59 protein-coding genes, 5 tRNA genes, 1 pseudogene and 1 riboswitch (1 of these 66 cut by a window edge) are annotated in these 56047 nt (G+C 52.9%); of the genes and pseudogenes, 27 read left to right on the top strand and 38 right to left on the bottom strand.

Annotation, left to right across the window (positions count from 1 at the left end; translation table 11 throughout):
* From BLO51_RS20750 to BLO51_RS29855, 5 genes are all read right to left on the bottom strand, one after another.
* Positions 1–121 carry the 5' portion of a DUF6953 family protein gene (locus BLO51_RS20750; RefSeq protein ID WP_090674874.1) on the bottom strand. The gene continues 116 nt to the left of window position 1, outside the view, so 121 of the gene's 237 nt are visible here — the first part of the coding sequence; it begins with the start codon at positions 119–121; its stop codon lies off the left edge, out of view.
* The gene (locus tag BLO51_RS20745) at positions 102–905 is read right to left on the bottom strand and encodes a HEAT repeat domain-containing protein (RefSeq protein WP_090674873.1); all 804 of its coding nucleotides are present in this window, start codon (positions 903–905) and stop codon (positions 102–104) included. The genes BLO51_RS20750 and BLO51_RS20745 overlap by 20 nt, the downstream gene beginning before the upstream one ends.
* A gap of 29 nt (positions 906–934) precedes the next feature.
* Positions 935–1870, bottom strand: coding sequence for a DUF2262 domain-containing protein (locus tag BLO51_RS20740; protein WP_090674871.1), 936 nt, complete (start codon positions 1868–1870; stop codon positions 935–937).
* A 129-nt stretch (positions 1871–1999) separates the two neighbouring features.
* The gene (locus BLO51_RS20735; protein WP_090674870.1) at positions 2000–2428 is read right to left on the bottom strand and encodes a universal stress protein; all 429 of its coding nucleotides are present in this window, start codon (positions 2426–2428) and stop codon (positions 2000–2002) included.
* 158 nt (positions 2429–2586) lie between these two features.
* The gene (locus BLO51_RS29855) at positions 2587–2841 is read right to left on the bottom strand and encodes a hypothetical protein (RefSeq protein ID WP_090674868.1); all 255 of its coding nucleotides are present in this window, start codon (positions 2839–2841) and stop codon (positions 2587–2589) included.
* Between the two features lie 286 nt (positions 2842–3127).
* Here BLO51_RS29855 and imm48 point away from each other — a divergent pair, with 286 nt between their 5' ends.
* From imm48 to BLO51_RS20700, 6 genes are all read left to right on the top strand, one after another.
* Positions 3128–3514: an Imm48 family immunity protein gene (gene imm48 / locus BLO51_RS20725; RefSeq protein ID WP_090674866.1), complete on the top strand. Its 387-nt coding sequence runs from the start codon at positions 3128–3130 to the stop codon at positions 3512–3514.
* A 14-nt stretch (positions 3515–3528) separates the two neighbouring features.
* The gene (locus BLO51_RS20720; RefSeq protein WP_090674865.1) at positions 3529–4155 is read left to right on the top strand and encodes a DUF3267 domain-containing protein; all 627 of its coding nucleotides are present in this window, start codon (positions 3529–3531) and stop codon (positions 4153–4155) included.
* 21 nt (positions 4156–4176) lie between these two features.
* Positions 4177–4593 (top strand): e9imm peptide, encoded by a 417-nt coding sequence (locus tag BLO51_RS29630; protein ID WP_090674863.1) that lies wholly within the window; start codon positions 4177–4179, stop codon positions 4591–4593.
* Positions 4594–4942: 349 nt separating this feature from the next.
* Positions 4943–5542, top strand: coding sequence for a TetR/AcrR family transcriptional regulator (locus tag BLO51_RS20710; protein WP_090674891.1), 600 nt, complete (start codon positions 4943–4945; stop codon positions 5540–5542).
* Positions 5543–5605: 63 nt separating this feature from the next.
* Entirely contained in the window at positions 5606–6814 is a 1209-nt protein-coding gene (locus BLO51_RS20705) for an MFS transporter (protein WP_090674862.1), read from the top strand.
* A 366-nt stretch (positions 6815–7180) separates the two neighbouring features.
* Positions 7181–7786, top strand: coding sequence for a DUF2087 domain-containing protein (locus BLO51_RS20700; protein WP_090674860.1), 606 nt, complete (start codon positions 7181–7183; stop codon positions 7784–7786).
* A 139-nt stretch (positions 7787–7925) separates the two neighbouring features.
* On the opposite strand, the gene BLO51_RS20695 is transcribed toward BLO51_RS20700, so the two are convergent.
* Positions 7926–8219 carry a DUF3817 domain-containing protein gene (locus BLO51_RS20695; protein WP_090674858.1) on the bottom strand — a complete coding sequence of 98 codons (294 nt, stop codon included), beginning with the start codon at positions 8217–8219 and terminating at the stop codon, positions 7926–7928.
* Between the two features lie 306 nt (positions 8220–8525).
* On the opposite strand from BLO51_RS20695, the gene BLO51_RS20690 reads away from it, so the two are divergent.
* On the top strand, positions 8526–9152 hold the full coding sequence (locus tag BLO51_RS20690) for an HAD family hydrolase (protein WP_090674856.1): 627 nt from the start codon (positions 8526–8528) through the stop codon (positions 9150–9152).
* Positions 9153–9293: 141 nt separating this feature from the next.
* Here the strand turns inward: BLO51_RS20690 and BLO51_RS20685 are convergent, their stop codons facing one another.
* Positions 9294–9911 carry an NUDIX hydrolase gene (locus tag BLO51_RS20685; protein WP_090674854.1) on the bottom strand — a complete coding sequence of 206 codons (618 nt, stop codon included), beginning with the start codon at positions 9909–9911 and terminating at the stop codon, positions 9294–9296.
* Between the two features lie 220 nt (positions 9912–10131).
* Between BLO51_RS20685 and BLO51_RS20680 the strand changes: the two genes are divergently transcribed.
* From BLO51_RS20680 to BLO51_RS20670, 3 genes are all read left to right on the top strand, one after another.
* On the top strand, positions 10132–10800 hold the full coding sequence (locus tag BLO51_RS20680; protein WP_090674853.1) for a helix-turn-helix transcriptional regulator: 669 nt from the start codon (positions 10132–10134) through the stop codon (positions 10798–10800).
* A 263-nt stretch (positions 10801–11063) separates the two neighbouring features.
* Positions 11064–11159: riboswitch (cyclic di-GMP riboswitch) on the top strand.
* Positions 11160–11292: 133 nt separating this feature from the next.
* Complete coding sequence (gene ggt, locus BLO51_RS20675; protein ID WP_245719756.1) at positions 11293–12987, top strand: gamma-glutamyltransferase; 1695 nt, start codon at positions 11293–11295, stop codon at positions 12985–12987.
* A 90-nt stretch (positions 12988–13077) separates the two neighbouring features.
* Complete coding sequence (locus BLO51_RS20670; RefSeq protein WP_245719755.1) at positions 13078–15129, top strand: methyl-accepting chemotaxis protein; 2052 nt, start codon at positions 13078–13080, stop codon at positions 15127–15129.
* A gap of 59 nt (positions 15130–15188) precedes the next feature.
* Here BLO51_RS20670 and BLO51_RS20665 read toward each other — a convergent pair whose 3' ends face one another.
* A complete protein-coding gene (locus tag BLO51_RS20665) occupies positions 15189–16154 on the bottom strand; it encodes a DMT family transporter (protein ID WP_090674849.1) in 966 nt (321 codons plus the stop codon).
* 160 nt (positions 16155–16314) lie between these two features.
* On the opposite strand from BLO51_RS20665, the gene BLO51_RS20660 reads away from it, so the two are divergent.
* From BLO51_RS20660 to BLO51_RS20645, 4 genes are all read left to right on the top strand, one after another.
* A complete protein-coding gene (locus BLO51_RS20660; RefSeq protein ID WP_245719754.1) occupies positions 16315–17514 on the top strand; it encodes a DUF418 domain-containing protein in 1200 nt (399 codons plus the stop codon).
* A gap of 233 nt (positions 17515–17747) precedes the next feature.
* Entirely contained in the window at positions 17748–19049 is a 1302-nt protein-coding gene (gene rpoN, locus BLO51_RS20655; protein WP_167670271.1) for an RNA polymerase factor sigma-54, read from the top strand.
* Between the two features lie 89 nt (positions 19050–19138).
* Positions 19139–20110, top strand: a complete 972-nt coding sequence (msrB, locus tag BLO51_RS20650) for a peptide-methionine (R)-S-oxide reductase MsrB (RefSeq protein ID WP_090674846.1) — start codon at positions 19139–19141, stop codon at positions 20108–20110.
* A 35-nt stretch (positions 20111–20145) separates the two neighbouring features.
* Positions 20146–20706, top strand: coding sequence for a GNAT family N-acetyltransferase (locus BLO51_RS20645; protein WP_090674844.1), 561 nt, complete (start codon positions 20146–20148; stop codon positions 20704–20706).
* A gap of 49 nt (positions 20707–20755) precedes the next feature.
* Here the strand turns inward: BLO51_RS20645 and BLO51_RS20640 are convergent, their stop codons facing one another.
* Positions 20756–22369 (bottom strand): sensor domain-containing diguanylate cyclase, encoded by a 1614-nt coding sequence (locus BLO51_RS20640; protein WP_245719753.1) that lies wholly within the window; start codon positions 22367–22369, stop codon positions 20756–20758.
* A 394-nt stretch (positions 22370–22763) separates the two neighbouring features.
* Here BLO51_RS20640 and BLO51_RS20635 point away from each other — a divergent pair, with 394 nt between their 5' ends.
* The 3 genes from BLO51_RS20635 to cydS are packed head-to-tail and all read left to right on the top strand — an operon-like array spanning position 22764 to position 25237.
* A complete protein-coding gene (locus tag BLO51_RS20635) occupies positions 22764–24110 on the top strand; it encodes a cytochrome ubiquinol oxidase subunit I (protein WP_090674841.1) in 1347 nt (448 codons plus the stop codon).
* A complete protein-coding gene (locus tag BLO51_RS20630; RefSeq protein ID WP_090674840.1) occupies positions 24107–25126 on the top strand; it encodes a cytochrome d ubiquinol oxidase subunit II in 1020 nt (339 codons plus the stop codon). Before BLO51_RS20635 ends, BLO51_RS20630 begins: the two co-directional genes overlap by 4 nt.
* 6 nt (positions 25127–25132) lie before the next feature.
* Positions 25133–25237: a cytochrome bd oxidase small subunit CydS family protein gene (cydS, locus tag BLO51_RS31260; protein ID WP_425415821.1), complete on the top strand. Its 105-nt coding sequence runs from the start codon at positions 25133–25135 to the stop codon at positions 25235–25237.
* A gap of 90 nt (positions 25238–25327) precedes the next feature.
* On the opposite strand, the gene BLO51_RS20625 is transcribed toward cydS, so the two are convergent.
* Complete coding sequence (locus tag BLO51_RS20625; protein ID WP_090674838.1) at positions 25328–25612, bottom strand: 50S ribosomal protein L33; 285 nt, start codon at positions 25610–25612, stop codon at positions 25328–25330.
* Between the two features lie 163 nt (positions 25613–25775).
* Positions 25776–26000: a DUF1128 domain-containing protein gene (locus BLO51_RS20620; protein WP_090674836.1), complete on the bottom strand. Its 225-nt coding sequence runs from the start codon at positions 25998–26000 to the stop codon at positions 25776–25778.
* Between the two features lie 126 nt (positions 26001–26126).
* Here BLO51_RS20620 and BLO51_RS20615 point away from each other — a divergent pair, with 126 nt between their 5' ends.
* A complete protein-coding gene (locus BLO51_RS20615) occupies positions 26127–26528 on the top strand; it encodes a secondary thiamine-phosphate synthase enzyme YjbQ (protein ID WP_090674834.1) in 402 nt (133 codons plus the stop codon).
* Positions 26529–26580: 52 nt separating this feature from the next.
* On the opposite strand, the gene BLO51_RS20610 is transcribed toward BLO51_RS20615, so the two are convergent.
* The 3 genes from BLO51_RS20610 to BLO51_RS20600 form a co-directional block, all read right to left on the bottom strand.
* Positions 26581–27186 (bottom strand): TetR/AcrR family transcriptional regulator, encoded by a 606-nt coding sequence (locus BLO51_RS20610; protein ID WP_090674833.1) that lies wholly within the window; start codon positions 27184–27186, stop codon positions 26581–26583.
* A 53-nt stretch (positions 27187–27239) separates the two neighbouring features.
* Positions 27240–27878 (bottom strand): YigZ family protein, encoded by a 639-nt coding sequence (locus BLO51_RS20605; RefSeq protein WP_090674831.1) that lies wholly within the window; start codon positions 27876–27878, stop codon positions 27240–27242.
* A 117-nt stretch (positions 27879–27995) separates the two neighbouring features.
* A complete protein-coding gene (locus tag BLO51_RS20600; protein ID WP_090674829.1) occupies positions 27996–29351 on the bottom strand; it encodes a glucose-6-phosphate isomerase in 1356 nt (451 codons plus the stop codon).
* Between the two features lie 203 nt (positions 29352–29554).
* Here BLO51_RS20600 and BLO51_RS20595 point away from each other — a divergent pair, with 203 nt between their 5' ends.
* Complete coding sequence (locus BLO51_RS20595) at positions 29555–30826, top strand: NAD(P)-binding domain-containing protein (protein WP_245719752.1); 1272 nt, start codon at positions 29555–29557, stop codon at positions 30824–30826.
* A gap of 76 nt (positions 30827–30902) precedes the next feature.
* On the opposite strand, the gene ppnP is transcribed toward BLO51_RS20595, so the two are convergent.
* Entirely contained in the window at positions 30903–31220 is a 318-nt protein-coding gene (ppnP, locus tag BLO51_RS20590) for a pyrimidine/purine nucleoside phosphorylase (RefSeq protein ID WP_025849509.1), read from the bottom strand.
* 99 nt (positions 31221–31319) lie between these two features.
* Complete coding sequence (tkt, locus tag BLO51_RS20585) at positions 31320–33323, bottom strand: transketolase (RefSeq protein WP_090674825.1); 2004 nt, start codon at positions 33321–33323, stop codon at positions 31320–31322.
* 308 nt (positions 33324–33631) lie between these two features.
* Here tkt and BLO51_RS30885 point away from each other — a divergent pair, with 308 nt between their 5' ends.
* Positions 33632–33766 (top strand): hypothetical protein, encoded by a 135-nt coding sequence (locus BLO51_RS30885; RefSeq protein ID WP_281180406.1) that lies wholly within the window; start codon positions 33632–33634, stop codon positions 33764–33766.
* Between the two features lie 242 nt (positions 33767–34008).
* Here the strand turns inward: BLO51_RS30885 and purU are convergent, their stop codons facing one another.
* The gene (gene purU / locus BLO51_RS20580) at positions 34009–34902 is read right to left on the bottom strand and encodes a formyltetrahydrofolate deformylase (RefSeq protein WP_090674823.1); all 894 of its coding nucleotides are present in this window, start codon (positions 34900–34902) and stop codon (positions 34009–34011) included.
* Between the two features lie 44 nt (positions 34903–34946).
* Positions 34947–36074, bottom strand: a complete 1128-nt coding sequence (locus BLO51_RS20575; protein WP_090674821.1) for a deoxyribonuclease IV — start codon at positions 36072–36074, stop codon at positions 34947–34949.
* Between the two features lie 145 nt (positions 36075–36219).
* On the opposite strand from BLO51_RS20575, the gene BLO51_RS20570 reads away from it, so the two are divergent.
* The gene (locus BLO51_RS20570; protein WP_174551286.1) at positions 36220–36669 is read left to right on the top strand and encodes a DUF2621 domain-containing protein; all 450 of its coding nucleotides are present in this window, start codon (positions 36220–36222) and stop codon (positions 36667–36669) included.
* Positions 36670–36762: 93 nt separating this feature from the next.
* Here the strand turns inward: BLO51_RS20570 and BLO51_RS29350 are convergent, their stop codons facing one another.
* The 8 genes from BLO51_RS29350 to BLO51_RS20535 form a co-directional block, all read right to left on the bottom strand.
* Positions 36763–36939 carry a hypothetical protein gene (locus BLO51_RS29350; RefSeq protein WP_167670270.1) on the bottom strand — a complete coding sequence of 59 codons (177 nt, stop codon included), beginning with the start codon at positions 36937–36939 and terminating at the stop codon, positions 36763–36765.
* A 96-nt stretch (positions 36940–37035) separates the two neighbouring features.
* Positions 37036–38466, bottom strand: a complete 1431-nt coding sequence (locus BLO51_RS20565; protein WP_167670269.1) for an S-layer homology domain-containing protein — start codon at positions 38464–38466, stop codon at positions 37036–37038.
* 147 nt (positions 38467–38613) lie between these two features.
* Positions 38614–39360: a glycerophosphodiester phosphodiesterase gene (locus tag BLO51_RS20560; protein WP_090674817.1), complete on the bottom strand. Its 747-nt coding sequence runs from the start codon at positions 39358–39360 to the stop codon at positions 38614–38616.
* Between the two features lie 126 nt (positions 39361–39486).
* Positions 39487–41703: a YhgE/Pip domain-containing protein gene (locus BLO51_RS20555; protein WP_090674816.1), complete on the bottom strand. Its 2217-nt coding sequence runs from the start codon at positions 41701–41703 to the stop codon at positions 39487–39489.
* Between the two features lie 204 nt (positions 41704–41907).
* Positions 41908–42087: a YjfB family protein gene (locus BLO51_RS20550; protein WP_090674814.1), complete on the bottom strand. Its 180-nt coding sequence runs from the start codon at positions 42085–42087 to the stop codon at positions 41908–41910.
* Between the two features lie 584 nt (positions 42088–42671).
* Positions 42672–42754, bottom strand: a tRNA-Leu gene (locus BLO51_RS20545).
* Between the two features lie 316 nt (positions 42755–43070).
* Positions 43071–43153 (bottom strand) — tRNA-Leu (locus tag BLO51_RS20540).
* A 45-nt stretch (positions 43154–43198) separates the two neighbouring features.
* Positions 43199–43270 (bottom strand) — tRNA-Glu (locus BLO51_RS20535).
* Positions 43271–43440: 170 nt separating this feature from the next.
* On the opposite strand from BLO51_RS20535, the gene corA reads away from it, so the two are divergent.
* A complete protein-coding gene (gene corA / locus BLO51_RS20530) occupies positions 43441–44373 on the top strand; it encodes a magnesium/cobalt transporter CorA (protein ID WP_090674812.1) in 933 nt (310 codons plus the stop codon).
* A 263-nt stretch (positions 44374–44636) separates the two neighbouring features.
* Here corA and BLO51_RS20525 read toward each other — a convergent pair.
* The 3 genes from BLO51_RS20525 to BLO51_RS20515 form a co-directional block, all read right to left on the bottom strand.
* Positions 44637–44724, bottom strand: a tRNA-Ser gene (locus tag BLO51_RS20525).
* 9 nt (positions 44725–44733) lie between these two features.
* Positions 44734–44809 (bottom strand) — tRNA-Asn (locus BLO51_RS20520).
* Between the two features lie 17 nt (positions 44810–44826).
* On the bottom strand, positions 44827–45303 hold the full coding sequence (locus BLO51_RS20515; protein WP_090674810.1) for a SprT family protein: 477 nt from the start codon (positions 45301–45303) through the stop codon (positions 44827–44829).
* A gap of 140 nt (positions 45304–45443) precedes the next feature.
* On the opposite strand from BLO51_RS20515, the gene BLO51_RS20510 reads away from it, so the two are divergent.
* Complete coding sequence (locus tag BLO51_RS20510; RefSeq protein ID WP_090674808.1) at positions 45444–45806, top strand: hydrolase/acyltransferase; 363 nt, start codon at positions 45444–45446, stop codon at positions 45804–45806.
* A 73-nt stretch (positions 45807–45879) separates the two neighbouring features.
* Entirely contained in the window at positions 45880–46026 is a 147-nt protein-coding gene (cmpA, locus tag BLO51_RS20505) for a cortex morphogenetic protein CmpA (RefSeq protein ID WP_094030668.1), read from the top strand.
* Positions 46027–46125: 99 nt separating this feature from the next.
* Here the strand turns inward: cmpA and BLO51_RS20500 are convergent, their stop codons facing one another.
* From BLO51_RS20500 to BLO51_RS20465, 8 genes are all read right to left on the bottom strand, one after another.
* Positions 46126–48351 (bottom strand): Tex family protein, encoded by a 2226-nt coding sequence (locus BLO51_RS20500; RefSeq protein WP_090674806.1) that lies wholly within the window; start codon positions 48349–48351, stop codon positions 46126–46128.
* A 63-nt stretch (positions 48352–48414) separates the two neighbouring features.
* Positions 48415–48765, bottom strand: a complete 351-nt coding sequence (locus BLO51_RS20495; RefSeq protein WP_010494553.1) for a type II toxin-antitoxin system PemK/MazF family toxin — start codon at positions 48763–48765, stop codon at positions 48415–48417.
* A 3-nt stretch (positions 48766–48768) separates the two neighbouring features.
* The gene (locus BLO51_RS20490) at positions 48769–49050 is read right to left on the bottom strand and encodes a CopG family ribbon-helix-helix protein (RefSeq protein WP_090674804.1); all 282 of its coding nucleotides are present in this window, start codon (positions 49048–49050) and stop codon (positions 48769–48771) included.
* Positions 49051–49340: 290 nt separating this feature from the next.
* A complete protein-coding gene (gene alr / locus BLO51_RS20485; RefSeq protein WP_090674802.1) occupies positions 49341–50528 on the bottom strand; it encodes an alanine racemase in 1188 nt (395 codons plus the stop codon).
* A gap of 229 nt (positions 50529–50757) precedes the next feature.
* Complete coding sequence (locus BLO51_RS20480; protein ID WP_090674800.1) at positions 50758–52101, bottom strand: outer membrane lipoprotein-sorting protein; 1344 nt, start codon at positions 52099–52101, stop codon at positions 50758–50760.
* A gap of 228 nt (positions 52102–52329) precedes the next feature.
* The gene (locus BLO51_RS20475) at positions 52330–52665 is read right to left on the bottom strand and encodes an EamA family transporter (protein ID WP_342672441.1); all 336 of its coding nucleotides are present in this window, start codon (positions 52663–52665) and stop codon (positions 52330–52332) included.
* Complete coding sequence (locus BLO51_RS20470; protein ID WP_090674797.1) at positions 52658–52999, bottom strand: DUF2304 domain-containing protein; 342 nt, start codon at positions 52997–52999, stop codon at positions 52658–52660. The genes BLO51_RS20475 and BLO51_RS20470 overlap by 8 nt, the downstream gene beginning before the upstream one ends.
* 1 nt (position 53000) lies before the next feature.
* Positions 53001–53696: a glycosyltransferase family 2 protein gene (locus BLO51_RS20465; protein ID WP_090674795.1), complete on the bottom strand. Its 696-nt coding sequence runs from the start codon at positions 53694–53696 to the stop codon at positions 53001–53003.
* 431 nt (positions 53697–54127) lie between these two features.
* Here BLO51_RS20465 and BLO51_RS30880 point away from each other — a divergent pair, with 431 nt between their 5' ends.
* The 3 genes and pseudogenes from BLO51_RS30880 to BLO51_RS20450 all read left to right on the top strand — a co-directional run bounded on the left by BLO51_RS30880 (position 54128) and on the right by BLO51_RS20450 (position 55540).
* Positions 54128–54685, top strand: a complete 558-nt coding sequence (locus BLO51_RS30880; protein ID WP_342672439.1) for a DUF6431 domain-containing protein — start codon at positions 54128–54130, stop codon at positions 54683–54685.
* Positions 54686–54719: 34 nt separating this feature from the next.
* Positions 54720–55291, top strand: a pseudogene (locus tag BLO51_RS29845) (helix-turn-helix domain-containing protein); the annotation flags it as partial.
* Between the two features lie 21 nt (positions 55292–55312).
* Positions 55313–55540, top strand: coding sequence for a DUF5348 domain-containing protein (locus BLO51_RS20450; RefSeq protein ID WP_090674881.1), 228 nt, complete (start codon positions 55313–55315; stop codon positions 55538–55540).
* Positions 55541–55753: 213 nt separating this feature from the next.
* On the opposite strand, the gene BLO51_RS20445 is transcribed toward BLO51_RS20450, so the two are convergent.
* Positions 55754–56047: IS66 family transposase (locus tag BLO51_RS20445; protein WP_143006932.1), on the bottom strand; the 294-nt coding region annotated here is incomplete at its 5' end.

The raw sequence follows: 56047 nt of genomic DNA, 5'->3' as shown, positions 1-56047 counted from the left end.
AAATAAACGCTTCGCCAAAATGAGCGGAGATATGCCGTACGGCATCGCTTTGATAAAGAATGCCCGCGGACTTCACTTCATTCAGCATCCACTCAGCAACCTCATCGGCAGTAAAGCTCATTCGTAGTCCCCCTTCCCTTGATTCGGAGCCATTCCTCCGCGCTCGCAGCTTGCACTTGAGGGTTAGGATGCTCCATCAGCTTCTGCAAAATCTCATCGATTTCGGGGCCTCGAAACCTGGAGATCACCGCAACGAACTCGATCAGGATGTCCGGATTGGACGAATCCTTCAGGAACAGCAGCGGCCGAAAGTCCTTGATCCGTCGGTCGTGATCGATCTTCAGCACCCAGATCGATCTCAGAATCGACAGGATTCCTTTTTCCCCGGCTTGTCTTAGTTCGGACAGCAGTTCCTCATACTTTCTCAAAATGAGCTTGTTATCGTTCATTTCACTGCCGCGCAGGCACCCGGGACAGAGGCACCTCTTGGTTCCTTTCGCCTTCGGATAAAAGCGCCAGCCGATCGTTTGAGACAGCTTTTTGGTTCGCAAGATTTCGTTCTTGAGAATTTTTCTCGGCACGATCACCTGAAAGCCCATCCGGTCTTTCCGATTCAAAAAAGCTTTTACGGCCTGCCCGGCGCTCCCCTGGCGGTGCTTCTGGTGATAATCGCCGAACAAGACAGTCTCGTCGTCGCGCAGCTTGAAATAAACGGCGGTCATATTCTTTTTGTTAAACCGTCTCAGCTCCCGGAGCCATTGATGCGATGCATAAAAATCGTGAATCACCGGCATGCAGAAGACGCCGTCTCCGACCTCGGCCACATGGACCTCGCTCGGCTTGATGCCGTTTCGAACGATATTCGCGATCGATTGCTCCGGCGTCAAATGTACAAATACGGGCATAGGTCACCTTTCGCTTTATAAAAATATAGTCAACCGTGCATTCCGGCGTCTTCGGGCTCGCCCTCGGAATTCATGCTCACCATGATGCTGTGTCCCCAGAACAGGTCTCCGTCGGCAAACCAGATCTCAAAGGCTCCGTCCTCGTCAAAGGCGATCGTCTCGATCGACATGCGCTGCACGAAATCCTTTTTCGTCACCGGCTCCTCATCTTCCACTAGCCAGTTATCGTTTTTGAGCTCCAGCAGTTCGTCGGCGGCAAATGCTCTTGCTTTGGAATCGATCGCCTCAAGACGGGCAATGATTCCGCGCACGGCAGGCAGCAGGGCCAGCGCTTCCTCACGGCTGTCGATGTGGATGACCAGATCGAAAGAATGGTCGTTAGCCCAAACGGTTGTCTCAAATTGCTGAAGGAGCTCATAGAACGTGAGCGTCCCCAGACCATCGTCCTGAATCGGCGGATTGTCGGCGGCGGTCTTCTTCGGAGGCCGAGGGGGGACGACCGTCGCAGAAATGTTCCGGAAGCATTGCTCGATATCGCTTTCAGGCACACCGTTGAACGTATAGGACACGTCCAGCATCGCCCGGTTGATTTGAACGGGCGTGCCCGCTACCGCTTCACCGGTTTCCGAAATGAAGCGGAACACTCCGTCCTCGCAGCACACCTCGCGAACGACAAAACGGAACGGGATCGGCACGCTGCACCAGGATGAGCTTTCTTCACCGCACTGGTAAATATCTGCCACTTGCTTGCGCCCGCCGCCCGCTTCCGGTGCTTTATTCAGCACTCTCACCAGCCCGTCTTCATCCTGCGTCGCATGTTTTTCCTGCACGGCGATCAATACCGTATAATCGGGTGTGACGGCGCATGGCAGCGTTAAGGCTTGAATGGCCGCTATCGCTTCACCGTCGCCCTGATAAGCGATTTTAAGTTTGTTGAGCATATCCGATGTATCATAATAGTTCATGTTCCATCTCCTCAGCACGGTCTGATTCTCAAATTATATCATATTGCGCCTCTCGAATAACACGCTGGACACGCCCCCCGCCACCAATAGAAAAAGCACCCGCTAAGGTGCTTGGCTTGCCCGCTGCCGTTACTTAATCACGAGCACCGGAACTTTCGAATGCTGAACGACATTGTGGCTGACGCTGCCAAGGACAAACTCGCGAAGACCGCTTAGTCCCCGGCTTCCCATAACAATAAGATCGGCGCCGTTTTCTTCCACATACTCCAGAATCGTAACGGCCGGCTGGCCTTGCAGCAGCACGTGCTTCACCCGGGATACGCCGGTAGTCAAACCTTCCGCTTCTTTCAGTACGGAGCGGGCCAGTTCCTCGTACTCCGGATCGAGATTGGCCGGAACGGATACGAAGGCGCCGCCATAAGCGAAGACCGGAGTTTGATATACATGAATGACGATTAATTCCGCCGAATCTTCCTGAGTAATAGCGACCGCTTTCTGAAGAGCCTTAACAGACAGCTCGGAACTGTCAAAAGCAACCAGCACTTTTTGGAATGGCATGATTGGAAACCTCCCCTTGGATCGTTTACACTTTTATGGTAACGTCTACACTTTTATGGTAACGTCTATACGGGGCCAAAGATATGATCTAAATCACAATCTGCCGGAACCGGGCCGTGGACAAACAAAAAATCCCCCGGAGCGAGGGATTCCATCGGCTAACAAAAAGGTCTTCTAAAAGGTCTGTCGATGAGTACGATGACCAACAGGTCAAACAAGACGAGTGGAAGGATAAACGGAAGAAATGAAATGGTAGCCTTATTGCGGCTGCCAGAGGCCGTCCGCAGGTAAACGCGGTTCCGGTCTACTTTGACGATCCGCCCTTCGTATGAGGCTCCGCTCGTTGTAAGGATTCGTACCCGTTTGTTAATATATTTCTTGCTGGTGCGGTAGTGTTCGTGAATGGCTGACATAGTACACCATCCTTTCTTGTTGGACATGGTATATTCTATGTGCTTCTACGAACAAAAGTACGGGCTAGTCTGGCATAAGCCCCGCCAATTTCGTAAACTGGAATAATGCGAGGTTGCCGGAATGGAAGCCGCCCGATTCGACCATCAGCGAAGAAGATACAAGGTCTGGCACGAACCTTCATGCCGTCTTTGCTTCCTTTTCTCGTCTTATCACGTATATACCGGAAGATGGAACGCTATCGCCGGCCCACCTTGAAAATTTGCCAGCAAGAAAGGATGTCACTCCATGGAACAACTCAATGAAATTACGGAATTCGCGGACAGACTGTTCGATCTGATCGAGATTCCTTTTACCGAAACGACCGAGCTCGAACGGCAGTTGATCGCTGCTTTCAGCTTCGGCGCCGTGATGGCGGTTGCGGTCCGGGATGATCTGGATCAGCCGCAGACGCACGCGCTGACCATCGCGATGCTGATGCGCGCATTTCAATACAGCGAGCATCAAGCCGCCGCTTTCGCCCAGGATCTGATCCAAGCGACGGATCGGGACCATCATCCGACGATGAACGCCATTATTCATCGGGGCATCAACGGGCACTACGAGTACGTGAATGAAGAAATGGAAGATTTGCGTCAAAATCTGCTTGATATTTTAAATTCGTTTAGCGAGTGAAATGAGTGAAATTCATGAAGATACGGAACCGATTTCCGGAAACCGACAAACAAATGCATGCGGAGTTCCTCCGCAACGGCTGGGCCTTGCTGAAGGAGCCCAAATCTCCTATGCGCGCTCTAATCCTGTCCGTTCCTTTCATGATCATCAATCTCATCGTGACCGTCGGTATCGTAAGTATGTTTTCGGCTGTCCCTCTCCGAAACTATTTGTCTGAATCGATATCGATCACGATCGACTTGAAAAGTATATTGGGAATTGTATCGCTGCTCTTGGTTCATGAGCTGCTGCATTTCATCTTGATCCCGAACTTTATCGCGACGAAGAGCACGTATGTCGGCATTACCTTGTTCGGGGGATACGTATATACGGAGGAACAAGTATCCAAAACGAGATATATCGTCATTACGCTTTTGCCCTTTATTGTCATATCCATCATACTTCCGGTCCTGCTGGGCCTATTGGGGGCACTCTCCCCTTTCATCCTTTTTTTGATCGTCTTAAACTCGTTGTCGTCTTCTTTGGATATCTTGAATTGGATTCTGATCTGGATTCAAGTCCCTTCCAAAGCGGTCATTGTATGCAACGGAACGAAGACGTATTGGAAATCGACTGCAAGGCAAACATCTTCTCATATCTAAATCGCTTAGGACGTGAACGAAATGGAGCAAACCTTGTCTTACGAGAAAATTTTCGAATGGGTGCGGGACATACAGGATGCCCACGATTCCGGGAAGCCGTACGAAGAAAAGCTGAAGCTGCTCAAGACCAATGTCACCTATCCGGATGTCGAAGAGCTGCTGAGGCATACCGACCAAAGCGTCGAATTTGTCGCCAAAAGACTGTTCCATCACCGATCCGTCCTGCCCGGCGACTTGAGCAGAGAAGAGCTGATCGGGCTCGTGGAACAATTGATGCAGTGTTCGGGAGAAGAGTGGGAAATGGACATTTGGCTGGATATGATTACAAGTTCGGTAGCGGACCCGAGCATCAGCGATTATATTTTTTGGAGCGACGAAGATTTGTCGGCCGAGGAGATTGTAGACAAGGCGCTGGCCTATAAACCGATCCTCCTGTAGTGTCCTCTCCGATTTAGACATTGCTTGTGTGCGGTCTGCAAAATGGTTGTATACGGCCTTCCCAAGCGGTTTTGCGGCAAATTTATTTATAACCAAAAAGCCACTCCCCCGAGTGGTTTGACGAGCTGAAGACCGAGCTGCGGCAGTACTGCGACAAAATGCGGCAGAACTTCACGAAGCAGTGGTGAATGCTAGACCTATAGAATGAAGCTTGAAGCGAGGCCGGAATTTCCCCACCAGGAGGAATTCCGGCTTTTAAAGTTTGCAAAGACCTCTTTCACCCCCTATAATACTGAATAAAAGTTCAGTGTTAAAAAAATATGGCATCCAGAAAAGGGGTGAAGTAGACGTGAATAAAAAGAAACAGCAAACCGAGCAAACGAAGAAGAAGATCGCTGATGCCGCCAGAGCTTTGTTTACCCAAAAAGGCTATAAAGCAACATCCATAGAAGATATCGTGAAAGCGACCGGATGCAGCGCCGGTAACATTTATTATCATTTCAAGAACAAGGAAGGGCTTTTTTTATATTTACTTGAAGAGTGGAACACGGAATGGGATAAGACATGGCTGGCCAAAGAAATGCTATACCCCACCACGATCGATAAATTATATGGCATGGCTGAACATCTGGCGCTCGATCAACTAAACCATCCGCTAACCAAAGCCTCTGATGAATTTTTCAATAACTCAGAGAAAGCTCCAGATGTTAAGGAGCGAATGAATGAATTGGTCAAAGGTTATCTTGACTTTAATCGGCAGTTGCTGCAGAGAGGGATCGATACCAATGAATTCGAAATCGCCAATATTTCCGGGCTCGCCATTATTCTGGACAGTCTGATGCTTGGATTGAATAAACATAGCCTAAGAATGGAAAGAGAGGAAGCGCTGGAGGCTTATCGATTGGCTATGGATGTGTTTCTGTATGGCATTGCCAAGCCAGCCCGCTAGCCTTTTTTGCTATGATTCTGAATAAATATTGAGTGTTTTTTAACATATATGGAGGAATAAAGAATGAAATTATTATTAAAAAATCGGGGAGCCTTACTGATTCTCATGTTCAATCTACTTCTGGTCTTCTCGGGGATCGGCCTTGTCATCCCCATTATGCCTAAGTTCATGGAGAGTTTGGGCATAACCGGGGGGATTATCGGCCTGTTGGTTGCAGCTTTTTCACTGACGCAGCTTCTTTGTTCGCCGTTTGCCGGCCGGTTGGCCGATTCCTTCGGTAGAAAAAGGATGATTGTCCTCGGCTTGATCGTGTTCGCCTTCTCTGAAATACTGTATGGGATAACAAGTTCACCTGGCCTATTGTTTGTTTCCAGGATGCTCGGCGGCATTAGTGCTGCAATGAATATGCCAGCCATTATGGCTTACGCGGCAGATATCACGACAAAAGAAGAACGAGCGGCGGGAATGGGCTACATTAACGCAGCCATTACAACAGGCTTTATTATCGGACCAGGCATTGGCGGTTATATTGCTGAATTTGGTATCCGCGTGCCCTTTTACGTCGCGGGGGTCGCGGCGATCATCGCTGCATGCATTACATTTTTTATTCTTCCGGAATCGCTCCCTTCAAAAGAAAATATAGCAGATACTCCATCCAGCACAGTAAAACGAAGCGGTCTTCTCTCGCAATTGAGGTACACCTATAGAGAGCCCTATTTTTTAAGCTTGATCATCGTTTTTGTCATGTCGTTTGGACTTGCTAATTTTGAAACGGTCTTTGGGCTGTTTGTGGATCATAAATTTGGGTTTGAACCTAAAGATATCGCCTTTATCATTACGTTCGGGTCGATAGCCGGCGCTGTGGTTCAGGCTACGGCCTTCAGCTGGATATTGAAGCGTTTCGGGGAGCAACGTGTCATAGCGCTCTGCCTTTTCTTTGCTAGTTTGTTTATTCTACTGATACTTTTTGTTCACACATTCTGGATGATTTTTGCCGTTACCTTCATTATATTTCTGGCAATCGATATTTTACGACCGGCCATCAGCACGCAAATGTCAATGGTGGCTAAGGATCAGCAAGGCTATGTTGCCGGCTTAAACTCTGCCTTTACCAGTCTCGGTAATATTGCAGGCCCTATCGCAGCTGGTTTTTTATTCGATTTGGATGTTAACTATCCGTATATACTGGCGTGCATGATATTAATTATTTGTTTCGTTTTAGCGGTAAAAGGTAAAAAGAACAACTTGCAGGATGCCAATGCTGCCTCCTGATGAGAAGAACGGTTAATGAATATCTATGGAGAATGCAGCTTCACTTGTAGCTCATGTGCTCTGTTACGTCCTGTAGAGGGCTTGGAATGGTACGTTAGTTCAATTAAACAGCGACAGTCCGGGACTTATTTTCTCGTCCATGGCTGTCGCTGTTTCCATTTCCGGGCTTCCCCTCCTGAATATCCTCCTTGGGATGACGACCGTACCCTCAAAATAAGCCGGCTGCAGTGCGCTTCCACCAGATACACCTTAACTCCCCTCCGCTGGATTTCATTGACAGCAGAAACTAATTCGAATATTATTTAATTAGATAATATTTAAATTAGATGAATATTAAAAAACATTATGGATGGTGATCATCAACCCATGCAGCTGGATAAGATCGTCAACTATCATAAAGCGCTCGCCGACCCGACAAGAATCCGCATCCTTATCCTGCTGGCGGACGGGGAGCTGAACGGACAGGTGCTCGCGGGCAAGTTAGGCGTAACTCCTGCCACCATTACCCACCATGCCGCCAAGCTGCGGGAAACCGGCTTGCTTTATGAGCGCCGGGTGAAGAATACCATCTACTTTTCGCTGAATCATCATTTCATCAAGGCGAACGCCGCCGCTTCGGTAGAGCTGATCTACGCCCATTCCAACGAGACAGGAGGGCCTTCTATGCCCGATGACAAAGCAGAACGTCTTCAACAATCCGTTTTGAAAAACTTCTTCACCTCCGAAGGTAAATTAAAACACGTGCCTGCCCAGTTGAAGAAGAAGCTGATCGTTTTGGAGCATATTGTCTCCAGGCTGGAGCAAGGAAGAAAGTACACGGAACAAGAAATCAACGACTTCGTCCGGCAGTATCACGAAGACTTCGCGACGATCCGCAGGGAGTTTATTATGCACCAGTTTATGTTCCGGGACAACGAAGGGTACGAGCTGAACCCGCACGAAATGTGGACCAAGTGGGACAAGCTAACCTAGCAGAGGAACTTGAGGAAGGAATTCCGGTGGACAGAATAAGAAAAACTCCTTACCGGAGTCTTTTCGGGCAAAACGTTATAAATCCGCAGCGAAAGGCAGACCTGCAAGCATCTCCATGCAGCTGCCTTTTTTGGGTCGCCTAGCGGTTGTTTTTCAGCAGGCGAGAATCCAGCAAGAAATTGCCGAATGGAATGAAGGCGGCAAGCATGGCAAACAGCACTTTCAGCACGGACCAGCGGTGAGCGAAGGTGACGTGGATGACGGCCAGCACGTACAGCACGAACAACAGGCCGTGGAGCGACCCAACAATTTTGACGGCTTGCGGCATGTCCAGGAAATATTTGAGCGGCATGGCGATGGCCAGCAGAACGAGATAGGACATCCCTTCAATAAAAGCGATGATGCGCAAGCGGCCGATGGGATGATTCAACATGGCATGACCTCCAAAATACGAATAGGATGTAACTACTATCTTCTGGCCTGCTTTGGACGAACCAAAGGATTCATCTTTTATTATAAACTGCCGAAATCCGCCAAACGTCGGGCAATTGTGACCTTTTTTAAAACACAAAAAGCATCCGCCAACCTTGATTTAGCGAATGGACATAGAATCACGCAAAATTCATTACCCAAATCAGGCATAATCACTTAAATTTATTGAAAACAACTTGTTAATCCAAGTTATTATAAGTATAATTAAGTTATCTTGCATTATTCATGAAGAAAGGATTGATTCCCCATGTATCCTTGTCTATTATTCGATGTAGATGGCACGCTGCTCGATACGGAGCAGGCGATTATTGGTTCGCTGTCGGACCTGCTGCGGGAGAGGAACATCCCTTATGAGCCTGAGGACCTTGCTTTTGTGCTCGGGATACCGAGCGTCCGCTCGCTCCCCCGCTTCGGGATTCAAGATATTGAGGAAGCCGCGGAACGCTGGAATCAGCTGATGGAGCGGCATGACTACCAAATTCGCGTATTCGAAGGCATCGAGCCAATGCTGCGCCAGGTCAAAGAGCTCGGGCTGCGGACAGGCATCGTCACCTCCAAGACCCGCATGGAATATATCAAAGATTTTGCCCGGTTCGATCTGCACCCTTACTTCGATGTCGTCGTCTGCGCCGACGATACGGCCCGGCATAAGCCGAATCCCGAGCCGATATTGACCGCCTTGAAGCGGCTTGAGGCAGAGCCGAAGGACACGATATACATCGGAGACAGCATCTACGATATGCAGTGCGCGGCCGGAGCGGGCGTCGCTTCCGGACTGGCACTGTGGGGAGCGTACGATGCCGGAATTGAGGCCAATTACCGTCTGCAGCATCCGAAGGATATTCTGACGATCCTGGAAGCTGCGCTTCCGTGATCCCTTCCGCCGCCGCGGGGAAATCCGCAGCTTCCGGGTCTGGCTGGGCGGGTTGTTCTAACGTTTTACGAGAAGCGGCTTCCCGCCCTCGGGCGCTTGAATCGGGCGCTTGAACTAGAAAAGAGAGGCTCCCGCCCCTCTTCAATCCAAAATGACCGGTTTGTCCGGATCTCGCTGAAACTCGAACATCGTCCGCAGCTGCGCCTCGGTGTTGCGCTCTACCGATAAGACGGGCAGCTCGTCTTCGCCGAAAAAACCGACGGCCGACGTTTCAATCCCGCTCTGGGCGCTTCCTCCGGTAATGTCGCATTGGATAAACAGCTTATAAACATGATACGGCTCCGGCGGATGCCCGTGAAATTTCTTGTCCAGCACCGCAAGAAGCCGGACGGGCGCCGCGTCGAAGCCCGATTCCTCCTTGATTTCCTTGACCGCAACCTCCGACGGCGACAAGCCAATATCCGCCCATCCCCCCGGGAGCGCCCAGACGCCGTCTTGCTTTTCGCGAACGAGCAGAAGCTTCCCGTCCCGGAACACGACGCCGCGAATGTCCACCTTCGGCGTGGCATAGCCGGTATCGCTGGCAAACGTCAGCTTGATTTTCTCGGAGCCCGTCTCCGTGTAATGAGCCAGCATGTTGACGCTCATCTGCCGCAAGTCCTCGAACCGCTCCCGATCGTAGACATCCTTCGTGTACGCCAATCCGGTCTGCGCGATTGCTTGCATCTGCTTGGCCCATTCCAACCATCGGTGATTCATAAGACCGCCTCCTTCGTACGCTATGAAAGGATCGTTCCCCCTCATTATACCTTCCCGACGTCCCTGCCTACAATTATTTCCATACACTCGCCGACGCCCGAATTCGGTTGACAAGATTCCCGATTGCGAAGATACTAAAGATACAGAAAACTTTTTTGGTGCTCAAACTATTTTTTTGAAATTCATAGGTTTGCACACTGAAGGAAAGAAGTGAGACGGATTGGAATCGGTTAAAGAGGAGATCAGCTTCCTCCTTCCCCTGCTTCGCTGCATCGCTGCGCAGTTCGGGGATAAATGCGAGGTCGTGCTGCACGATTTGACACAGGGGTACGAAAGCACAATCGTCGCTATCGAGAACGGCCACATTACCGGAAGAAAGGTCGGCGACTGCGGCAGCAACCTCGGGCTCGAAGTGCTGCGTGGCACGGTTACCGACGGAGACCGGTACAATTATATTACGCAGACGAAGGACGGCAAAATTTTGCGCTCGTCGACCACGTACATGAAGAACGGCAAAGGCGAGACAATCGGCGCTTTATGCATCAATTTCGATATTTCGGATTTGCTCGTGGCGGAAAATACGATCCGGTCGCTCACCATGCACAGCCTCGATCAGGAGGTCAAGGAAGTTTTCGTGAACGACGTGAACGATCTTGTCGATTATTTGCTGCAGGAATGCCAGAAGTCGATCGGCAAGCCCGTGTCCCATATGGCCAAAGAGGATAAGATGAAGGCGGTGCAGTTTTTGGATGCCCGAGGCGCGTTTCTGGTGAAAAAAGCTGGCGACAAGGTGTGTCAATTTTTGGACATTTCCAAATTCACCCTTTACAACTATCTGGATGAAATCCGGGTAAATCAAGAACGCAGCGCGGCGCAAAAGTTTTTATAAGTCCATAGACATAGAAGCGTTCTGCGCCTGTGGGCGCAGTGCCCTACGATAGAGCGAAGCTCTAGTGGGCGGTTTGGATCACCGCGGGCTTCGCTTGTTGCCGTTTTCGGGATTTGTTCGACTATTTTCGACAATTATGTCGATTTTCCAAACTATATGTCTGATTGTGAAGGATTTTACAAAAAAAACAATTGCCTGACTAGGAAAAATGGTGTATATTTCCTACAAGGCCATAGGCTGAATTTTCCACGCAAATCCTTTTAACATGAAAAAGGCAAACTATTTCGAAAGAATAGGACGCAAAACTAGAGGGGCTAAGGCTGCTATTCCTATAGCGGCTATGCCAGCCAGCTACCTGTCATCAAGGATAAGAACGAAGGTGACGGTACCATACTGTCTCCTTTTTTGCTTTTCCGCTCTTTTTTTGACAGGCCAACAAAATCTGCTAGACAACGAAGAGGAGGAAAACGAATGCGAGCAAGCAAGAAAAAGATGGCTATTCTAGGAACCGTAGCGGCATTATGTCTCTCTACCGTTTCGAGCGCCGGTGCTGCCAACCGTCCAACGACCATGGCGCCTAGCGGAATGGTCACGACTCAACATTACCTGGCCTCGGCAGCAGCCTTGAAGGTCCTGGAAGACGGCGGCAACGCCGTAGACGCAGCCATCACCGCAGCGGCTACGCTGGCTGTTGTTTATCCACATTACACGAGCATCGGCGGAGACAGCTTCTGGCTGATCTACAACGCCAAAAAGAAAGAATTAAAAGCGTTAAATGCAAGCGGTCCTTCCGGCGAAAAAGCGACCATTGATTACTATAAAAACCTGGGCTACAGCAAAATTCCTTCCAGAGGGTACTTGGCGGCTAACACGGTACCGGGAACGGTTTCCGGCTGGTGGGAAGCGTACAATTACGCCGACGAAGAGATTGGCACCAGCAAGTCATGGCGTTCTTTGCTCAAAACGGCGATCAAATATGCGGAAGAAGGATACCCTGTTTCGCCGAACCAGGCGAATTGGACCAACATCAATCTGGATACGAAAGATAACGAGCTGAAGCATTTGCAGCGCTTCGAAGGCTGGGCCAAAACCTACTTGAAGCCCGACGGGCAGCCGTACAAAGCAGGCGAGCTGATGAAGCAGCCGGATTTGGCCAAAACGTTAAAGGCCATTGCCAGAAAAGGCGCGGACGGATTCTATAAAGGCGACGTCGCCGAGAAAATCGTCAAGGACGTTCAAGCAAACGGCGGACTGCTGACACTGAACGACTTTTCAAGCTACAAAGCCGAGTGGCAAAAACCGATTTCGACGAACTACCGTGGGTATAAGGCATATAACGTTCCGCCGAACTCGCAAGGCATGGCCTCCCTTTCGATCCTGAATATTTTGAACAACTTCGATGTGAAAAGCTTGGGCGAAGGGACGCCGGACTACTACCACCTGATCGTAGAAGCGACGAAGCAAGCGTTCGCGGACCGCAACAAGTGGCTGACCGATCCGAAATTTGTCAACATTCCGGTGGATTCCCTGCTCTCCGCTGAGCACGGCAAAGAAATGGCCAAACGGATCGATATGAACAAGGCCGCAGCCGATGTCGTGCCGATGGATCCGAAGGGCGATACGACCTGGATGGGCTTCATCGATAAAGAAGGTAACGCCGTATCGTTGATTCAAAGCCATTACTTCGATTACGGTGCGGGAATCGTCGCGAAGGACACCGGCGTTCTGCTTCAGAACCGGGGTAGCTACTTCTCCTTGGATCCGAAGGAAGTCAACCACCTGGAGCCGAAAAAACGCTCGTTCCATACGATCAACCCGGCGATGCTATTCAAAAACGACAAGCCATACTTGATTTACGGTACCCAAGGCGGAGAGGGACAGCCGCAGACGCAAGCCGCTCTTGTCACCCGCATTGTCGATTTCGGCATGCCCGTACAAGATGCGATCGAAGCGCCTCGCTGGCTGCACGGACGCAACTGGGGATCTTCCTCCAACGACTTGAAGCTGGAAGGACGCATTTCAAAAAGCGTTCAGGATGAGCTGATCCGTCGCGGTCATCCTGTCAAAAAGATAGACGATTATACTGATGCGGTCGGGCAATCGGGAGCCATTCTGATTGATCCGGAAACAAACGTGAAATTTGGCGGAGCCGACCCGCGCGGTGAAGGGGCGGCACTCGGATACTAACCCCCTAACGGACTGCCGACTCTATGTTCAGCAGTCCGTTTTTCCTTTGCAGCGAGCCTACCCAAAATTAACGAAGTAAGCGAGGATGAGATGATGGAAGAACACGCCAAACCGCAGATGAAAGCCGGATCATTCGGCTGGATGTTCGGATGGTTACACAAAAAGCTGAAAAATAAAATGATCGCCTGGTTTTTGATCGTATCGCTTGTGCCGGTCCTATCGATTTCCTATTATATTTCCAAGACGAGTTCGGCGGAATTGATCAAGAAGCAATCCGAATCGTACGAAAAGCTGGTGGTCAGCACCGCGACGCTGATCGACCAATACATATCCCAGCGTATGACCGAAATGAAAATATTGGCTTCCACCACCGATATCCGCTCGAACGATGCGGCGGCGAAGAACAAGTTTCTCAAAAATTTTACGGAAAGCACCAAAGTCTTCGACGGCAACACATTTATTTCGTCTAACGGCATCGTGACGGCCGACACGAACGAAGCCAGCGTCGGGGTCAATTTGGGGGAAAGACCGTTTTTCAAAAACGGACTGCAAGGAAATTCGACCTACACCGAGGTACTGCTGGCCAAAACGACCGGCAAACGCTCCATCATCGTCGCAACGCCGGTAAAGGACGCAAACAATAGTGCGGTCATCGGCGTGCTTACCGGACTTGTCAACTTCGAAGGGTTTATGGACAAATACGTGAAGCAACTGATGATTAACGACGGCGAAGGCTATCCGATCGTCGTGGACTCTAACGGAATTATTCAGCTGCACCCGGTGAAGGAGCTCATCGGAAAAAGCGCGGCCGAGTCCGGCATCTCGCCGCTGCTGGCCGATATCCTGAAAGTCGGAAACAAGCAAACCGGCTCGACCACTTACACCGACGGCGGAAAAACCTATATGGTCACCTATTCCCCAATCGCGCAGACGGGGTACGGCTTGTATCTTCATTTGCCGGTGAAGACAATCACGGCGGAAGCCACGAAAATCGAGCAGAACGTCTTTATCATCCTGCTGATTGTTGTGGCTCTGGTCATTGTTGTAGCTTATGTCTTGGCCAGACAAATTGCGAGACCAATTACAGAGATGGCAGCTGTTACCGAGCAGGTTGCCAGCGGGAATTTAAAGGTCGAGCCTTTGCCCATCCGCACGCAGGATGAAGTTGGGCAGTTGGCCCAGTCCGTCAACACCATGGTAAAAAGTCTGCACACCTTTGTTTCCCAGGTTACGCTGACAGCCGAAGAGGTCGCCGCTTCGGCGGAGCAACTGTCGGTGAATGCCGGAGAAACAAGCAAGGCTACGCAGCTGATTGCCTTAACCATTGAGCAAATGGCCGACGGAACGGAACGGCAGATGCAAGGCGTCGAAGCCAGCGTCAACGCCATCACGGAAGTGGCGAACGGCGTTCAGCAGGTGGCGGCGAATGCTCAGCAGGTCACGGATTCTTCCCAGCACACGCTTCAGGCGGCCACGGAAGGAAATCAGGCCATTCAAACCGTCACCAAGCAAATGCAATCGATCAATACGACGGTCAACGAAATTGCCGCCAATATTTCAAGCTTGGGCGCCAGATCGACCGAAATCGAAAATATCGCCAAAGTCATCTCCGGAATCGCTGCACAGACCAATTTGCTGGCGTTGAATGCCGCTATTGAGGCGGCACGCGCCGGAGAGCACGGACGCGGCTTTGCCGTGGTGGCGAACGAAATCCGGCAGCTGGCCGAGCAATCCTCCCAATCGGCAGCGCAGATCGGGGAGCTGATCTCCACGATCCAAAACGAGACTCAGAACGCCGTTGCCTCCATGGGGCAAGGAACGAAAGAAGTAAGCCTTGGCATCGAAGTGGTCAACGAAGCAGGAAAATCGTTCGACCTGATCCGCCAGTCCATCAACCAAGTGACCTTGCAAGTTCAAAACGTAACGGAATATGCGAAGCAAATGCAGGAAAGCACCGGAGAAGCGGTTGAAATGGTAAGCCAAATTTCCGAGGTGGCCCGACAGTCGGCAGACGGCACCCAGAATATCTCGGCTTCCACGCAGGAGCAATTGGCTTCCATTGAAGAAGTCACCTCCTCTTCCGAATCCCTGGCCAAAATGGCCGAGGATCTGCAGAGCATCGTCAAAGAATTCAAGCTATAACATCATAGCGGCCCTCGTTTCTCTTGTGGAGACGAGGGCCGCTGCTGTTAGCCCGTCCTTCATGCCCGGGACGAATCTTCCCCGCTTTTATCGGCAGCCGCAGGCCGGCCCGGAGTTGGACGCTTCGCGCCGAAACGGTTCGCCCCGATCACCCCGGCAATGATTATCACCGAGCCGACGAGATGATACACCGTTACCGTTTCGCCAAGCACCAGCGCTCCCGCCGCAATGGAGACGACCGTGCCGAGATTGGAGAAGACGCTCATTTTGGACGCCTCCATCTTGGACAGCACGTAGTTGGACAGGAGCGAAGTCACCAGCGAAGACAGCACGCCCAAGTACACAATCGCGACGAGAAAACGTCCGCTGCCGAGCGGCTCGAACAGCTTGCCGAGCCTGCCGTCCATCCCGTGCTTGCCGAGCGAAATGAGCAGGAACGCGCCGAAGCCGAGCCATGTCGTAACGAAGCTCAGCTCCCAAGGGCTGAACCGTTTCGACAGCGAGCGGGCCAGAACGCTGTATCCGGCGAAGGCGACGCAGGACAGGAACAGCAGGAGCAAGCCGTTCATGTTGCTCACATCGATCGAGCTGCCATTCATGACGAAGATGAAAACCACTCCGAACACGGACAGGAGAATCGACAGCTTCTGCTTCGCGTTGGTCCGCTCCTTCAAAAACCAAGAGGCGAGCAGCATCGTAATGACCGGCGTGAAGGCATACAGAATGCCGCCTTCGGCAGATCCGGCGTGCACCAGCCCGAACGCTTGAAAAGCAAAGAACGCGACAGGGTAAAATACGGCCAGCAGCAGGACGTCCTTGATCCGTTTGTTACTGTAGTCGAGCTTGATCCAGCCGACGGCTGCCGGAATGGACATGACGACCGCCGACAGCAGAAAACGAAACATGAGCGTATCCAGCGGATCTGCCGATTCCAACGCCTGCTTCGTGAACAGAAACGAAAATCCGATAATAACGGCATTCAATACAGCCCACATGTAAGCAAGCCGCAAGCCTGTAGTTTTCATAGCTTTCTCCTCCTCTTCAAGCGTCGTATCTCTACATCCTTATTTTACTAGAAATACCTTAATTCCGGATAAACTTCCGAGCAGCCGTTAAGCAAACGTTTAGGCTGGCTTTCTTTGGAAATTTAACCAGCTGTGCTATACTTGATTTGAGGTGATATCGTTGCTTGAAGGAAGAAACAGACTAAGCGTCATTGACGGTCTGCGGGGGTTCAGCTTGCTTGGCATCTTGATGGCCAATATGCTTGTCTTCCAGTATGGAATCTGGGGGAGGAGCGAGCTGCAGTTCTTCGCGTTGTCCTCGGCGGATTCTGTCGTGCAGAATCTCGTCAAAATCATCGTTGAGGGCAGCTTCATGCCGATCTTTACGTTTCTGTTCGGGTTCGGCATGATCAAGATGAAAGAGAGCATGCAAGCGAAGGGGCTGAAAGCCGGGAGGCATCTGGTCCGCCGGTTTCTGATGCTGCTCGGTCTCGGCTTGCTGCACGCTACGTATTTGTGGGAAGGCGACATTTTGGCTTATTACGGAATCACGGGCTTTTTTCTGTTGATGTTTATGAATCGGAAAGCGAAGACGCTGCTGATCTGGGGGACGATCCTCCTGTGCCTGTTCGGTCTGCTGGGGCTTGCGCCCAAGGCTACCGACGATCCGGCCTCGAGGCAGGATCAGGCGCGCATGGAACAATACGTGAAGGATACGAACCATATCTACGGAACCGGCACATATGAGCAAATCAAGCATCACCGGCAGACGACGGACCCGTTCGGAATGAATGGCCTCATGACCTTTTTCATGCTGCTGCTCGCCCCGCTGTTCACTGGGCCGATGTTTCTGTTCGGGATGTACGCCGCGAAGAAGCAGTGGTTTGCGGACCCGTCCGGCGAGCGGAGCGCTTATTTGAAGGGAATGCTGATTTTCATGCCGGCGGGACTGCTGCTGAAATCGCTGAAGCCCCTGTTTCCGGAGCTCGGCTGGGCGGGAATTGGCGAGTTGCTTGGCGGCAGCATCCTGGCGCTGGGCTATATTTTCGGCTTTGCCCTGCTCTGCTCGGCTGTGAAGAACTCGCCATGGCTGCGGCGGTTTGAAGCGGTCGGCAAGCTCTCGATGACCAACTATTTGATGCAGACGGTGATCTGCACGTCGATTTTTTACGGATACGGTCTCGGACTGTTCGGCAAGCTCGGCGTCGCGGTCGGCTGCGGATTGGCGGTTGCCATTTATTTGATGCAGCTCTTCGCGAGCGATTGGTACGTGAAACGGTTTTCCTACGGGCCGATGGAGCGGCTGCTGCGCATGTGGACGTATTTCTCCTTCGCCGGGAAGCCGAAGACGCGCATACAGCAGCCGAACGTCTCCTCCTAGAAGACGCTCTGATTCGGAACACGGAAAAGATGGGTCCCCCCGCCACAATGGAGCAGGCCCATCTTTTTACTTTTTCGCCACCGCAGCGCCCTCTTCCACGTTAACCCATGCTGCAAGCATCCTCTGGATACACTAAAAAAGGCAGAATAGGAAAAAAATATGGTAAAACTTTCACCCGAAGGTGCTGTATAATAGATCACACATACGAATTATTTACGAAGCGGGTGATCCGAATGTCATTGCGTCCCTCTTTGATCCAAACGCAGACGTTGAAGGTTCATTTGACACCGCAGCTTAGACAATCCATTCAACTGCTGCAGCTGTCTGCCACGGAATTATCGGAATATTTGCAGGAGCAAGCGGTGGAAAATCCCGTCCTCGACATCGAGTGGCTCCCCCCGTCGCGAAGCCGGACCGCCGGGTCCGATACGACGCGGCAGGACCATGCGCTGAACAACATCGGCGGGCACGCTCCGACGCTGGAGCAAATGCTGCTCGGCGAGCTTCGTCTACTCGGACTGCCCGAGCCGATACTCCAGATCGCATGTTATTGGGCAGGCAATTTGAACGAAAACGGTCATGTCACGATCTCGCCGGAAGAAGTAGGCGAAGTATTCGGCGTTTCTGCCGCCGAGGTTATGGAAGCGCTTTACAAGCTGCAGGACGCTGCCCCGGCAGGCGTCGGCGCACGAAATTTGCAGGAGTGCCTGCTGCTGCAAATTCGCAGAGACCCCGGCGCGCATCCTTGGGCGGAGCCTCTCGTCAGCCGTCATCTGGCCGATCTCGGCGCCGGACGGCACAAGACCATTGCGGATAAGCTCGGCATTCCGCTAGACGACGTCATGCAAGCGCTCGCTTATATCCGCAGCCTGCATCCCCGTCCGGGCCTGCTGTATGGCAGTACGCAGGCCGCCTATGTTGAACCGGACGCTTACATCGAATGCGTGCGGGGGCAGCTCGTAATTCGGATGAGCGAGGTTCATTTGCCGCGTCTCTCGCTGAACACATCCTACCGGCAGATGCTTGTCGACAGCATTTGTAAAGATACGAAAACCTACTTGCGCCAGCACGAACAGGCCGCACAGTGGCTGATCCGCAGCGTGGAACAGCGGAAACGGACGCTCTACCGTGTCATTGAGTGCATCGTCTCGGAGCAGGCGGCATTCTTCACGGAAGGCATCGACCGGCTGAAGCCGATGAATCTGAAGGCGGTAGCGGAAAAGCTGGAGCTTCACGAATCGACGGTGAGCCGCGCCGTGCAGCACAAGGTTGTGCAGACGCCGCAGGGACTGTCTGAGCTGAGCTATTTTTTCTCGGCGAGGCTGCGGACGGAGGAAGGCGACGCGGCATCGGCCGCAAGCGTCAAAGCGAAGATCAAGCTGCTGATCGAGCAGGAGGATAAACGCAATCCGCTGTCCGACCAGAAGATTACGGACCTGCTCGTGCAGGAAGGAATTCGGATCTCGCGGCGGACGGTGATGAAATACCGGGAGGAGCTGCATCTCCTGTCCTCCCGTCTGCGGACGCAAGCATGAAGCGATTTGGTCCCCTTGACCGCGTGCAGTATAATGGTATCGATTGGACATGAGCATAGCTCCCCAACTTTATCGAAGAGGTGAATCCGATGAGTCAACAACCGACCGAGCTGGCCACGTTTGCCGGCGGCTGCTTCTGGTGCATGGTCAAGCCGTTCGACGAGCTGTCCGGCATCGTTAAGATCGTTTCTGGGTATACGGGCGGTCATAAAGAAAACCCGACGTATCAGGAAGTATGCTCCGAAACGACCGGGCATTTGGAAGCCGTGCAAATTACGTTCGAGCCGGCCATTTTCCCTTACGAAGATTTGCTTCAGCTGTTCTGGCAGCAGATCGACCCGACCGATGCGGGCGGACAGTTCTGCGACCGGGGGGATTCGTACCAAACGGCCATTTTCTACCATACGGAAGAGCAGAAACAGAAAGCGGAAGCGTCCAAGCGGGAGCTCGACGCCAGCGGCCGCTTCGACCGTCCGGTCGTGACGCCGATCCTTCCCGCCTCCGTCTTCTACCCTGCGGAGGACTATCATCAGGATTTCTATAAAACCAATCCGCTGCGCTACAACTCGTACCGCAAGGCGTCGGGACGCGACGATTTCATCAAGCGCCGTTGGAATACGCCGGCCGACAAAGCGAAGCTGAAGGACAAGCTGACGCCGATGCAGTGGGAAGTGACGCAAATGAACGGCACCGAGCCTCCGTTCCGCAACGAATTTTGGGATCATAAGGAAGAAGGGCTCTACGTCGATATCGTCTCGGGTGAACCGCTGTTCAGCTCCCGGGACAAGTTCGACTCCGGCTGCGGCTGGCCGAGCTTCACGAAGCCCGTCGTACCGGCCCTGGTGCAGGATAAACCCGACTACAGCCACGGCATGATCCGTACGGAGGTCCGCAGCCGCAAAGCCGACTCGCACTTGGGCCATGTTTTTCCGGACGGCCCCAAAGATAAAGGCGGGCTGCGCTACTGCATCAACTCTGCGGCGCTCCGTTTTATTCCGAAGGCCGATCTGGAGAAGGAAGGCTACGAAGCGTACCTATCTTTGTTTGGGCAGGAAAAATAACCCCGCCAAACGACGCGCGGAAAGGAGCCGGAGCCGTGTTTAAATACCGCATTGATTCGCAATTGGAACTGAAGCTGTTCGAGCCGGGGGATGCCGAGGAGCTGTTCCGGCTGACGGACGACAACCGCGCCTATCTGCGGGAATGGATGCCTTGGATCGAGATGACGCAGACAGAGGAGGACAGCCGCGGATTCATCGAATCGGCCCGGCACAAGTGGGCCAAGGGTGAAGGAATGACCGCAGGCATTCTTGCGGAGGGAAAGCTTTGCGGGGTGATCGACCATCATTCGCTCAACTGGATGAACCGCAAGGCAGCCATTGGCTATTGGCTGGCCGCCTCCGCTCAAGGCCGGGGGATCATGACCCGTGCCTGCCGCGCGATGATCGATTACGCGTTCGGGGAGCTGAAGCTGCACCGGGTCGAGATTATGGCGGGCACCGAGAATACCAGAAGCCGCGCCATTCCCGAGCGGCTCGGTTTTACGCAGGAAGGCGTCGCCCGCAGCGCTCAGAAGCTGTATGACCGTTACATCGATTTGGCCGTATACAGCCTGCTTGCGGACGAATGGAACGTACAGAGCCCAGATGGCAACTGATGACGAACGGAGCGCCTCCACGATTCGAACCGTGGAGGCGCTCTGTCTTCTAATCGGCCACGATCGTCCTGTTCCTCCCCGCTTCCTTGGCTTGGTACAAAGCATGGTCGGCTCGCTGAAACAACATTTCAGCGGATTCGGCGTGGGATGGATAGTGAGCGATACCCAATGAGATCGTCGGCCGGATTCCAAGGGGATTCTCCCGTGTCTCAAAGGCTGTCCGAACCCGTTCCGCCGTAATCCGAGCATCCGGCGCGGTAGTGAACGGAAGAAGCACGACGAATTCTTCTCCGCCGTAGCGGCAGCATACGTCATTGGAGCGTACGGACGAAGCAACGATACGGGCCAGATGCTTCAATACCTCGTCGCCTGCCTGATGACCGTACGTATCGTTGATGGACTTGAACCGGTCGATATCCATCACGATAAGAGCGAAGGGTTGTCGCTTTTCCGTCCATTGAGCCATGATGGATTCAAACGTTCTTCGGTTCGTTAATCCTGTTAACGAATCGGTCATGGCGGCATGAGCCAGTTGATCGGTCTGCTTTTGCAGATCGTTTAATGCCATCGTAATCGTCTGGGTCAACAAGTCGGCTTCCCTGTTCCAGTGATGCTTGATGTCCGGGAGAACGATTCTTTCGCCTCTCCCCAATTGACTGGCCAGGTTAGCCAAGGATACGAACGGACGGGCCAAGCGTCGGGCAAGCCATATGGCAGTGATCATCAAGAGGGCAAACGGAACGAGAGTATAGAAAAGGATCGTTCGAATATAACGATTCAATTCCCCGTATACGACGCTGATGGGTGATTGCACGATGACTCCCCAACCGTTTTCCGGAACGGGGGAATAACCGGAAAGAAAGGGAATTCCATGGGAATTGGTCACCTGATCATATCCGCTTCCGCCCCGCAGTACCTTCTGGACAACGGGATTTGCACTGTTATCTTCGCCGATCCGGGATTTGTCCGGATGATATAATAAATGACCGTCGGAACTCACAATGTAAAAATACGATCCGTCGCTATCGATGTTATGCTTGCCAAACATCATATTCAATATATTGTCTTCCTGCAAATAAAGACTGCCCCCGATGAAACCGCGGTATACACCGTCTTTGTCGTAAAGCGGCTCGCTCATAAAAACGATACGACGTCCGGTTGACGAGGTGTAAGGCTTGGATATATAAGGCTTCCTTGATGCCAGCGCTTCGTCGGCGGCTTCCGCTGTGATGTGCTGTCCCACCGTGCCGTCGGAAGAAGGAGTTACGCTGCGGACAAGACCCGTTTCGTCCACGACGGTGATGGAGTTGAAAAAATTGCCGCTGAGGCGCAGCAATTCAAGCTGCTTTTGCAGCTCCTGCTCGTTCGATAAATGATTTACCGAAATATAGGCGCCGGTGTATTTCAATCCCGCCCGCATCGATTGAAATAACGAATCGATGGTCTGACTTATTTTGGTTGCAGCCGAATGGTTCAAGGCGAATCTCGTTTTGAATAACGATTGCCTATTGGAATGATAGGACGCCAGAAGCAGAATCGTTAAAGTAAGCGCTACGGAAAGAGAAACCAACCCTGTTAAAAGCGTAACAAGACTGATCTTCTTCTTTTTCGCAACGTCAATCCCGCACAGCCCGGAAATGGCATTCGCCTCCTCAACCCCCAAGTAACTTACCCATAATTCGACATCATTCGCTATAATCCTTTTCGTCGGACGGCCTAAACAAAAATGAATCCAAGACGCCGACCTAGGCCAGCAGTTTGCCATCCGCCCTCCTATTTTCCTCGCCGCACTTCCACCCTTCATCAAGATGCCATACTTTTCAACAGTTCACCAAAATTTTGTGAAAAGAATCACATGTAATGGGGCAAGATTGAATCAAGGACCCTTTTGTTTCATGTTTCTTAGGAGAGGTGATGATCCATTGGAGCCTTACAAAAAGCATGAAAAGCGTCTGATGATCCTTATGTTCATCGTCGGGTTCATCATGCTGCTTGCTTTTCTCAGGAGATTGTTCGCTTAAATCAATCCGGCTACGCCTGAAGGAGATGAGCTTCATATGCAATACGATCCGGTGCTTTTCAGCCGAATGCTTACCGAGTTGACATTGTCGTTCCACATCATCTTCGCTACGATCGGCGTCGGCGTTCCGGTCATGATCGCGCTTGCCGAATGGCGCGGCATCCGAACGAACGATCCGCACTACTTGCTGCTGGCCCGCCGCTGGACGCGCGGCTTCGTCATCACGGTCGCCGTAGGCGTCGTCACGGGAACCGCTATCGGCCTCCAGCTCAGTCTGCTGTGGCCGAGCTTTATGAAGATCGCCGGGCAGGCGATTGCGCTGCCGCTATTTCTGGAGACGTTCGCCTTCTTTGTCGAGGCGATTTTCCTTGGTATCTACCTATATACGTGGGACCGGTTCAAAAAGAAGACGACCCACCTGCTGCTGATGATCCCGATCGTGATCGGGTCGTCCGCTTCCGCCTTCTTCATCACGACGCTTAACGCGTTTATGAATACGCCGCGCGGATTTACCTTGGAGAATGGCGTCATCAAGAACCTGCAGCCGCTGGTTGCCATGTTCAACCCGGCGACGCCGACGAAAGTATCTCACGTGCTCGCTTCGTCTTACACGACAAGCGCCTTGATTCTTGCCACTATCGCCGCCTGGGAGCTGCTGCGCGGCAAAGATCACGTCTATCACAAAAAAGCGCTGAAGCTGACGATGACAACCGCGTTCGTGTTTGCAATCAGTACCGCAGCCATCGGTGACTTGTCCGGCAAGTTTCTGGCCAAGTATCAGCCGGAGAAGCTTGCTGCGGCCGAATGGCATTTCGAGACCGAGACTCATGCGCCGCTTATTCTCGGTGGGGCTTTGGACGAAAATAATGAAGTCATATACGGCATCTCCATTCCGTATATGCTCAGCGTGCTCGCGCACAACGATCCGGCGGGCAAAGTGATCGGCCTGAATGAATTTCCAAAGGATGAATGGCCGCCGCTTGTGATTCACTACCTGTTCAATTTCAAAATCGCCAGTGGCATGTTTCTGGTGCTCGTCGGCCTCCTTTACTTGTTCCGGCGCCGACTCAGCCGAACGTCGGAAGCGCCGCGCTGGCTGCTGCGCATGATTGTCGTCGCGGGCCCGCTCGCGATGCTGACCATCGAGGTCGGCTGGTTTTTCGCGGAGCTGGGGCGGCAGCCTTGGATCCTGCGCGGCTTCATGAAAGTATCCGATGCAGCCACCACGTCGGACCATGTCGATATGATACTCATCTTGTTCTGTTTCCTCTATCTGCTGCTCGGCTTCACGGTCGTACGCGTGCTTGGCAAGCTGTTCCGCAAGCATGACGTCTTTGAGGAAATGATCACGCTCGGTATCGAGAAAGGAGGCCGCCGTTTATGAGCTACGAGCTGCTCGGTATTACCGTCCTGTGGACGTTTCTGTATGGCTATCTCATCGTCGCCTCCATCGATTTCGGCGCCGGATTTTTCAGCTACTACAGCCTCATCACTAGGCAACAAAATAAAATTCATAAGATCATTCAACGTTACCTGTCCCCGGTGTGGGAAGTAACGAACGTTTTCCTGATCTTCTTCGTCGTCGGAATTGTCGGCTTCTTCCCGCACACGGCCTACTACTACGGCACGGCGCTGCTGATCCCGGGCAGCGTGGCGGTCATTCTGCTCGCCCTGCGCGGCTCGTATTATGCATTCAGCACCTACGGCAGCAAAGAAAACCGCGGGTACATGCTCTTGTACGGAGCGACGGGGCTGCTGATCCCCGCTTCGCTCTCGACGGTGCTGACCATCTCGGAAGGCGGCTTTATCGAAGAGCGCGGCGGCGAAGTACTGTTTCTATGGCCCAAGCTGCTCGCAAGTCCCTATTCGTGGAGCGTCGTACTGCTGGCCATCGTCAGTGTGCTGTACATCTCCGCGATGTTCCTGACATACTACGCGGCGAAAGCAAGAGACGGGAACGCGCTGGAGGTTGTGCGCGGCTATGCCCTGCTCTGGAGCGGCCCGACCATCCTGTCGAGCTTTCTGGTGTTCCTCGGCATCAGAGCCCAAAATCCACGGCATTTCGAGAACATGCTCGACCTGTACTGGATGTTTGCTGCTTCCTTCCTGTGTTTCCTGATTGCCGTCTATTTCATCTGGAAGCGCCGAAATTACGGATGGGCGTTCGTCCTCGTCATACTGCAATTTGCCTTCGCCTTCTACGGGTATGGAGCAGCGCATCTGCCTTATGTGTTATACCCGTACATTAACATCTACGGCGGGTTCACGAACGAAACGATGGCTCTTACGCTCGTCATCGCTTTTATCGCCGGCTTGCTCGTGCTGATCCCGTCCATGTGGCTGCTGTTGCGGCTGTTCCTGTTCGATGCCGGCTATGTTCAAGGCCAGAAGAAAGGATGAAGTTTCATGGAGCATTTCATGATGATGTACCTCCCGCCCCTTATTGTGGCGGCCTCGCTTGCGTTCATGTTCATCTGGAGCGGCAAATCTCAAGACAAAGGGTTTAAGTAGCTCCCGGACCAAGTCAAAAATCCCGTCCTGCAGCGGATAACCGCACAGAACGGGATTTTTCACATGGACCGCGCATCTTCTGCGGACGTCTTAAAAGAAACCTCCACCAAACCCAAACGGGCTGAAGCCGCCAAAGCCGAACGGGCTGAAGCCGCCGAAAGCGAATGGGGAAGTTCCAATAGCGAGCAAATCGAACAGAACGAGTGGAAGGATCGCTGACGTTTTCACCTGCTTGCCATTACGGGTGGAAACCAGCAATTTGTTACCATTCACGCGCAGCAACTTGCCCTCTACAATCGTTCCGTCTTTCTTGACCGCATAAATCTGCTTGCCTACCAGCTTGGCGACATCCTGCTTGCTGACTGCTTTTGGCATATGCGCACACCTCCGAATAGTAGCGTCGGGCCGTGGCCCTAATAGATTGGGTATAACGCTATATAGTACGGAATGGACACCGGGGCTGCTTGTATAAATGCCCCGCCGTCCAAACAAGATGTGCCTTCGTCCTGTCCTGCATTTGCAAGTGCCACCGCTCCGGTCAGCCTCGGCGCAGACGGCCAAGCTCCGTTGTAATCGCTTCGATTTCGCTGATGCTGAATTGATTCTTCCCGGCAACCATCTCATAAATGTCGCGCAGCTCTTCGTACTGCTCGTCATTGAGCTGGGTAGCCTTCAGCGCGGCGCCGGAAGCCATCCGCAGCTTTTTCTTAATTTCTTCAATCATAAATTCCGTGTTTTCAAACGTGTTCGTCGTTAAATTCATCAGGGTCACCCTTTCGTGCGCCTTTCGTTCTCCCTTCCATTGTACCATGTTTTGTAGGGGGACGCCCGGTGCAATATAATGGTGACTGACCTGCATCCCCGAACAAAAACCGAAGGAGGTTTTGTCATGATTCACACGCTTCATCTACATACGAAGCAGCGCGACGAAATGATCGAAATTACCCGTCTGATTCACGATCTGCTGAAGCAGGAACAACTGGAAGAGGGACTTGCCGTCATCTACTGTCCCCATACGACGGCCGGCATCACCATTCAAGAAAATGCGGACCCCGATGTCCGTCACGACGTGCTAATGCGGCTTGATGAAGTATACCCTTGGACGCATCCGAAGTACCGTCATGCCGAGGGGAACACCGCCTCGCATCTGAAGGCGATAACGACGGGCTCCTCCCAAACCGTGCTTGTGGCCAGCTCGCGATTGGTACTGGGCCGCTGGCAAGGCATTTATTTCTGCGAATTTGACGGGCCCCGCGAACGCTCTTGCCTTGTAATATTCATTCGTGGATAAAGCGAGGAAGCGATAACGCATTAGTGTAATGAAGCATTAGGCTGAAAAAAATTTACCGATTCGGTAACGTCTTATCCTGAAGTCCTTCGCACAAATATTTGACGTGCTGTTCTGCCAGCTTTCGAACATCTTGGTACGCTTGGTTGTAATGAATGTTATACGAGATGAAGCCGTGTATGGACATAAACAAGCTCCAGGGCAAGCTGTGCATTTTCTTCTCGTTCCCCGGCTGACGGGAGACGACGGACCGGACGACCGCGGCAAACAGATCAAGGCATTGCGATTGCTCTTCCCGGGAGTACCGCAGCAGCTCCGGGTCTTTGATCATGAACATAATCTCGTAATGATGCGGATTGTCGAGCCCGAAGCGGATGAACTCCAGCATCAGCTTCTCCAGCTGTCCGATATCCCCGAGACGGGACCGGTTCAGCATGTCTTTTTGGCGCTCCAGCAGCATTTTGAAATCCTCGTTGACCAGCGCATAGAACAGCTCCGCTTTTTCGCTGAAGTGGTAATACAATGCTCCGTGGCTATAACCCATCGACTTTGCGATGCTTCGCATGGTTAAAGCATGATAACCCTGTTCGATAAAAAGCTGCCGCGCTTCTTCCAAAATGCGCGTCCGACTTAGTTCTTGTGCAACTGCTTTTCTTGCCAAGTGCCTCCCTCATTTCTATGCGTGATTTATACTAAAAGCCGCCGGCTTCCGCTTCACGGAAGCTCGGCATGCTCTACGTAACGTTCTTCTCCATGGATGATCGTCCCTTGACCCTGAGTCAAGTCCGTCATCCACGCGGCAAATGTATCCGCTTCCTCAACGAAAGGCAGGCAGCTCAGCGTCACCTTATCGGTGAAAACGGTCTCGCCCATCATCATACCGCGGTTCCGCAGCTCGTTCTCAACCTTGCCAAGCCACGTATAATCGACCTCCACCAGCACTTCCCGGTGAAGCACCTTGTACACTTGCTCCGCCGCGGCAAGCCCGGTGACCGCCCCGTCGGTGTAGGCGCGAATCAAGCCGCCCGCCCCTAACATAATGCCCCCGAAATAACGGGTCACGACGACGACGACGTTTTTCAGGCCTTGATTTTTAATCACTTCGAGGATCGGCTTCCCCGCCGTCCCGCTCGGCTCCCCGTCGTCGGACGCTTTCTGAATTTCGTCGCGTTCTCCGATCATGTAAGCCGAGCAGTTATGCGTGGCGGACCAATGCTCCTTCTTCATGCTTTCGATGAAAGCAACGGCTTCTTCCTCGGTCTCAACGGGCTTCGCAAACCCGATAAACCGGGATTTCTTAATGACGATCTCCGCCGAGCCGAATCGCTTAACCGTTCTGTACCGCGTTAACATGGACGTTTCCTGGCGCCTCCTTATCAGGCCGTAGCCTCTGGAACATCCGGCGGCCGGGATGCCTGCAAAAAAAGCAGCCATCCCGGGGGATGAACCGCTTTTTCCGCGCGCTGCGAGTTACTTCGACAATCTGGCCTCGAGCGCAGCCTTTTCTTTCTCGTAGCCCGGTTTGCCGAGCAGTGCGAACATGTTTTTCTTATATGCCTCCACGCCCGGTTGATCGAACGGGTTCACGCCCAGCAGGTAACCGCTGATGCCGCAGGCTTTTTCAAAGAAATAAACCATGTAACCGAATGTATAAGGTGACAGATCGGGCAGCGTGACGATCAGGTTCGGCACTCCGCCGTCCGTATGCGCAAGCATGGTGCCCTCGAACGCCTTTTTATTGACGAAATCCATCGTTTGTCCGCTCAGGAAGTTCAAGCCGTCCAGATCTTGCGGATCGGTGCCGATGGCGATATGCTCCGACACCTGCTCGACTTGGATAACGGTCTCGAACAAGTTGCGCGAGCCTTCCTGAACGAATTGACCCATGGAATGCAGGTCCGTGGAAAAATCGACCGAAGACGGGTAAATGCCTTTGTTGTCCTTGCCTTCACTCTCGCCGTACAGCTGCTTCCACCATTCGGAGACGTAGTGCAGCGCCGGCTCGTAGTTGACGAGAATTTCCGTCGTTTTACCCTTACGGTACAGTGCATTGCGAACCGCAGCGTACTGGTAGGCTTCGTTCTCCTTCAGGTTCGGATTGGAGTAAGTCTCACGCGCGTCCGCGGCGCCCTGCATCATCGCTTCGATGTCCACGCCAGCCGTGGCGATCGGCAGCAGGCCGACGGCGGTCAACACAGAGTAGCGGCCGCCCACATCGTCCGGGATGACGAACGTTTCGTAGCGTTCCTCGGTCGCCAGCTTTTTCAGCGCGCCCTTCGCCTGATCCGTCGTCGCATAGATGCGTTCGCGCGCCCCTTCTTTACCGTACTTCCGCTCAAGCAGCTCGCGGAAAATCCGGAAAGCGATGGCAGGCTCCGTCGTCGTGCCGGATTTGGAGATCACGTTGACGGAAATGTCCTTGCCTTCAAGCAGCTGCAGCAGATGCGTCACGTAAGTGGAGCTGATGTTCTGGCCGACGAAGTAGATTTCCGGCGTCTTGCGCTTGTCCTTCGGCAGCAGATTGTAGAAGCTGTGGGACAGCATCTCGATCGCCGCTCTGGCCCCCAGATAGGAGCCCCCGATGCCGATGACGACAAGCGCGTCGGAATTCGATTGAATGCGCTTGGCCGCCTGCTGGATGCGGGCGAATTCTTCTTTATCGTAATTGACCGGGAGATCGATCCAACCGAGATAATCGTTCCCGGCGCCGGTTTTGTCGTGCAATTGATTGTGCGCGGCGGCTACGGCACCCGCCAAGTAATCCACCTCGTGCTGCTGAATGAAACCAAAAGCCTTGCTGTAATCAAAACGAAGTTTAGCTCCCATTCCAAATACATCCTCCCGTCCGGTTCGTTTTTTTCTCTGTGACATGCGGGCAAGACTTGTCCTTGCTTCGAATCGAAGCTTTGGTCGTACGGTAACACATTAAATTCCTATAGTGTATAGAATACTTTACTTTCTAACCGAAACGCAAGAGAACAATTCACAGCTTACTAGCAAAATGTTAAAATACAGGCGAGAGGTGATGGATGAACATGAAAACGGTCGGGTTTATCGGACTGGGTACCATGGGCAAACCTATGGCTGCCAATTTGATCCAAAAAGGTTTTCGCGTGAACGTTTACAACCGGACGGCGGACAAAGCGCAGGAGCTTGTCGCCCTCGGCGCCGCACAGGCGGCAAGCCCCGCCGAAGCCGCGAAAGAAGCGGACGTCATCGTCACCATGCTGAGCAACGATCAGGTCGTTCTGGACAGCTTGTTCGGCGAGAACGGACTGGCTCACAGCCTGCGTCCCGGACAAGCCGTGATCGATTGCAGCACGGTCTCCCCCGCGACGAGCCGCAAAATTTACGACGAGTTGGCCTCGCATCTGGTCGATTTCCTGGACGCGCCGGTAACGGGCAGCAAGCCTGCGGCCGAAAACGGCACGCTCGTCTTCATGGTCGGCGGGCAGGAAGAAACGCTGGACGCGCAGCGCGACGTCTTCGAAGCGATGGGCAGCAAAATCGTCTACATGGGGCCAAGCGGCTCCGGCTCCTATGCGAAGCTTGCGCATAATACGATGGTCGGCATCAATGTGCTCGGGCTGATGGAGGGCTTGTCCATGGTGACCAAAGCCGGTCTCGATCCGGAAAGCTTCCTGAGCATCGTCCTTGCCGGCGGCGCGAACAGCAGACAAGCCGAGCTGAAAGGCTCTAAAATCGTAAGCCGCGATTTCAGCAACCAGTTCTCGACCAAGCTCATGCTGAAAGACTTGCTGCTCGCCGGTGACGTGGCCGACGGGTTCCAGATGCCTTCGCCGATGCTCCGCACCGCTACGGGCCTGTTCCAGATGGGCCTTGCCAAAGGCCTCGGAGAAAACGATTTGTGCTCAGTCATCCAATGCTATGAGGACTGGATGCACATGCAGGTCAGAAGCCGGGGCAAGTCTCCCGAAGTCACGACCGAACGCCGCCGCAACGCGCGCATTCGGCTCGACATCAAGCTGCATTTATCCGTCTACCAATGGGAGCAGGAAGGCTCCTTCTCCGGGCAGCTGATCGAAGGCTCGCTGGTCGACCTGTCGGAGAGCGGCATCCGCATCGTCTCGTCGTTCCCGCTCGCCCGCGATATGTTCATCGTGCTTCACTTTCCGAAGGAAGCGGACCTGCCGCCGATCACGGCGCGCATCATCCGCATCGATCCGGACAACGGGCTGTTCCGCTACGGCTGCATGCTGTCGGGACTGCCGCCGTACGTGCGGCTCAAGCTGGAGGAATACATCCGCGTCCGCTCGGAAGAGCAAGCTTCGCAAGCCTGATTCCGTATTTGCAAAAACCCCGCATCGGCCTATCCGGTACGTAATACCGGATCGGGCGTGCGGGGTTTGCTTTTCGTTATTCGCTAATGTAAGAGCAGCAGTAGTCCGTCACCGTGCGGACGTCCAGCTTGAACTTGGCGCCTGCCGGCACCGTAAATTCGCCTGTTCCGTTAATTTCCAGCCATTCGCTGGCACCGGGCAGCAGCACCTTCAGCTCCCCCGCTTGAATCTCCATAATTTCCTTCGTGTCCGTGCCGAACTCATACTCGCCGGGCAGCATAATGCCGAGCGTTTTTTTCGTTCCGTCCGCAAAAATCACCGTGCGGCTGGTCACTTTGCCGTCGAAATAAATGTTGGCTTTCTTCACTGCGGTGACGTTCTCGAATTGCGACATGGACCGATTTCCCTCTTTCTCATCTGAACTAACCGCAGACGGTGCGTTCATCCGCCACCGCCCGCTGTCGTTCGTCGTCTATTGTTCAACGCCCAATTCTTATTTCAACAAAGCCTTCACGCGAGCTACCACATTGTCCACCGTAAAGCCGTATTCGCGGATGACAACCGGACCCGGAGCGGATGCACCGAATTTGTCGATACCGAGCACGTCGCCTTGCTCGCCAACGTAGCGCGCCCAGCCGAACGAATGACCCATTTCGACCGCCAGACGCGCTTTCACCTCAGGCAAAATGACGGAATCCTTGTACTCCTGCGGCTGCTTGTCGAACAGCTCCCAGCTCGGCATGCTGATCACGCGAACCGCGATGCCTTCCTCCGCCAGCTGCTTTTGCGCGCCCACCGCAAGCTGTACTTCCGTCCCCGTTGCGATAATTTGCGCCTGCGGTTTGCCATTGGCTGCGTCGGACAAGACATACGCGCCGCGATCGACAGCGCCGTTCGCCGTGCCTTCCAGCGTCGGAGCCGCTTGCCGGGAGAAGATCAAGGCGACAGGGCCTTTTTTGTTCTCAACGGCATAGCGCCAAGCGGCTGCCGTTTCCGGACCGTCCGCCGGACGAAGAACCGTCACGCCCGGAATGACGCGCAGCGCGGCAAGCTGCTCGATCGGCTCGTGGGTCGGGCCGTCTTCGCCGACGCCGATGCTGTCATGCGTGAATACGTAGATCGCTGGCACGTTCATGATCGACGCCAGACGGATCGCCGGACGCAAGTAGTCGGAGAAGACGAAGAACGTTCCGCAGAACACTTTCACGCCGCCGTGCAGCAGCATGCCGTTTGTAGCCGAGCCCATCCCGAACTCGCGCACGCCGAAGTAGATGTTGCGGCCGCTGTAATCTTTAGTCGTCAGCACGCCGAGATCCTTCATGTGCGTCATGGTCGAAGACTCCAGGTCAGCGGAGCCGCCGACGAGCCACGGTACGTTTTTGGCAATCGCATTCAGCACCGTGCCTGAAGCTGTACGGGTACCCTTGTCCGCCGAAACGTCGGACGGAATGTCCTTATCCCAGCCTGCCGGCAGTTCGCCGCTTTCGGCTGCTTGGAACTGCTTCGCCAACTCCGGGTGCGCCTTGGCATAGTCGGCAACCAATAGCTTCCAAACGTCGCACGCTTGAACTCCCTTGCTTTTCACGTCGGCGAAATGCTGGCGCACTTCGTCCGGCACATGGAAGTGCTGCGCTTCGTCCCAGCCGTACGCTTTCTTGGTCAGCGCGACTTCGTCCACGCCGAGCGGGGAACCGTGCGAGCCTACGTGACCGCCTTTGCCCGCCTTGTTCGGGCTGCCGTAGCCGATGACCGTCTTCACTTCGATCAGCGTCGGACGGTAATCCGCCTGCGCCTCCAGCACCGCTTTGTGGATCGCCTCCAGATCGTTGCCGTCCTCGACGCGCAGCACCTGCCAGCCGTAGCCTTCAAAGCGCTGGGCGACATTCTCGGAGAACGACAGATTCAGCTCGCCGTCCAGCGAAATATCGTTCGAATCGTACAGCACGATTAACTTGCCGAGCTTCAAATGGCCGGCAAGCGAAGCGGACTCCGACGAGATGCCTTCCATCAGGTCGCCGTCGCCGCAAATGGCATATGTATAGTGATCGATGACACGGTATTGTTCACGATTGTAAACGGCTGCAAGATGCGCTTCCGCCATCGCCATCCCCACCGCCATGCCTAGGCCTTGACCGAGCGGCCCTGTCGTCGCGTCGACGCCCGGCGTATGGCCCACTTCCGGATGTCCCGGCGTCAGGCTGCCCCATTGGCGGAACTGCTTCAGCTCTTCCATCGGCAGGTCGTAGCCGGAGAGGTGGAGCAGGCTGTACAGCAGCATCGAACCATGTCCCGCAGACAGCACGAAACGGTCGCGGTTGATCCACGTCGGCTGATCCGGGTTGTGCCTCATCAGCTTCGCGAAGAGCTCATAGCCCATCGGCGCCGCTCCCATCGGCATCCCAGGGTGGCCGGACTTGGCTTTTTCAATCGCGTCGATGGAAAGCGTGCGGATCGTGTCCACGGAGAGTTGTTCGATCGTCTTGTTAGATACCGTCATTGTGATCCTCCTAATTATCGATCTTCTTTTGATCAGCAGTGTGGTAAAGCTCTGGTCCGCCTTCGCGCGAAAGCGCCGGGCTTCACGTGACCCAGTAAACAAAAGGGTTGTTAACGTTTGCATTACTACTTGCTCGCTTGGAGTGCTTGCTTTATTGTACCACTCTCCGTTTCAGTTTACCATATCCAACCCGTGAACATGCTTTTACAATCTCGTTTCCTGGACACGCTTACGAACCTGTACAACCACAAGACGTTTCACACTTCAGCGCCAAAATCAGCTATCACATTTTAACGCTGGCTTTGTTCGTGTTTTGGATCGCCGACCGGATCGTATTTGTCCGCAAGGACGATTTCGGCAACCTTCCGCTGTTCCTCGCTCTATGCTTTTGCCTGGTGCTGTATCCGGTCGTTCAGCTGTTTTATGTGCGCCGGTTCAAATAAATACGGTTATGCCCACAGCGGGCGGACCTACGCGAAAAAACCGGAAATGCGCTATCGGCATTCCGGTTTTTTCGCGTTTCCACGGAATCCCGTTTCATTGGAGACTTCGATCAAACCGTTCATCCTTATCGCTCCTCTGCACCGTATCCTGCTTCCCGCCCGCCATCGGGCCATAAAAAAAGCGAAGGCCTCCGCCCCCCTATCCGGAAGGTATGGCTCTTCGCTCCGTACACATGATGATATTAACTGAACACAACCGTTTTGTTCTGATGCACGATGACCCGGTCCTCGATGTGCCAGTTGACGGCGCGCGCCAGTACCGTGCGCTCGATATGGCGGCCGATCCGCTTCAAATCCTCCACATTGTCGCGGTGGCTTACACGCTGGACGTCCTGCTCGATAATCGGTCCGCCGTCCAGCTCCTCCGTGACGTAATGCGCAGTGGCGCCGATAATTTTCACGCCGCGGTTGTACGCCTGCGCATACGGCTTGCCTCCCACGAAGGCCGGAAGGAACGAGTGATGAATATTGATGATTTTGTTCGGAAAGTCCTCGATAAATTTCGGCGAAATAATCTGCATGTAGCGGGCCAAAATGACGACGTCCACTTGACCGCTAACCAGTTCAAGCTGCCGCTTCTCCGCCTCCGTTTTCGTATCGGGCGTAACCGGAATATGATGGTATGGAATGCCGAGCGACTCCACCAGCCCGCGCATATCGTCGTGGTTGCTGATGACCATTGCAATATCGGCATCCAGGTCGCCCGACTGCCAGTGCCACAGCAGCTCCAGAAGACAGTGATCTTCCTTGGAGACGAAAATCGCCAGACGCTTCTTACGGCTTGCCCGGGTGATGCTCCACTTCATGTTGAATTCGGCGGCGACCACGGCAAAATCGGCCTTCAACTGCTCGCGGCGCTCATCCAGATTGGCCAGATCGAATTCGATTCGAATGAAGAATAACCCGCCCTCCGGGTCCATCGTATATTGATCGGACTGCACGATGTTGGCGCCGTGCTCGTACAGGAAGCGCGATACCGCGGCCACGATACCGGGGCGGTCCGGGCAAGACACGAGCATCCGCGCCCGATTCGTCAAATTCGTGCTTTTCGATTTGGAAGTAACATTCGAAACCATGCGTTGTTAATCTCCTTCGTTGTCAAAACATAGAATGTCTCTTCTTATACCGTAGCGAACAAATGCTCGCCCGCAAACCACGCGGTCAGGCGGTGGTTGATTTGTTCCTCGCTCAGCTCAGGGAACACGTTATCTGCGACGATCAGATCGTACAAGCGTTCCATCGGCTCGCGGCCGTCCGCCTTTTTCGCCTTGGCGTCCGTCTTGAGCACCTCCCAGGTTTGCAGCACGTACGCTCTCTGATCGATATCCTGCTTCGTGAAGAAATGGGCCAGACGCTCGACATCCGACAGGAACCCGTCGCCGAAACGCGTTTTGACCGTACCGCCGAGCAGCGCGATTTCCGCTTCGTACATCGGCCGCTGCGAGCTGTCTTCCTTGCCAATCCACGGTGTCTCCAGAATGAACGGCAGATGCTTCAGCTTCTCATGGTGAACGACGTTATGCATCGCTCGGAAGCCGATCCAACCGGCGCCGACGGGAGCATGACGGTCTTTGCTCGCGCCTTTCGGGTTTTTGCTGTCGTTCAGATGCACGACGGCCAGACGGTCCAATCCGACCGTACGGTCGAACTGCTCCAGCACGCCGTCCAGATCGTTTACGATATCGTAGCCCGCATCGTTCACGTGGCACGTATCGAGGCAGACGGTCAGCTTGCCGTTGTCTTCCACCTTTTCGATGATGGTGGCCAGCTCCTCGAAGCTGCGGCCCATCTCCGTGCCTTTGCCTGCCATCGTCTCCAGCGCGATGTTCACGTTCGTATCCTTCACGCCACTCAGCACTTCGTTCAATCCTTGCGCGATGCGCGCCAGCCCGTACTCGGCATCCTTGTCCGTATAAGCCCCGGGATGAAGCACGATCTGCTTCACGCCGAGATAATCCGTACGGCGGATTTCCTCCTGCAGGAAGCGGACCGCCAGCTCGTACGTATCTTCCTTGTAGGAGCCCAGATTGGTAATATACGGAGCATGGACGATAATCTCTCCGATGCCATGCTGCTCCATCACGGCTTTGCCTTCTTCGATATATTGATTTTCGATCGGTTTGCGGCGCGTATTCTGCGGCGCCCCCGTATAAATCATAAACGTTCCGGAGCCGTAAGAAACGGCTTCGTTGGCCGCATTCAGCAGCCCTTTATCCGAAAACGAAACGTGCGATCCGATTCTGACCATGACCGGGAATCACTCCTTTGTTCATCTCACTTTCATCTATTTTACTAGGATCGGGACAAGAAATCTAGAATAGGAAATAATCTCTTGCAGGTTCCGTTTTCCTCCAGCGGAAAGTGAGGTATAATGGAAGGGAGGTGAACGTTTCATGTGGTATGCGATGAACGATGCCCCGCCTGAGGGGTTTATGTGGTTTATTATTTTCTGGGTATTCGTGCTGCTGTTCATGATGTCGGTGGGCGGCTACTTTATGTTCCGCAAATTTTTCAAGGTGCTTCCCCGGGAGGACGGCAAATCGAAGCTGGACTGGCAAAATCATTTCGTCGAATCGTCCCGCCACCTGTGGACGGAAGACTCCAAAACGTTCCTCGACATGCTGGTCGAGCCCGTGCCTACTCCGTTCCGCGACATCGCGAAGCATTCCATCGCCGCCCGGATCGGTCAAGTAGCGCTGGAAGCGAAGGCCGACGCGGTCACGCGGGAGCATTGCATCGAGGGGTATATCTTGGCAACGCCCAAGCGCGATTACCGCAGTCTGACCTCGTATTTAGACAAAAAGCAGATCGACTACAGCCCGTTCAAGCATTTGCTTCAATAAATTGCCTATTCATACTTGCTTCCTCTGCTTTAGGGGCGCAAACATAACGAAGCCCGGACCTGTTCGTCCGGGCTTCGTTGTCGTACATCAGGATCAGGGCTCGTCGAGAACCTTTTCCTGCTCGTTCTGATCTTGGCGCGCAGCTTCGAGTACGTCTTGATCCGTCTCGCTCTGCCCTTGGATGGCGGCCGCCGCGGCCGCCTGGCCCGCGAGCTGCTCCTCCGCTTGACCTATGCCGTGCGCGCCTTGATGTCCTCTGCTGGATGCCATGGAAAACCTCCGGTTGTCCGTTTTGTCGGGAAGACACCGTTTAGTATGATCCTTGCGGCGATCCTTTATCCCGGCCTAGGAAACATCCGGCTTATTCTAAGATTTCGGAGAAGTCGATTTGGTCTTCTCCTTCTTCTTGCTCGGCTCCACGTCCGACAATTGCACCGACAGCGTCGTCAGATCGTTGGTCCGCTTGTTCTTATCCGGATTGCGCAGCTGCGAGCGGAGACCGACCGTCGTCACGCCCCTGACTTCAAGCGTTAGTGGAAATTCCTCCTGCTTGACGAAGCCGACGCGGCCGTCAATGATCACGTACATATCGACCTTCTCGTCAGAGTTCAATGTAATGGTCAAATATTTGGACCCTTTTGGCTGCACGGCAGCTTCGATTTCGCCCTTCTGCTGCAGATCTTTCACAATTACGCCCTTGTCGTCAAAATAGTCGATGACTCGAACGATCGATTTATCCGACCAATTAACCGAGCCGTCCTGCGAATAGCCGCCATTCGGAGGCGTGATCGTATTGCTGTTCGGGTTGTTATTGAAGCTGCTGCTGCCGCTGCCGGAAGACCCGTTCGAACCGCTGGTGCCGCCCGAATTCGTCCCTGTCCCGACTGGATTGAAAGGAAGCGTTAAATCCACCGTCGTATAGTCCCAGAGCCAGCCGTTTCTTTTCAGATACGTGTACGCACGGTCCAGAATCGTTACCGCTTCGGCGCGGGTCACGTAGTCTTTCGGACGGAAATATCCCATATCGTTCGGCGTCATAATGCCGCTTGCTTTGAGGCTTGCCAGCGCTTTGGCCTGCACGTTGGACAGCTCGTCCCCTCCCAGCTTGCAATCCCCGGTGTTGTTGCCGAGAATGAGGGTGACAAACACATCGTTGCTTTCCACGTCCATCAAGCCGTCTTCGACGTACCGTCCGTCCGCTTGGGCGACTTGATATTCCGCTTCCGTTTTGAACATTTTGACCGGAACGTCTTTCAATTCCGATACGACCGAGCATACGTCATTGTCGCTAAAACGCTTTTCCATTAAACGATTGTCGAAATACGCATACAACAACTGGGCAAGCTGCAGACGGGTCAGCTGCATATCGGGGCGAAAAGCCAAATTTCCGTCCCGGCTCAGCCCGTACCCCCCGATTTTGAACGAGGCGTTGTAAATCTCCGTTATGGGCTTATGCGCCCAATGCAATTCGGGTACGTCGGTAAAATAAGTAATTTTTTGTATCCCGGTGGCCAGCGTGTTCGGACGATACTTATCAAACAGCCGATACACCATAGCCGACCACTCCGCCTTGCTGATCGTCTTGTTCGGACGGAAGTTGCCGTCGGGATACCCAGTCAGCACTTGCTTTTTCGCCATGAGTCGGATCGACTCGACGGCCCAGGCATACTGCTTCGCATCGACATCCGGAAACACATTAATTTCAGCCGCTGCGGGTCTAGGCCACAACGACAACAGCACGGACAACGACAGCAGAACTGCAAGCTTGCGGTACCATGAAGAATAGTTCTTGTTCATTGCGAAACCTCCCATCTCTTTCCTTATTATCGGACGAACGAGCGCAAAATGTTACCATTTGGTATCTTTTCCCGCAAAAAAAGCGCACAAGCCGCTGCCGAACTTATCGTCCGGCGTGTGCCTATGCGCTCCTTATTCAAAGCTTCTTTATGCCTTGCCTTCGTTCAACAGGCTTCGGAGACGACCCGGAAAGTCCGTAATGATCCCCGAAGCGCCCGCATCGATGACCCGGCGAAGGTCTTGCGGTTCGTTGACGGTCCAAGGGTAGACCCGCAGGCCATAGCCTGTCGCTTCGGCCACATCCCCGGCATCGACCGTATGATGCTGCGGATGAATCGCATAGACGTCCAGCCCCTCGGCTGCCGCTGCCATCTGACGGTGCGATACGAAATTGGCTACATAAAGCAGCCCCGCGCGCAGATTGAGGATCGCCTCCTGCAACTGCTTTAACACCTTATGGTTAAACGACGAGACGACCACGCTGTCCAGCCGATTGTACTGTGCAAGCAGCTCCGCCAGTCGTTCCGCCAACCGCGGAGTGTAGGAGCATTTGACCTCAACGTTGATCATGATTTCTATAGGAACGAGCTGGAATACGTCTTCCAGCAAAGGCAGCCGCTCTCCGGCGAACCGCTCGGCGAACCAGCGTCCGGCGTCCAGCTGCTTCAGCTCCGCCACCGTCAGCTCCGCGATTGCGCCGGTGCCATCCGTCGTACGTCCGACCGTATGGTCATGGCAGACGATCACTTCCCCGTCAGCCGACAGGTGCACGTCCAGCTCAATCGCGTCCGCACCTTGCAGAAGCGCAAGCTCGAACGAGGCCAGCGTATTTTCCGGCGCCTCGCCTGCAGCGCCGCGGTGGCCGATGACAATAGGTTGTTGTTGTGTGGTCATATCCGTTTTTCCTCCCCAAGTTCAACCGATTGGGTCTATTATCCGTCGGAAGGAACGGGGGAGGCAAGCCCTGCTAGGCAAATCCGATGTAAAGAAACTGTAAAATCCGCCGCAGGGAGCCGCGTCTTAGGATTGCACGGATTCCTCCTGAAGCTGATGCATGATTGTCTTCCGCTTGATGAGGTAGAGCAGGACAAGCGCGCCAATGCCATATGCCGCCAATATCAGCGCATCGTTCGCGATCGTTGCAGCGTCGCCAATCGAGATCAGGTGCCTGAAGCCTTCCACCGCGTAAGTCATCGGCAGTGCCGGATGGATGAAATTGAAAAACCTCGCTTCCATCTCGACCGGATACGAGCCGCCGCTGGACGTCAGCTGGAGCATAAGAATGACAATGGCGACGAAACGTCCCACATCGCTGCCGAGAATCGAGATCAGCATGAATAGAATCGCCGCGAACGTCAATCCGAGCAGCAGCGCGAACCCATATAAATTAATTGCCGGCAGCACCGTCGGAATCCCAAGTCCCGTATGGAGAATGAACACCGAAAGCACCGATTGAAACACGCTGACGGAAGCCAGCGCAAGATATTTGTTGATGAGGTATGAGATCGGCCGCTTCGGCATCGAGACGACCTTGTTCAGATCGATAACGAAAAAGAGCACCAGCGACCCTACCCACAAGGACAGCGCAATAAAATAAGGCGCAAACCCCGTGCCGTTGTTCGGCACCGGATGCAGGTTGTTCTCCGTTACTTTCACTGGGGAGACAATCGTATTGATTCGCTGCTCCGCCTGCCCGTCCATCGCCGCCATGCCCGCCGCCTCGCTAAGCTTCGCGGCAAGCTCCTGCTGGCCCGCGTTAATGTCCTTCAGACCGGCAGAAAGCTGCGTACTGCCGTCGTACAGCCTCGTCACGCCGTCCTGCAGCTGATGGAATCCGCTGCCGAAGGCATTGAGACCTTCGACCAGCGCCGTGCTGCCCTGCTGCAGCTGATGGACGCCATTGGCGAGTTGGCCGAGCCGTCCGGACAAATCGTCCACCAGCTGCTTATTCCTGTTCAGTTGGTCCAAGGTGTTGCGCACGGTGGTCTGCATCGACTGCAGCCCGGCCTGCAGCTCGTTTCTATGCGCCGAGAGCTGGTCACGGGCAACATTAATCTGTTCGATCGACTTGGAGGTAGAGCTGTGAATCTGGTCAATCGATGCCTTCGTATCGCGCAAGGCCTGCTCTAAATCAAGCCGCTGCGAATTTGCCGTCTTCAGTTTGTCGACCGCTCCCTTGAACCGCTCGCTGCCGGTGATTTCGCCGAACTGCTCGCCAAGCGCCAGCAGATCGGCGATTGCGCTGTCAAGCTGATCCTTTTGCTTTTGCAATCGGCCGCCTATGCCCGAGTCCCACACGCGCTGCAGCTCGTCGATCCGGCGATTCGTATCCTGCAGCGACGCGCCGATCACATCCAGGGCGTTCAACCCGAACTTCAGCGACTGATTGGAAGCGTCGATCACCTTGCTGAGCCTCTCCGCCTCAGCCGTCAGCTGATTGATCGGCTCCAGTATTTTCGAGAGCTGCGCATTCAGTTTGTCGATGCCTCCTGCGCCTAATCCGACAGCCGTATCCAGCCGGATGATGCCATTCTCCAGCTGGTTCGCGCCGTCCAGCAGCTTCGTCAGCCCTTCCGACAGCGGCTTCATGCCGTCCTGGGCTTGCTTCAGACCATCCTGCAAGGAAGTCGCGCCGTCCTGCGCCTTTTTCGTTCCCTCCGCCAATTTGGCCGCCCCGTCGGCCGCCTTCTTCAGCCCTTCGCCGCCGTTGAGAATTTGGTCGAAGATGGTGCGCACATATTTCTCTGTCATTTGCTGCTCCAGCTCGTGCCCAACCTTATCCATCACACTGCGCACCACTTTGACACCGAGCATGTTGGCCCCTTCGTTGATGGCGTACGAAAGCTGACTCGCTCTGGGCTTCGGAGTGCTTGGGCTATAGGCCGTTTCGGTGAAGTCCGGCGGGATCGTCAGCACCATAAAATAGCGCAGCTTCTCGATCCCCTCCGCTCCTTGCTCCGGGCTGACTTCCGTCCAGGAAGTCTGCTTGTCGGCAAGCAGCTTGTCCGTAAGCTCCCGGCCCAGATTAACCGGGTTGCCGCTCTGCGACATTCCGCGATCCAGGTTAACAACCGCCAGTGGCAAATGGGGCAAAAAGTCGGTCGGATTCCAAAACGCCCATAAATAAATGAAACTATACATCAGCGGCAGGACCATCAAGCCGAGCACCGAGCGGCGCGCCATGTTGGAGCTCCACATTTGCCGGATATCGTGCCATGCCATTTGAAAACCATTCATCGATTGATCCACTCGCTTTGTCCATAGTTTCTCCCGCTTGCATACGATTTCCTTATCCCGTCCTTTTAGTATTCTTCGATCTGCAAAACCTATCCTAAATCGGCAACGCAAAAAAACCTGCCCGCGCTTCAGATTTACCTAAAGCGCAGGCAGGTTCATGCATGCTTCATTCTTTTGAACTTTTGAATTGAAAGCTGGGAGAGATCAGACGCGAATATCCAAGTTTTTGCCCAGGTTGGGGTGCTGTGCCGCCGCAAAATCCTGAAGCATCGTTGCCGCTTGGGCAGCCTGAGAATCCTTCATTTGACTTAGCAGAGCAATGCCGACCGCCTGCTTTAACGGGTTTCCGCCGCTAATGGCGTTCAATGCTGCGTTAATTTGCACAAGCTCGCCTCATTTCTTCGAAAGATGGAGCAAACGCCGGAAGTCCGTTCGCTAAGGCCAGTATAATCGAAACAAACAAGCCCTTCAATACAAATAAAGGAAATTGTCGTTTTCTGCCGAACTATTCGTATCAACACAATCCTGTAGTAACGCGAGGTGTTTCCCCTGCCTATCCAGCCCTACGTCACCGTTATCGCCGTTATCCTGTTTTTGATCTGTCTGGCTATCTTTCTTCCGAAGTTTTTAAGACGAAACCGATTCGGCCGGCCCGGCTCCAAGTCCCGACAGACCGGTAAAAGCCAGGCCAAGCAAAGCTGCTCCTTTTGCCGACGAAAGGTTCCCTCAAAGGAGTTGGCCTTTTACTCCACAGCCGGCAAAGTCGTCGGCGTCTGCCGAGCCTGCCGGCCGAAAGCGGAGCGTCAAGACTTCATGCGCTTGTGACTGCTCATTCGTTATGGCGCTTGGAAGAGTCGTCCATTGGGGCATGTGGCTTGCGATGACATCGTTCCCGCGGCCATTCCATGCTCCAGCTCCGCAGCAAAAAGCCCTGAAATCTCAGGGCTTTTCACGAACAGCTATTGGGATGCGGTTGAGAGGACTCGAACCTCCACGGGCGTACGCCCACTACCCCCTCAAGATAGCGTGTCTGCCATTCCACCACAACCGCGAATGTATTATTCATTGTATAGGTTTCGCAGGTAAAAGTAAAGTGGCATCCTTTAGGAACTGATTCGAATAGACTAGCGTTTTGAAAGGAAAGTGGAGACACTTGAAGGGCGAAGCTCCTTGGGAAGCTTCAGGAGAAATACGGGCATACCAAAGAAGCCGCGCAGGAGGAATACAACCGCTGGGAGAGCGGCTGGCGCGACCCGGCTTTAACTAACCGCATGATTAACCGCGTTAAAAGTTTACACCGCAGATGGTTTATGCTAAAAAAGCGAAAGAGCCGCATCCATTTGGATGCAAGCTCTTTCGCTTTGTGATGCGGTTGAGAGGACTCGAACCTCCACGAGCGTACGCCCACTACCCCCTCAAGATAGCGTGTCTGCCATTCCACCACAACCGCAGATTACCGTAGGCTGAACCCGGCGGGTTCTCACCCTACTATCTATGACCCGTAGGGGATTCGAACCCCTGTTACCTCCGTGAAAGGGAGGTGTCTTAACCCCTTGACCAACGGGCCATGCTGCATATGATTGCCGCTTTTTTGAGCGACAAGTGTTATTATAGCGGAATGGGATGAGCTTGACAAGCCCCTTTTGCGAAAAAATTTTCTTCTTTTTTGGAGGTAATCCTTCCCTATGTTACAATCAACTGCAAAAGGACCCCCATTCCCCTACAGAGGTGTATTCGATGCTCGTATTCAACCATGCTACCGGTCAGGTTACGGAACAGGAGGCCCGAATTCCGGGCGACAATGAGAACATCTGGCTCCATATGACAGCCCCCGAGGCGAAGCAGGTCGAACACGTGCTTAAACACCAGTTTCACTGCCACCCGCTTGTGGTCGAAGATTGCATCAAGCTGAATCAGCGTCCCAAAATGGACCGATACAAAGACCATGTCTTCATCACGTTCTTTGCCGTCATGGACAAGCTGCTTACTACGGTCGAAATCGCTATTGTGGTCGGTACGAATTTTGTTATTACCATTTGTAAAGAGCCCCTTCCTTTTTTCGACGAGCTAAAAACGCATTTGTTGCAGGTCGAAGGCAGCATGGAACACAGCGGACGCATCTTATATTTAATACTAGACCGCTGTGTGGACGACTATACCGACATTATCAATCAGATCGAGGACCGCGTCGACCGCTTGGAGCAAATGATTTACCGTAATCCTTACGTCCAGGTATCCCGGGAGATATTTAAATCGAAACGAAAAATGCATCATCTCCGCCGTATTATTGCCGAAGAGAAAACGATACTTGGCACGATAACACATCAGAATTTCCCTTACATTCGTCAGGAAGCGAATGTCTATTTTATCGATATCTACGATCATATTTCCCGCGTTGTCGATTCCTTGGACGTATTTCGGGAATCGCTCACGGGCCTGCTTGAGCTGCAGATGAGCATTAAATCAGACCGTATGAACGAGATCATGAAGACGTTGACCATTATCAGCTCGATTTTTCTCCCGCTGACCTTTATCGTTGGTTTGTACGGTATGAATTTCAAGAATATCCCTGAGCTCAACTGGAACTTCGGGTACGCATACGTTTGGATCATTATGATCGTTGTCACGATCTCCATGTGGGCCATTTTCAAGTGGAAAAAATGGATTTAGCCCGCAAGACTTCGCGGCACATGGCTGCCGCTCCGACGAACCTCTGGTTCTCATCCCTCTCCGCCATACATAAAAAGGCTACCTTTTCAGGTAGCCGGTCTTTTTATGTATGGCGGAGAGAGAGGGATACTCGCGCTGCGCTTGCGAGACTTCGCGGCTCGCTGGCTGCCGCTCCGACGCCCCCTCTGCTCGGGTTCGAACCCCTCTTCACCTCTCCGTAGATAATAAAAAAACCGCCTTTCGGCGGCTTCATTTATTATCTACGGAGAGAGAGGGATTCGAACCCTCGCACCACTTACGCAGTCTAACCCCTTAGCAGAGGGTCCCCTTGAGCCACTTGGGTATCTCTCCAAGAAAGAATGGCTCCCCGAACAGGACTCGAACCTGTGACAACTCGATTAACAGTCGAGTGCTCTACCAACTGAGCTATCAGGGAAAGACAATTTTAATGTATCATGAATGCGGCTGTAAGTCAAGGGCAAGCAATTTTAACTTGCCTTTGCAGAAACCGCAGACGTATTTCTTCGGGTCGGCCTTGCGTTTACGCATATACTCCGCGCTGCAGCTTGTACAAACGAGCTTGTACCGGTAAGGCTCGGTACGCTTCAGCTCCTGCGGGAGCGACCGGCAATAGCGCGTCCCTCCGACCTTGGCCAGCAGCCGCTTGAAATCGTCATCCCGGTGCTGATATCCCCCTCCCAGCAAATGCAGGTGGTAATGGCACAGTTCATGCTTAATAATTTTCTCCACGTCGGCGGCTCCGAACTGCTCATACTGCAGCCAGCTGATCTCGATATCGTGCGTCCGGGTGAAATAGCGCCCTCCCGTCGACCTTAATCTCCGGTTGAACCTCGCCCGATGCAAAAAAGGACATCCAAACGACGACAGCGATATTTGCTCTACCCATAGCTGCAGCTGTCGGTCATCCATCGTTTTCCCACCCTTACTCTCTGGTTTCTCTTCGTTTCTCTCTTGAATTGTAACCGCAGGTTAGGCTAAACTGTCAAGTAGGAATCTGGCATTGCTTCGGACAAATTGTCCCTTTGACCCATAGAGAGGAGTTTAACCCGATGTTCAAAAAGAAATGCGCCCTGCTTAAGCTGGAGGACCGGATCGAATTCGTGGAAATGCCCGCTACCCATATGTACCAACTGGCTGCGCTTAATCAGCGTCTGCATAAGGAGCTGGACAAGCTAACCACGCCTAACGTCCCCGGACTGCCGGTATTTGTCGCGGAATTCGACGGGCTTGAGCTTGTGCATCCGGGCTATACGCTCCAGCATGGCCTGGAATACATCAATCGCCTGGAACAGACGTTCAGCGCGATACAAGAGCAGGAAAAAGAGTATCCGCTCATCTCCCTCTTAACCGAGATTCGCGCGCTTCAGGCACAGCTCGAGCAGTGGTACGAAGAGGAAGAAGATTTCGCTTAAAAAAGGACCTGCACCCGAAACGGCTCCCGCCCATATGCTGTATAGTGTACGGCAGCTAGACGGGAAGGGACTGATGGTATTGCCACAATGGCTTTGCAACCAGCTGATGCGGGCATTTTACAACAAAAACCGCCGGCAAATCCGTTTGCTGAACGATTGCTGGTTTTTTTACCGCACCCGCAGAAGCGAGACGGACCCCACGACATCCCAGCTTCAATAAACATGAGCTCAACGCTCAAAAACAAATAGAGCATACGCCAGAGTGAAGGACGCGGCTTCCGCTATATCCCTTTTCTCCGGCTTATGCTCTATTTTATGCTTAAGAAGGCTTTTTCATCGTCAGCCCTACGCGGCCCTTTTTCAGGTCGACGTTGAGCACCCATACCGTCACGACATCCCCTACGGACACGACGTCCATCGGATGCTTCACGTAGGAATTGCTTAACTGCGAAATATGAACGAGCCCGTCGTTTTTGATGCCAATATCGACAAAAGCGCCGAAATCGATTACGTTGCGCACGGTTCCCTGCAGCTCCATGCCCGGCTTCAAATCTTCGATCTGCAGCACGTCCGTGCGGAAAATCGGCGCCGGCAGCTCCTCCCGCGGGTCGCGTCCCGGCCGCTGCAGCGAATCGAGAATATCGCGCAGCGTCGGCACCCCGACGCCAAGCTTCGGAGCGAGCTCTTCTGGCTCCAAGCTTTGCAGCATCGATTTCAGCTCGGCACTGCCAAGCTGCGACAGCTCCAGCTTCAGCTCGCGGAACAGCTTGTCCACCACGTCATACGACTCCGGATGAATCGGCGTGTTATCCAGCGGATTGCCGCCGCCTGCGATCCGCAAAAAGCCGACGCACTGCTCGAACGCCTTCGCTCCGAGCCGCGGAACCTTTTGCAGCTGCGCCCGGCTTGTGAATTTCCCGTTGTCGTCGCGGTATTTTACAATATTTTTGGCAAGCGTGCTGTTGACGCCCGACACATAGGACAGCAGCGATGGAGACGCTGTGTTCACGTCCACGCCCACGTGGTTCACCGCCGACTCGACGACGAACTTCAGGCTCTCTTCGAGCCTTTTTTGCGTTACGTCATGCTGGTATTGGCCGACGCCGATCGCTTTCGGCTCGATTTTGACCAGCTCCGCGAGTGGGTCCTGCAGCCGTCGTGCAATGGAGATCGCGCTTCGCTCCGCCACATCGAGGTCCGGAAACTCCGTCTGTGCCAGCTTGGAAGCCGAATAGACGCTCGCCCCCGCTTCGTTGACGATCAAATATTGCAGCTTCCGTGCCTTTATCTCGCCGATCAGCTCGGCCACGAACTGCTCCGTCTCGCGGGACGCCGTCCCGTTGCCGATGACGATCAATTCGACGCGATAAGCGTCGATCAGACGCTTGAACGTCGCTTTCGCTTCCGCTATTTTATTGTTCGGCGGCGTCGGGTACGTGACGGCAATCTCCAGCATTTTGCCCGTATCGTCGACGACGGCGAGCTTGCAGCCTGTCCGGTACGCGGGATCGACGCCAAGCACCACCTTGCCCTTGATCGGAGGCTGAAGCAGCAGATTGCGCAGATTTTCGGCGAATACCTCGATCGCTTTTTCCTCGGCCTTCTCCGTCATTTCGTTGCGCACTTCCCGCTCAATGGACGAGGCGATCAGCCGCTTGTACGCATCTTCATTGACAGCCGTCAACGTGTCGCGCACGATGGAAGGCCCCTTAATCACTTGCTTCGCAATATACTCGTGAATCCGCTCGACGGGAACGTCTAGCGCGACCTTAAGCACTTCTTCCCGTTCTCCGCGGTTGATCGCAAGAATCCGGTGCGGCGGCAGCTTGCGGACCGGCTCCTGGTAGCTGTAATACATCTCGTAGACGGATTCCTGCTCGGCGTCCTTGGCTTCGGTCCGCAGGATCCCCTGCTCGAACGTATGAAGGCGCACCCACGCCCGGATTTTCGCATTGTCGGCGATTTGCTCCGCGAGGATATCCATCGCGCCTTGTACGGCTTCCTCGGCCGTCTGGACGCCTTTCTCCTCGCTCACATACTTGCCCGCTTCGGCAAGCAGATCGCCCTGCTTGGGCTGCGTCTGAATCCAGAGAGCCAGAGGCTCGAGCCCTTTCTCCTTCGCCACACTGGCGCGCGTCTTGCGCTTTTGCCGGTACGGGCGGTACAAGTCCTCGACTTCCTGCAGCTTAGCCGCCTGCTCGATTGCCGTACGCAGCTCGGCCGTCAGCTTACCCTGCTCGTCGATCAGACGGATGACCTCCAGCTTCCGGTCCTCCAGATTACGCAGATACGTCAGCCGCTCTTCGATATCCCGCAGCTGATTTTCGTCGAGCTCTCCGGTCATTTCTTTCCGGTACCGCGCGATAAAAGGGATCGTATTCCCCTCATCCAGCAGGCCGACCGTCGTCTTGACCCGCCCCGCCGCAATTTGCAGCTCGGATGCGATCTGTTTCAGAATGCGCACCTGAATCGCCGCTTTCATCTCTTCCGTCAGTTCTACAACCGCCCGAACTTCTTCTGTCAGTCCCGTTTGCTCTTTTGCCATCCGACTTTTCTCCTCCCAGACATAAAAAAGCGAGGGTACCCGCCCCCCCGCCTCGTCAGCATGTTAAAACTCAATCAGACCTACGCTTATTTGCAAAGCTTCATCGACCTTGCGCATGGTTTCCTCATCCAAGTGCGTGATTTTGTCCGTCAGGCGCTGCTTATCGATGGTCCGAATCTGCTCCAGCAGGATGACCGAATCCCTGTCAAAACCGTGCGCTTCCGCGTCAATCTCCACATGCGTCGGCAGCTTGGCTTTTTGAATCTGCGCCGTAATCGCCGCTACGATCACCGTAGGACTGAAGCGATTGCCGATATCATTCTGAATGATCAGTACGGGCCGAATCCCGCCCTGCTCCGAACCGACGACCGGTGAAAGATCCGCGAAAAAAACATCGCCACGTTTGACAATCAAGCGTCACACCCCGCTTACCAGGCGGTCCAGCGTATTGTCCGCTTCTTCCTCCGCCTGAAACGCTTCCGAGGCCATGTTCAGGTTGATCTTAGCCATTTCCATGTAGCCGCGCTGCATCGATTCGCGTAAATGCCGTTTCTTACGCTCCAACAAGTAAAGCTTCATCGCCTGACGGATAAACTCGCTGCGGTTGGAATTTTCCTTCTCGACCAGATGATCGACTTCCCGCAGCAAATAATCCGGCAAGCTGATCATGATTCGCTTCGTGTTATGCGCACCCGCCACCTATACATGCACCCCCAAAAACATACAAGAACCTATTTCCATTATGGCAAACTTCCAGATAAAATATACAAAATCAATATATGCCGAAGGTATAGCAATTATGTTATACCTTGACGCGCTCCGCAGCATTTTGCCTCTATACCTTATTCGGGGCAAACCAAGAAAATCCTCTCATGTTAGGAGAAAAAATTCAATGGAAAATGCGCCCAGTTCTTTTTTTGGACAAAAGTATAGCTTCTCGCACTTCAAAACGATTTTACCTGCGGCTTGCTTTAAGGCGGGAGCCTTGGTTACGCCTCCGGCTCCCATACGTGCCGCAGCAGCGGATTCACTGTCCGGGCCGCGAAGCCGTCCTTCATATACACGCGAGGCACCCGATGCGAAATCATGCAGACGACCTCGTAATTGATCGTTCCGAGCCAGGCCGCGTGCTCTTCCGCCGTAATCCGATCTTCGCCCTGACTTCCCAGAATAACCACTTCTTCGCCCATTTGGATATCACGCAGTTCGGATACATTCAGCATACATTGGTCCATACAAATTCTACCTACCACAGGGACACGCTGTCCTCGAATCAACACTTGCGCCTTGCCGGTCAGCATCCGGGAAAAGCCGTCCGCGTACCCGATCGGCAGCGTCGCAATCGTCTCTTCGCCCTGCGTCTGGTAGACGATGCCATAGCTGATCCCTGAACCCTCAGGCACTTGCTTCACCATGACGACGCTGGATTTGATGCTCAAGACCGGCTGCAAATCAACCTGCTGCTTATTCACCTCTTCAGACGGATACAGTCCGTACATCCCGATCCCGAGCCGTACCATATTAAAGGTTAAATTCGGCGTATCGATCCCCGCAGCGCTGTTCCCGGCGTGAACATACGGAAATTGAATTCCTTTTTGCGTAAAATAATCGACGACCCGCTCGAATCGGCCGTACTGCTCAAGCGTATAGCTCTTGTCAGTTTCGTCCGCGCAAGCGAAATGGGTAAACAACCCTTCCACTCGAATCCCTGGCGTCCGCATCGCCCGTTCAATCAGCGCGATCGCTTCTTCCGCATCCGTTAAGCCGAGCCGGTTCATTCCGGAGTCGATCTTAATATGAATATTCAACGGGTGCTCTTTAACCCCTAATCGTTCCCACGCGTCCAGCAGCTCATGGGTATATATATTGAGAGTAATCCCATGGGCCCATGCGGTTTCCAGTCCTTCCGGAGGCGTATAGCCCAATACTAAGATAGGGGTCGTAATTCCTGCTTGCCGAAGCTCCAAACCCTCATCCAAAAAAGCGACCGCAATATATTCCACGCCGCATTGAAGCGCCTCCCGACATACCTCCACCGCTCCGTGTCCGTAGGCATCCGCCTTGACAACTGCCATCATGCTTACATACTCCGGAAGCACCCTCCGAAACTCGCCCAAATTATGGCGCAGCGCATCCAATGAAATTTCCACCCGGGTCGGCCGGTAAAACGAATCCACCTGATCCACCTTCTTCGGTCTCATAAAATCAAGGGAAGCCGCTTACAAGGCCATAGCTTGCACCTGTAAAGAAGCTTCCCGCTTAAAAATGCATATGATCATGGTAATGCGTACCGCAGGCCCTGTCAACGAACAAAATAGTAACATCGCGTCCGTCAGTTTTTGGTTATTACTGGTCCGGTGCGTGTATTACGGAGCCGAATCACAGCCATCGGACTGCTGCTTTCGACTATTTACCGATTTCCCCTTGCACCGCTTGCGCCACCTTAATCATCTCCGTCGCTGGCAAGTCCCCTGTGGATAAGCGGAATTCGATGCCGTCGTAGGTCCAGGTCAATGTTTTCTTCGCATCCCCGGTTACAACGCCGAGCGTAAAGCCCAGATCCAAAATATCCCCCGGTAAGATCGACACCGTCTGTACCTGCGGACGCGATTCCATCAACGTATAATTATATTTTCCGGAGTAGCGGAGCATGACTGCTTGTTCTTCGCCCAGCTTAAGCTCCGTCACGTCTTGTTTCTTCACGCCGCTCGGCATGTAACGCGGCTCGATGATACCGAGCGATTGCTGCTTAGAGGTGTCTTTTTTAGCGCCTGTAGCTGCCGCTTGCGCCCCGTTGCCCGCTGCCCCCTTGTTGCCTCCGACGCTGCTCGTTTTCGCGCCTTCGCCGCTTCCAGAAGCGGAAGTACCTTTACTTTCGCCGGTAGCTGCGCCTGCTGTATTGCCCTTGTTCGTGTTCGTTGTGTCGCCTTTTGCATCAGTTCCCGCTCCTTGTCCTGCTGCCGTTCCTTTGCCACCTGTTTCCTGAGCAGTTTCCTTCGTACCAGTCCCTCGATTGCCGCTAGCTGCCCCTGTTTCGGCCTTGGAGTCGGTCGCTCCCGATTTCTCGCCGGTTTTCGAATCCCCTTGCATCATCGTCGGCAGTGTCTTCAGGTTCCAGCCCGTCATATTGCGCTGCATGTCAAACTGATCCTTCTCAAACTTCGTACCGAACTCAAATTGATCGAATTTTACAATGACCATGACATTGGAGTTGGCATCCGATACTTCCACATGCTGCGGAGCGTAGTTTCTCTTGTCCAGCCACACCTTCTGCCGCGCTAAGGAGCCGTTCTGGTAATTCGCAACTACATCGAATACATAAGCCTTCTCGTCCGACGTAAAATGCCGTTCATTGTCCATCAGAATGCTTTGGACGAGCGACTGGTATAAGTAAACTTGGCCTTGATTTTCGGGCCAATCGCTTTGGAAGCGGAAGCTTTTGTTCAAATGCGGTGTCAGCACGAATACCCCATCATCGTTGCGCAGCACAATTTGCGTAATATCCTTCTTCGCATTCGTCAGCGAGATCCGGTAAAACGAAGGGGCCTGAAAGCTAACCTCCACGTCGTATTCCTGAGGATCCTGCCCCGTACGCAGCGTCATCTGCCCTTTTCCGTGATAGCTCTGCAGCTTGCTCATCACACCGTCCAATTCCTTTACCACCGATCCTGCATCCCTTTTGCCGCACCCGGATACCACCAGGCTTAAACAAACCATCACAAGGGCCACCACCCACGTGAACCGCCGCATCGTCTCATCCCCTCCACCACATAATCAATCCAGATTGATACCATATCTATGTAGGGACTTGGCCAATTATGCAGACAAGGTTAGGGGAGGAAATAAAAACTCCTATAACCGGTTGGTTATAGGAGCAGAAAAAAACAATGTATTCTATAAAGAACTCAAAGATCTCAAAGATATAACTTTGTTTCTCTCTCCAAAGAACCTGGAGGAGTTTAGCGTTTCTCTTAGCAACTACTTTGCAATCATATAAGCTCCGAATAAAATTGCAGCAACGCCTACCCATTTAGTCATTGTTATAACCTCTCCGAAAAAAAACCACGCAGCTATAAGTCCAAGTATATAAGCTAAACTCTGTAAAGGGTAGGCCACGCTTAAACTCATTTTAGTTAGTACAATAAACCATAATACTGTTGCGACAACATATAAAGCTAGTCCCGAAATAATGAAAGGAGAGACAGCCACTTTCACGAGGTCAAATCCCCCAATTTTCTGTAATCCAAATTTAAATAATATTTGGCCGCTAACTAACAATAGAATATTACCAAAAAGCATTAAGTAACTAGTCATGTTCATTTCTTCTCTCTTGTTCCATAATGGCGATGGTTTGGCTTAGTTTCAATACACGATCAGTAAGTTTAGAAATGACAATTGTTAAATGGAGAATAAAAACAAAACAAAACAGGAGTCCAAATAAGAACAGCATAGCTGGGGCATATTTAATATCAAGAATATTGGCAACTTTTTCGACAATACGAATATTTAAGGAAAAACCCAATAATGCTATTCCAAACAATATCCATAACAGAGAATATTGTTCTTTTAGTTTCTGCCTTCTTACTAAATCAATAATAATTATGAGAAATAACAAAGAAAATCCAGTTGATAAAATGTACACGTTCATGTTATCTCACCTTTGCAAATCGTAATGCATTCATTAATAAAGACAATGTAACTTTGACCATATAATAAATGGACTTTATTGCTGTTATTGACGATTCACCTTCTAATCGACTACGCATTTCAGTTGATACTTCAGCAAGTTTACAACCTTTATACTTAAGGTAAACAATTGCTTCCACTTCCGGGTAATCCATAGGATAATAAGAAGAATAAAGCGAAATTACCTTTTTATTAGCGACGCGATATCCACTTGTAGTATCGGTAAATTTTTGCCCTGTTAACATTGAGACAACACCTGAGAAGAAGATCATTCCAACCCTTCTCATGAATGAAGATTTATATGATGTCTGTTCCACGTATCGAGAGCCGATAACTAAATCATTTTGTATTGCCTCTGCTAGTAACTTAGGTAAATCAGCTGCATTGTGTTGTCCGTCTGCATCAATCTGTACGGCATAATCATAATTGTTCTTAAACGCGAATTGATAGCCAGTTTGCATTCCTCCGCCTATGCCAACATTAAAAGGCATATTTAACACAATGGCACCGTGCTTCTCAGCCACTTCCTTTGTGTTATCTTTGGAACCATCATTAACAACAACAATATCTGCATCAGGGACATGTTTGCGTATCTCGTAAATTACATTTCCAATACTTTTTTCTTCATTATATGCTGGAATGATTACTAAAACTTTCACAACAATCCTCCCTAATTATATTAAGCGAACATTAAATACTTAAAAGTTATTCTTATCCCTGCTAATTTTACACCACTATAATATTTTAAGTCTATACATGGGATCAATCCTTTAAACCTAAATCTGCAAACTTAACGAGCATACTCAAATCTGAGTTTTTTAACTTAAGGACCGTGCTATCTTATACATATTAAGGAAGCAGCGGTCCTGATAAAGTGAGTATCCATAAGTAAAAATGGTTAAATATACTTTGAAATTTAAATTCAGTGTTTTTGTTACCCCACTGTGTCCGGAAATTGACGCTCATAGATGTCCAAAGATAGACCGATATAATGACCAGAACATCAACCTGAAGAAAGAAAAGACGCTTCCATTATCGTAATGTTGTTGCGAGCAGCATCACTGGAAGCGTCACCCCAATAATATGGTCATTGTATCAGATTTTAAGCTGGTTGAGAAGGAGTTCGCAACCGGCGTTTTTCGTTAGGAGTGCGGAAGTTGTACCCTGCCCGTGCTGCGGCGGCGAATTGCAAGTCGCGGGCAGCCGGGGGCGGGTATGGTATAGGAGCAGCGGAGAACGGGCATCGCTCATCATTCGGCGTCTGTATTGTAAAAGTTGTGCAAGAATTCATCATGAACTGCCGGACCTGCTTGTTCCCTACAAGCGATATGACGCAGAAAGCATCGAAAGCGTCTTGGCAGAACCGGACGCTTCGACGGTGGCTGCGGACGAATCGACTATGACCAGATGGATGGCCTGGTTCCGAGTATGGGCGGTATACGCGGCTGGAGCGCTACAGGCGATCAGCATCCGGTTTCACCTGCCTGTGGAGCAAGCGTCCGGCGCTCCGCAGTCCGCACTCCATCAATTGGACCAGTATGTCGGTGACGCTGCCGGATGGCTGGGAAGAATTGTCCGTCCCATCGCCAATTCGAATCTTTGGGTCACAGACCCGTTCTGCCTGTCTGTCCGTTTGCCTTTGTCTTAGACTCATGCTAAACCCTGTAAATGGAGGCATGAGGATGAGAAATCAGAAGAAGACGGACGAAATTGCTGCCGAACGGTTCAAGCTGCTGTCGCCGCTTTTGGCATCCGGACTGGATGCGGCGAAGTCGGCTCAATTAAAGTCGGCCATTTGTGCACACTCCGGATTGTCGAAGCGGACGCTGCGGCGGTACCCGGCGCAGTATCGCAAAGACGGATTCGACGGACTAAAGCCTAAACCCAAAGGCCGAAAGCCGCTGCCGGATACCATCCCAGCCGAGGTGCTGGAAGAAGCCATCCTGCTGAGGCGGGAAGTGCCGAAGCGAAGTGTTTGGCAGATCATTCAGATTCTGGAGTGGGACGGGAAGGTTACGCCCGGGAAGCTCAAACGCAGCACCCTTCAGGACAGGTTGACCCGACGCGGCTACAGTTCGCGGCAGATGCGGATGTACGCCGGAGGCGGCACCGCAACGGTTTGTGGCAAAGCGACATCAAATTCGGCCCCTACCCGCCCATCGGGCCTGGGGACGAAAAGAAGCAAGTCTACCTGGTATTATTCGTGGATGACGCAACGCGCTATGTTCTGCACGGGGCCTTCTATGCCTCGCTATGTCATCCAAGGCGAATTGTCATGAGCGAGCCGTGGAACAAAATGGTTTATGATCGGGACGGGGGCTGCTGGGTCGTTTGGATGAAGGGAGCTACATTCGTTGTTCATTGCGGAGAGTGTTTCGAAATCCGAGTTCGCGATCGCGGTATTCCGTGCAGGCTCGAACTGGATCGTGATTGGTACGTCATTATGAGAGAAGCCCGGTTTAACTTAAGGAACAAAGATAGCTACCAGATTCGTTTTGTCTAGGGAAATGGGAAAGCCGAGTGATTGTGGCTTTCCCATTCTCCGATTCAAAGTGGCCAACATTCCAGGCAACTCTTGGACATTTAACGCCATCATCTTATGGACAATATCGGGTAGCTGTAACAGTTCAAAGAAAAATTGTAACTACTCAGAGGTAGCCTGAGAGCAGACCAAATAGGGGTACGGAGTACCCTAAACGAGATGGTTGAACGCATCTTAGACGGTTCGAAACGAGGGCATGAAAGGCTGGCCTTCCAGAGCGCGCCGAATATATTCGAGAATCGGCAACTTCTGTCTTTGAAGGGTGGCAACATAACTTCGAATTCGGCAAAACACGCCCGCCCCTTTCTCGCTGCGAAAGGTGCCGGATATTTTCTGCTGCAGCTTCACCATCCGGATGATCCGTTCGGCTTCGTTATTCGTGAACGGGATTCGGAAGTCGTACATGAACGCCAGTACAGCATTTCGGTTCTCCATGCGATCCAGCAGATTTTTCGCTTTACTCTGCTT

Source organism: Paenibacillus tianmuensis (genome assembly GCF_900100345.1).
In the GTDB taxonomy this organism is placed as follows: domain Bacteria; phylum Bacillota; class Bacilli; order Paenibacillales; family NBRC-103111; genus Paenibacillus_G; species Paenibacillus_G tianmuensis.
The sequence above is the reverse complement of the archived record's forward strand: the minus strand, read 5'-3'. Positions and strand labels throughout refer to the sequence as shown.

Excerpts from the sequence above, each read along its gene's own strand:
- BLO51_RS20450 (WP_090674881.1), top strand. The coding sequence starts at position 55,313 with ATGAGCGAGCCGTGGAACAAAATGGTTTATGATCGGGACGGGGGCTGC.
- BLO51_RS20480 (WP_090674800.1), bottom strand. The coding sequence starts at position 52,101 with ATGCGGCGGTTCACGTGGGTGGTGGCCCTTGTGATGGTTTGTTTAAGC.
- BLO51_RS20720 (WP_090674865.1), top strand. The coding sequence starts at position 3,529 with ATGAAGATACGGAACCGATTTCCGGAAACCGACAAACAAATGCATGCG.
- BLO51_RS20670 (WP_245719755.1), top strand. The coding sequence starts at position 13,078 with ATGATGGAAGAACACGCCAAACCGCAGATGAAAGCCGGATCATTCGGC.
- BLO51_RS20695 (WP_090674858.1), bottom strand. The coding sequence starts at position 8,219 with ATGTTGAATCATCCCATCGGCCGCTTGCGCATCATCGCTTTTATTGAA.
- BLO51_RS20665 (WP_090674849.1), bottom strand. The coding sequence starts at position 16,154 with ATGAAAACTACAGGCTTGCGGCTTGCTTACATGTGGGCTGTATTGAAT.
- BLO51_RS29630 (WP_090674863.1), top strand. The coding sequence starts at position 4,177 with ATGGAGCAAACCTTGTCTTACGAGAAAATTTTCGAATGGGTGCGGGAC.
- corA (WP_090674812.1), top strand. The coding sequence starts at position 43,441 with ATGCTCGTATTCAACCATGCTACCGGTCAGGTTACGGAACAGGAGGCC.
- BLO51_RS20745 (WP_090674873.1), bottom strand. The coding sequence starts at position 905 with ATGCCCGTATTTGTACATTTGACGCCGGAGCAATCGATCGCGAATATC.
- BLO51_RS20615 (WP_090674834.1), top strand. The coding sequence starts at position 26,127 with ATGATTCACACGCTTCATCTACATACGAAGCAGCGCGACGAAATGATC.
- BLO51_RS20515 (WP_090674810.1), bottom strand. The coding sequence starts at position 45,303 with ATGGATGACCGACAGCTGCAGCTATGGGTAGAGCAAATATCGCTGTCG.
- BLO51_RS29350 (WP_167670270.1), bottom strand. The coding sequence starts at position 36,939 with ATGGCATCCAGCAGAGGACATCAAGGCGCGCACGGCATAGGTCAAGCG.
- BLO51_RS29855 (WP_090674868.1), bottom strand. The coding sequence starts at position 2,841 with ATGTCAGCCATTCACGAACACTACCGCACCAGCAAGAAATATATTAAC.
- BLO51_RS20560 (WP_090674817.1), bottom strand. The coding sequence starts at position 39,360 with ATGACCACACAACAACAACCTATTGTCATCGGCCACCGCGGCGCTGCA.
- BLO51_RS20685 (WP_090674854.1), bottom strand. The coding sequence starts at position 9,911 with ATGAATCACCGATGGTTGGAATGGGCCAAGCAGATGCAAGCAATCGCG.
- BLO51_RS20575 (WP_090674821.1), bottom strand. The coding sequence starts at position 36,074 with ATGGTCAGAATCGGATCGCACGTTTCGTTTTCGGATAAAGGGCTGCTG.
- ppnP (WP_025849509.1), bottom strand. The coding sequence starts at position 31,220 with ATGTCGCAATTCGAGAACGTCACCGCAGTGAAGAAAGCCAACATTTAT.
- imm48 (WP_090674866.1), top strand. The coding sequence starts at position 3,128 with ATGGAACAACTCAATGAAATTACGGAATTCGCGGACAGACTGTTCGAT.
- BLO51_RS20500 (WP_090674806.1), bottom strand. The coding sequence starts at position 48,351 with ATGGCAAAAGAGCAAACGGGACTGACAGAAGAAGTTCGGGCGGTTGTA.
- BLO51_RS20690 (WP_090674856.1), top strand. The coding sequence starts at position 8,526 with ATGTATCCTTGTCTATTATTCGATGTAGATGGCACGCTGCTCGATACG.
- cydS (WP_425415821.1), top strand. The coding sequence starts at position 25,133 with ATGGAGCATTTCATGATGATGTACCTCCCGCCCCTTATTGTGGCGGCC.
- BLO51_RS20700 (WP_090674860.1), top strand. The coding sequence starts at position 7,181 with ATGCAGCTGGATAAGATCGTCAACTATCATAAAGCGCTCGCCGACCCG.
- BLO51_RS20705 (WP_090674862.1), top strand. The coding sequence starts at position 5,606 with ATGAAATTATTATTAAAAAATCGGGGAGCCTTACTGATTCTCATGTTC.
- BLO51_RS20595 (WP_245719752.1), top strand. The coding sequence starts at position 29,555 with ATGAACATGAAAACGGTCGGGTTTATCGGACTGGGTACCATGGGCAAA.
- BLO51_RS20735 (WP_090674870.1), bottom strand. The coding sequence starts at position 2,428 with ATGCCATTCCAAAAAGTGCTGGTTGCTTTTGACAGTTCCGAGCTGTCT.
- BLO51_RS20475 (WP_342672441.1), bottom strand. The coding sequence starts at position 52,665 with ATGACTAGTTACTTAATGCTTTTTGGTAATATTCTATTGTTAGTTAGC.
- BLO51_RS20740 (WP_090674871.1), bottom strand. The coding sequence starts at position 1,870 with ATGAACTATTATGATACATCGGATATGCTCAACAAACTTAAAATCGCT.
- cmpA (WP_094030668.1), top strand. The coding sequence starts at position 45,880 with ATGGTATTGCCACAATGGCTTTGCAACCAGCTGATGCGGGCATTTTAC.
- BLO51_RS20470 (WP_090674797.1), bottom strand. The coding sequence starts at position 52,999 with ATGAACGTGTACATTTTATCAACTGGATTTTCTTTGTTATTTCTCATA.
- rpoN (WP_167670271.1), top strand. The coding sequence starts at position 17,748 with ATGTCATTGCGTCCCTCTTTGATCCAAACGCAGACGTTGAAGGTTCAT.
- BLO51_RS20510 (WP_090674808.1), top strand. The coding sequence starts at position 45,444 with ATGTTCAAAAAGAAATGCGCCCTGCTTAAGCTGGAGGACCGGATCGAA.
- BLO51_RS20570 (WP_174551286.1), top strand. The coding sequence starts at position 36,220 with ATGTGGTATGCGATGAACGATGCCCCGCCTGAGGGGTTTATGTGGTTT.
- BLO51_RS20630 (WP_090674840.1), top strand. The coding sequence starts at position 24,107 with ATGAGCTACGAGCTGCTCGGTATTACCGTCCTGTGGACGTTTCTGTAT.
- BLO51_RS20565 (WP_167670269.1), bottom strand. The coding sequence starts at position 38,466 with ATGAACAAGAACTATTCTTCATGGTACCGCAAGCTTGCAGTTCTGCTG.
- purU (WP_090674823.1), bottom strand. The coding sequence starts at position 34,902 with ATGGTTTCGAATGTTACTTCCAAATCGAAAAGCACGAATTTGACGAAT.
- msrB (WP_090674846.1), top strand. The coding sequence starts at position 19,139 with ATGAGTCAACAACCGACCGAGCTGGCCACGTTTGCCGGCGGCTGCTTC.
- BLO51_RS20625 (WP_090674838.1), bottom strand. The coding sequence starts at position 25,612 with ATGCCAAAAGCAGTCAGCAAGCAGGATGTCGCCAAGCTGGTAGGCAAG.
- BLO51_RS20555 (WP_090674816.1), bottom strand. The coding sequence starts at position 41,703 with ATGAATGGTTTTCAAATGGCATGGCACGATATCCGGCAAATGTGGAGC.
- BLO51_RS20600 (WP_090674829.1), bottom strand. The coding sequence starts at position 29,351 with ATGGGAGCTAAACTTCGTTTTGATTACAGCAAGGCTTTTGGTTTCATT.
- tkt (WP_090674825.1), bottom strand. The coding sequence starts at position 33,323 with ATGACGGTATCTAACAAGACGATCGAACAACTCTCCGTGGACACGATC.
- BLO51_RS20605 (WP_090674831.1), bottom strand. The coding sequence starts at position 27,878 with ATGTTAACGCGGTACAGAACGGTTAAGCGATTCGGCTCGGCGGAGATC.
- BLO51_RS20635 (WP_090674841.1), top strand. The coding sequence starts at position 22,764 with ATGCAATACGATCCGGTGCTTTTCAGCCGAATGCTTACCGAGTTGACA.
- ggt (WP_245719756.1), top strand. The coding sequence starts at position 11,293 with ATGGCTATTCTAGGAACCGTAGCGGCATTATGTCTCTCTACCGTTTCG.
- BLO51_RS20620 (WP_090674836.1), bottom strand. The coding sequence starts at position 26,000 with ATGAATTTAACGACGAACACGTTTGAAAACACGGAATTTATGATTGAA.